This window comes from Bradyrhizobium stylosanthis (genome assembly GCF_001641335.1).
Taxonomy (GTDB): Bacteria; Pseudomonadota; Alphaproteobacteria; order Rhizobiales; family Xanthobacteraceae; genus Bradyrhizobium; species Bradyrhizobium stylosanthis.
The window spans coordinates 1,368,175-1,425,845 of sequence record NZ_LVEM01000003.1; the positions used below are offsets into that span (position 1 = coordinate 1,368,175).

39 protein-coding genes and 5 pseudogenes (1 of these 44 running past the window's edge) are annotated in these 57,671 nt (G+C 56.9%); 13 read left to right on the forward strand and 31 right to left on the reverse strand.

Going from position 1 to position 57,671, the window contains the following annotated elements:
* Positions 1–23 precede the first annotated feature (23 nt).
* The 9 genes from A7X65_RS26065 to A7X65_RS26105 form a co-directional block, all read right to left on the reverse strand.
* Entirely contained in the window at positions 24–1,010 is a 987-nt protein-coding gene (locus A7X65_RS26065) for a nodulation protein NodZ (RefSeq protein WP_063690508.1), read from the reverse strand.
* Positions 1,011–1,278: 268 nt separating this feature from the next.
* On the reverse strand, positions 1,279–3,327 hold the full coding sequence (locus A7X65_RS26070; RefSeq protein WP_063690831.1) for a carbamoyltransferase family protein: 2,049 nt from the start codon (positions 3,325–3,327) through the stop codon (positions 1,279–1,281).
* A gap of 165 nt (positions 3,328–3,492) precedes the next feature.
* Positions 3,493–4,281: an ABC transporter permease gene (locus A7X65_RS26075; RefSeq protein WP_063690833.1), complete on the reverse strand. Its 789-nt coding sequence runs from the start codon at positions 4,279–4,281 to the stop codon at positions 3,493–3,495.
* Positions 4,281–5,195, reverse strand: coding sequence for a nodulation factor ABC transporter ATP-binding protein NodI (gene nodI, locus A7X65_RS26080; RefSeq protein ID WP_063690510.1), 915 nt, complete (start codon positions 5,193–5,195; stop codon positions 4,281–4,283). The genes A7X65_RS26075 and nodI overlap by 1 nt, the downstream gene beginning before the upstream one ends.
* The gene (gene nodU / locus A7X65_RS26085; RefSeq protein WP_063690511.1) at positions 5,183–6,904 is read right to left on the reverse strand and encodes a nodulation protein NodU; all 1,722 of its coding nucleotides are present in this window, start codon (positions 6,902–6,904) and stop codon (positions 5,183–5,185) included. Before nodU ends, nodI begins: the two co-directional genes overlap by 13 nt.
* A gap of 13 nt (positions 6,905–6,917) precedes the next feature.
* Positions 6,918–7,547 carry a nodulation methyltransferase NodS gene (gene nodS, locus A7X65_RS26090; protein WP_063690834.1) on the reverse strand — a complete coding sequence of 210 codons (630 nt, stop codon included), beginning with the start codon at positions 7,545–7,547 and terminating at the stop codon, positions 6,918–6,920.
* 13 nt (positions 7,548–7,560) lie between these two features.
* Positions 7,561–8,925 (reverse strand): chitooligosaccharide synthase NodC, encoded by a 1,365-nt coding sequence (gene nodC, locus A7X65_RS26095; protein WP_063690513.1) that lies wholly within the window; start codon positions 8,923–8,925, stop codon positions 7,561–7,563.
* 5 nt (positions 8,926–8,930) lie between these two features.
* Entirely contained in the window at positions 8,931–9,548 is a 618-nt protein-coding gene (nodB, locus tag A7X65_RS26100) for a chitooligosaccharide deacetylase NodB (RefSeq protein ID WP_063690835.1), read from the reverse strand.
* A gap of 41 nt (positions 9,549–9,589) precedes the next feature.
* Positions 9,590–10,183 carry a NodA family N-acyltransferase gene (locus A7X65_RS26105; protein ID WP_063690515.1) on the reverse strand — a complete coding sequence of 198 codons (594 nt, stop codon included), beginning with the start codon at positions 10,181–10,183 and terminating at the stop codon, positions 9,590–9,592.
* A 973-nt stretch (positions 10,184–11,156) separates the two neighbouring features.
* Between A7X65_RS26105 and A7X65_RS26110 the strand changes: the two genes are divergently transcribed.
* Positions 11,157–12,146: a LysR family transcriptional regulator gene (locus A7X65_RS26110; RefSeq protein WP_063690517.1), complete on the forward strand. Its 990-nt coding sequence runs from the start codon at positions 11,157–11,159 to the stop codon at positions 12,144–12,146.
* Between the two features lie 166 nt (positions 12,147–12,312).
* Here the strand turns inward: A7X65_RS26110 and A7X65_RS26115 are convergent, their stop codons facing one another.
* From A7X65_RS26115 to A7X65_RS40860, 3 genes are all read right to left on the reverse strand, one after another.
* Complete coding sequence (locus A7X65_RS26115) at positions 12,313–13,422, reverse strand: branched-chain amino acid ABC transporter substrate-binding protein (protein WP_063690519.1); 1,110 nt, start codon at positions 13,420–13,422, stop codon at positions 12,313–12,315.
* 123 nt (positions 13,423–13,545) lie between these two features.
* Positions 13,546–14,004, reverse strand: a complete 459-nt coding sequence (locus A7X65_RS40855; protein ID WP_082813809.1) for a MerR family transcriptional regulator — start codon at positions 14,002–14,004, stop codon at positions 13,546–13,548.
* 225 nt (positions 14,005–14,229) lie between these two features.
* Positions 14,230–14,448, reverse strand: a complete 219-nt coding sequence (locus A7X65_RS40860; RefSeq protein WP_245323847.1) for a hypothetical protein — start codon at positions 14,446–14,448, stop codon at positions 14,230–14,232.
* Between the two features lie 895 nt (positions 14,449–15,343).
* Here A7X65_RS40860 and A7X65_RS26120 point away from each other — a divergent pair.
* Positions 15,344–16,242: pseudogene (locus A7X65_RS26120) on the forward strand (LysR family transcriptional regulator).
* 108 nt (positions 16,243–16,350) lie between these two features.
* Here the strand turns inward: A7X65_RS26120 and metC are convergent.
* On the reverse strand, positions 16,351–17,595 hold the full coding sequence (gene metC, locus A7X65_RS26125) for a cystathionine beta-lyase (protein ID WP_082885052.1): 1,245 nt from the start codon (positions 17,593–17,595) through the stop codon (positions 16,351–16,353).
* Between the two features lie 913 nt (positions 17,596–18,508).
* Here metC and hisC point away from each other — a divergent pair.
* Both hisC and A7X65_RS26135 read left to right on the forward strand, forming a co-directional pair.
* Positions 18,509–19,600: a histidinol-phosphate transaminase gene (gene hisC / locus A7X65_RS26130; protein WP_063690836.1), complete on the forward strand. Its 1,092-nt coding sequence runs from the start codon at positions 18,509–18,511 to the stop codon at positions 19,598–19,600.
* 40 nt (positions 19,601–19,640) lie between these two features.
* Positions 19,641–20,669 (forward strand): LLM class flavin-dependent oxidoreductase, encoded by a 1,029-nt coding sequence (locus tag A7X65_RS26135; RefSeq protein ID WP_063690521.1) that lies wholly within the window; start codon positions 19,641–19,643, stop codon positions 20,667–20,669.
* 95 nt (positions 20,670–20,764) lie between these two features.
* Here A7X65_RS26135 and A7X65_RS26140 read toward each other — a convergent pair whose 3' ends face one another.
* The 10 genes and pseudogenes from A7X65_RS26140 to A7X65_RS43320 all read right to left on the reverse strand — a co-directional run.
* Positions 20,765–21,265 carry a flavin reductase family protein gene (locus A7X65_RS26140; protein ID WP_063690523.1) on the reverse strand — a complete coding sequence of 167 codons (501 nt, stop codon included), beginning with the start codon at positions 21,263–21,265 and terminating at the stop codon, positions 20,765–20,767.
* Between the two features lie 132 nt (positions 21,266–21,397).
* Positions 21,398–22,225, reverse strand: coding sequence for an indole-3-glycerol phosphate synthase TrpC (trpC, locus tag A7X65_RS26145; RefSeq protein ID WP_063690525.1), 828 nt, complete (start codon positions 22,223–22,225; stop codon positions 21,398–21,400).
* Between the two features lie 5 nt (positions 22,226–22,230).
* On the reverse strand, positions 22,231–23,247 hold the full coding sequence (gene trpD, locus A7X65_RS26150) for an anthranilate phosphoribosyltransferase (RefSeq protein ID WP_063690527.1): 1,017 nt from the start codon (positions 23,245–23,247) through the stop codon (positions 22,231–22,233).
* Positions 23,248–26,179: 2,932 nt separating this feature from the next.
* Positions 26,180–26,395 (reverse strand): H-NS family nucleoid-associated regulatory protein, encoded by a 216-nt coding sequence (locus tag A7X65_RS40865; protein ID WP_082885053.1) that lies wholly within the window; start codon positions 26,393–26,395, stop codon positions 26,180–26,182.
* Positions 26,396–26,635: 240 nt separating this feature from the next.
* On the reverse strand, positions 26,636–27,295 hold the full coding sequence (locus A7X65_RS26160; protein ID WP_063690530.1) for an FkbM family methyltransferase: 660 nt from the start codon (positions 27,293–27,295) through the stop codon (positions 26,636–26,638).
* A 256-nt stretch (positions 27,296–27,551) separates the two neighbouring features.
* A complete protein-coding gene (locus A7X65_RS26165; protein WP_167358287.1) occupies positions 27,552–27,992 on the reverse strand; it encodes a response regulator in 441 nt (146 codons plus the stop codon).
* Between the two features lie 654 nt (positions 27,993–28,646).
* Positions 28,647–29,063 carry a DUF7694 domain-containing protein gene (locus tag A7X65_RS43905; protein WP_145669442.1) on the reverse strand — a complete coding sequence of 139 codons (417 nt, stop codon included), beginning with the start codon at positions 29,061–29,063 and terminating at the stop codon, positions 28,647–28,649.
* A 1,721-nt stretch (positions 29,064–30,784) separates the two neighbouring features.
* Positions 30,785–32,059 carry a dicarboxylate/amino acid:cation symporter gene (locus A7X65_RS26170; protein ID WP_063690534.1) on the reverse strand — a complete coding sequence of 425 codons (1,275 nt, stop codon included), beginning with the start codon at positions 32,057–32,059 and terminating at the stop codon, positions 30,785–30,787.
* A 40-nt stretch (positions 32,060–32,099) separates the two neighbouring features.
* A complete protein-coding gene (locus tag A7X65_RS26175) occupies positions 32,100–32,960 on the reverse strand; it encodes an electron transfer flavoprotein subunit beta/FixA family protein (protein WP_063690536.1) in 861 nt (286 codons plus the stop codon).
* 2,088 nt (positions 32,961–35,048) lie between these two features.
* A pseudogene (locus tag A7X65_RS43320) lies at positions 35,049–35,318 on the reverse strand (hypothetical protein); the annotation flags it as partial.
* 918 nt (positions 35,319–36,236) lie between these two features.
* On the opposite strand from A7X65_RS43320, the gene gmd reads away from it, so the two are divergent.
* Positions 36,237–37,322: a GDP-mannose 4,6-dehydratase gene (gene gmd, locus A7X65_RS26190; RefSeq protein WP_063690538.1), complete on the forward strand. Its 1,086-nt coding sequence runs from the start codon at positions 36,237–36,239 to the stop codon at positions 37,320–37,322.
* Positions 37,303–38,250, forward strand: a complete 948-nt coding sequence (fcl, locus tag A7X65_RS26195; RefSeq protein WP_063690540.1) for a GDP-L-fucose synthase — start codon at positions 37,303–37,305, stop codon at positions 38,248–38,250. Before gmd ends, fcl begins: the two co-directional genes overlap by 20 nt.
* A gap of 986 nt (positions 38,251–39,236) precedes the next feature.
* Here fcl and A7X65_RS43725 read toward each other — a convergent pair.
* On the reverse strand, positions 39,237–39,575 hold the full coding sequence (locus A7X65_RS43725; protein ID WP_347336390.1) for a TIR domain-containing protein: 339 nt from the start codon (positions 39,573–39,575) through the stop codon (positions 39,237–39,239).
* Between the two features lie 1,316 nt (positions 39,576–40,891).
* Between A7X65_RS43725 and A7X65_RS26210 the strand changes: the two are divergent.
* Positions 40,892–42,066 (forward strand): annotated as a pseudogene (locus A7X65_RS26210) (diaminopropionate ammonia-lyase).
* A 599-nt stretch (positions 42,067–42,665) separates the two neighbouring features.
* Here the strand turns inward: A7X65_RS26210 and sfnG are convergent.
* Positions 42,666–43,713: pseudogene (gene sfnG, locus A7X65_RS26215) on the reverse strand (dimethylsulfone monooxygenase SfnG).
* A 1,209-nt stretch (positions 43,714–44,922) separates the two neighbouring features.
* On the opposite strand from sfnG, the gene A7X65_RS26220 reads away from it, so the two are divergent.
* Positions 44,923–45,510 (forward strand): GNAT family N-acetyltransferase, encoded by a 588-nt coding sequence (locus A7X65_RS26220; protein ID WP_186467770.1) that lies wholly within the window; start codon positions 44,923–44,925, stop codon positions 45,508–45,510.
* 172 nt (positions 45,511–45,682) lie between these two features.
* Here the strand turns inward: A7X65_RS26220 and A7X65_RS26225 are convergent, their stop codons facing one another.
* Together A7X65_RS26225 and A7X65_RS26230 are read right to left on the reverse strand one after the other, a co-directional pair.
* Positions 45,683–46,381, reverse strand: coding sequence for a lytic polysaccharide monooxygenase (locus A7X65_RS26225; RefSeq protein ID WP_063690544.1), 699 nt, complete (start codon positions 46,379–46,381; stop codon positions 45,683–45,685).
* 790 nt (positions 46,382–47,171) lie between these two features.
* Positions 47,172–47,480: a hypothetical protein gene (locus A7X65_RS26230; protein WP_063690545.1), complete on the reverse strand. Its 309-nt coding sequence runs from the start codon at positions 47,478–47,480 to the stop codon at positions 47,172–47,174.
* A gap of 95 nt (positions 47,481–47,575) precedes the next feature.
* On the opposite strand from A7X65_RS26230, the gene A7X65_RS42790 reads away from it, so the two are divergent.
* Positions 47,576–47,737, forward strand: a complete 162-nt coding sequence (locus tag A7X65_RS42790) for a hypothetical protein (protein WP_167358288.1) — start codon at positions 47,576–47,578, stop codon at positions 47,735–47,737.
* 478 nt (positions 47,738–48,215) lie between these two features.
* On the opposite strand, the gene A7X65_RS40885 is transcribed toward A7X65_RS42790, so the two are convergent.
* The 3 genes and pseudogenes from A7X65_RS40885 to bioB all read right to left on the reverse strand — a co-directional run bounded on the left by A7X65_RS40885 (position 48,216) and on the right by bioB (position 50,539).
* Entirely contained in the window at positions 48,216–48,419 is a 204-nt protein-coding gene (locus A7X65_RS40885; protein ID WP_082885055.1) for a hypothetical protein, read from the reverse strand.
* A 718-nt stretch (positions 48,420–49,137) separates the two neighbouring features.
* Positions 49,138–49,491 (reverse strand): aspartate 1-decarboxylase, encoded by a 354-nt coding sequence (panD, locus tag A7X65_RS26235; RefSeq protein ID WP_063690546.1) that lies wholly within the window; start codon positions 49,489–49,491, stop codon positions 49,138–49,140.
* Between the two features lie 51 nt (positions 49,492–49,542).
* Positions 49,543–50,539, reverse strand: a pseudogene (gene bioB / locus A7X65_RS26240) (biotin synthase BioB).
* A 114-nt stretch (positions 50,540–50,653) separates the two neighbouring features.
* Between bioB and A7X65_RS26245 the strand changes: the two are divergent.
* Positions 50,654–51,307 (forward strand): GntR family transcriptional regulator, encoded by a 654-nt coding sequence (locus A7X65_RS26245; RefSeq protein ID WP_063690547.1) that lies wholly within the window; start codon positions 50,654–50,656, stop codon positions 51,305–51,307.
* Between the two features lie 132 nt (positions 51,308–51,439).
* On the forward strand, positions 51,440–51,799 hold the full coding sequence (locus A7X65_RS43330; RefSeq protein ID WP_245323849.1) for a class I tRNA ligase family protein: 360 nt from the start codon (positions 51,440–51,442) through the stop codon (positions 51,797–51,799).
* Positions 51,800–53,602: 1,803 nt separating this feature from the next.
* On the opposite strand, the gene A7X65_RS26250 is transcribed toward A7X65_RS43330, so the two are convergent.
* Positions 53,603–55,702: a prolyl oligopeptidase family serine peptidase gene (locus A7X65_RS26250; protein WP_245323851.1), complete on the reverse strand. Its 2,100-nt coding sequence runs from the start codon at positions 55,700–55,702 to the stop codon at positions 53,603–53,605.
* A gap of 960 nt (positions 55,703–56,662) precedes the next feature.
* On the opposite strand from A7X65_RS26250, the gene A7X65_RS42075 reads away from it, so the two are divergent.
* Both A7X65_RS42075 and mddA read left to right on the forward strand, forming a co-directional pair.
* Positions 56,663–56,884, forward strand: coding sequence for a hypothetical protein (locus A7X65_RS42075; RefSeq protein ID WP_145669452.1), 222 nt, complete (start codon positions 56,663–56,665; stop codon positions 56,882–56,884).
* Between the two features lie 31 nt (positions 56,885–56,915).
* On the forward strand, positions 56,916–57,671 hold the 5' portion of the coding sequence (gene mddA, locus A7X65_RS26255; RefSeq protein WP_347336391.1) for a methanethiol S-methyltransferase. 153 nt of this gene lie beyond the right edge of the window; the window shows 756 of its 909 coding nt (coding positions 1–756); it begins with the start codon at positions 56,916–56,918; the stop codon falls past the right edge of the window.

The following is a 57,671-nucleotide window of genomic DNA, read 5'->3' on the forward strand; positions in this document are numbered from 1 at the left end:
ATCGGCGAGAATAGCTATGTGGCTTAGGCGACTGGGTAATCCTTGGCCGGCTCGTCAATCAGGATTAGGCGGGTCGGATCATTCAAATCGAACTCGATGCTGCGCGGGGCAACAAGTCGGGCATAGCGGGTAAAGGCGCTGGTTGGCGGAAAGCGAATCACGGTATCGCATCGTCCGAGAAGGTACATCTCGATGAGAGCCGACGATCCCCCGTCCGCTCCAAATTCGGCACTGTGTAACGGGCCTGCTTGATCGGCCTGAAAGCGTTTTGAGATCGTGAAGATGTCTGGGAACCTAGCCAAGACTTGGTCCAGAACCTTCGGGCTGTCGGTGCATAAGAAGACCCGCGTAGGTTTTGCATGGGGCAATGCTTTGGCCTTTTGGATGGCAGTGCATACCTGCCGCAAGGCAAGCTCTGGATCGGCCCAGTATGGCCTGTGCCCCATGATATCCTCGCCATTTCCGTGTCGAACATGAACGCCGATTACGCTGCAACCCTCAAACTGCTCGCGATGTATCGCATCGATCCGAGTCTGAATTTCAGACCGAAGTTTGATGCTACGAAATATCTGTCGCTCGGCCTCCTGATCGCAAGCCCACATCAAACAAGCGTCACACACCACGGTATTGGCGTAAGTATCATCTTTCGTCTCGAAGAGCTGCCTCAGCTCGTCGCGTTCTCGGAATATCTGTTCGTCCGGTCGATAAACGCAATCGATGGATGGTCGATTCCACCAGGTTGGAAAGAACGGTCCGGGAAGAGAGAGGGAGTTGACCCGATCATCACAGATCACACGTACGCCGGCGATGTCATGAACCTGTTCGAAGAACACTCGAAAAGCGTTGGTAAAGGGTTGATCGAGATAGCAAGAGCCGCGCCAATCGATAACCAGTGTACGTCCTGTCCGCTTGGCGTACTGCCAGGCTGCCGCGAGTGACCACAGGCAGTCGCCGAGACCAGTACGTCGTCGAGAAACGACGAACCTTTCCTTCGTAACACCACCAAGCATTTTAACTTTCCTCGTCGCAACGTACCCGATCGATCAGCGAGGTCGCCTTAACTTTAGGCTCCAGCCCTCATCGCATTGGGCGCGGCTTGGCACTACCCTTCAAAGCTGCTTAAGGCCGGGCCGAGTGGCAATCAGCTCGAACGCTATGGCATTTGACAGAGTGCACGTCGGTCGGCTCCTCTCGCCTGGAAGGCGTATCGCCGGAATACGCTCTCCTTTTGAGCCCTCTAGCCTATATTGCGAGGTTCTCCACTATGTTGAGCCCGCCTTAAGCTTGCTCTGTCATCTGATGACACTCACTCTTCAAGTGAATGGCGCGCGAGGGAGGATGTAGGCGGACGCGGCGTTGCTCCCACAGGCCCTTCAGTTCTTCGACGAGAGTTTCGCGCTCGGCGTGGTCCATCATCATCGAATCGAAAAGGTCGCGGAGGACGGATTCGCCCTTGATCCGCATCAGCAGATCGAACAACACTCCTGAGATAGGCACTGTCCCGCCGCCAGAAAACGCCGTGCGGATCTCGCATACCGTCTCTTGCCGATCCCGTGCTGTATGAGCGCGGACGCGATACAGAGATACATAAGGCGGCAATGAAACCGCAAGCGAAGTCCAGTCCTCTAGCGTTACCGCCCGCTTTTTGACTAGAAACGGACCGACTACAAGGGCATCGAGCTCGGTGGTCAGAAATGTGGCCACGGCGTCTGCAACTGAATCGACGATCGGTTCGGCGTTATTGTTAAACGAGGTATTGAGTAGAACCGGAATGCCCGTCCGCTTTTTGAACTCGTCGATAAGGCTCCAGTAGGTCGGATTTGACTTGCGCGACACTGTCTGTAGCCGTGCAGTGCCATCAACATGCGTAATGGCGCCCAGCGAGTCGCGCTTGGAATTGCGCACGCGAACTACGACGTTCATGAATGGAAATTCCGTCTCACCGGCCGGGAGATCGAAATATTCTGGTGCATCCTCCGCCAACACGGAAGGCGCAAATGGTCGGTAGCCCTCGCGCTTCTTGACCATCGCGTTTATGCGGTCCTTGTTAGCTGCAGGTCGGGGATCGGCGAGAATACTGCGGTTACCGAGGGCACGTGGTCCGAACTCCGATCGACCCTGCACCCAGCCGATCACTGCGCCGCTTGCCATCCAATCGGCGGCTCTGCCCGACACATCATCGCTGCGCTCAATGTCGAGGTGCCCGGCCCACGCATTCAGTTCCTGTTCAACGGCATGCTCGGTACCGAGATCGGGACCCCAATAGACATCCTGGAGCCGCTCGCGCGGCGCGGGTCGACCACCCTCGTGAGACGCCATCAGCGCGGCGCCTAGTGCGCAACCGGCGTCGTGGGCCGCCGGCTGCACGAAAATGTCTTCGAAGAGCCCTGAATAAAGTAGCTTACCATTCACGGTGCAGTTGTGGGCCACTCCGCCAGCCAAGCACAACCGATTCATGCCTGTGGCTTCTCGATAATGTTTCAGTATGTGGAACACGACCCGCTCAAGCGCTTCCTGCAACGAAGCGCTGACATCGCGATGCTGTTGGGTGAATGGCATTCCTTTTTGCCGGACCTGAATATTGCGGACCAACGCAGGACCGATGCGATCCAGGTAGAGCCGGTAGCACCCGTTCTCAGAAAGCTCGTAGAACTGCGCAAAAAGATTGCGATAGGGCGCGGGGTCACCATAAGGAGCAAGTCCCATGACCTTGTACTCATCGAACAAGCTATAGCCGAGATACCGGATCGTCTCGAGATAAAACAACCCCAATGAGTTACTCTCCGGGAAGCTCTGGAGTATGTTAACTTCGGTTCCGGACCCGATGGCCACGAGACCAGAAAGAAAATCACCACCGCCGTCGATTGCAAGCACCAGACTTTGCTCAAATCCAGACATCGCAAACGCACTAACAGCGTGCGCCTGATGATGACTTACGAACGAGATGCGGGACGGATCAACTTCGGTGCCGAACTCTTGCCCCAGCATCGTCCTCAGCAAAAGCCTGGCATCCATAGGAATAGCGTCGGACGGCTGCGAAACAAACAAGCGCTCCAGCATAGCATTGCAGTAGGCCTCGGTCGCATAGAACGCGATCCGATCGACGTCCTTCAGTTCAACACCTGCAGCTTCTAGGCAGTATTGGATGGACTGGCTCGGAAATTTATTAGAATGTTTGATCCGGTTGAGTCGCTCTTCTTCGACGGCCGCTATCACACGTCCGTCGCGCACGAGCACCGCGGCGCCGTCGTGCAGAAATGTGCTTGGAAGCTCGGGTCGGCATTCATAAACCCGATCTAGTCCGCCGCTCACGCCGAGACACAGCATCATACTCTCCGTTTATTGTAAGAAGACTCAGTTGGTACCAGCAGCCTCACAGCCGCTCTCTGCTGCATGCACCAGCCCGACATGAACACCCTAAGCGAGATGCGACCTTGCCGGATCTCCAAAGTTCGGGCTCTCGCGTTCATCAGATTCGCCACGCCCCCCCGCTCAGCGCATGAGGCGTCGGAGAAGAAGCGCAACCGACAGCAAGAACGGCAAGACCGCGTAAATGCAGAGTGCGCCAATATGGATCCCGACGCTGGCAGCCGGTCGGCCAAGCATCGCCGGACGAATGAGCTCAATCGAATGCTCCAGGGGTAACATGCCTGCTACGATCTGCAAGGCGGCTGGCAACTGGCTGATCGGGAATACCGCGCCGCACAGGAACACCATGGGTGTAAGGACGAGCGTTTGGTAGAACACGAAATAGTCGTAGCTAGGCGCTAGCGACACGATCACCATCGCCAAGCTCGCGAAGACGAACCCGGTGAGAGCGATTGCGGGTAGTGCATAGAGCATGGAGGGCCATGCCGCATAACCCATTCCCGCGGCAACGATCGTAATTCCTGTGCCAGCCAGCACGGCCTTGCTGGCTGCCCATGCCACTTCACCGAGCAGGATGTCGCCGAGCGTGAGCTGTGTGCACAGCATTGCCTCCCATGTTCGTTGGGTGTGCATGCGGGCGAATGTGGCGTAAATGGTTTCGAAGCTTGCGGAAGTCATCGCGCTGGTCGCAACCATGCCCCCGACCAGGAAATCGACATATGAAGTCCCGTTCACGCGGCCGACAATCAGCCCGAGGCCAAAGCCAAGACCAAGTAGATTGGTCATTGGATCGGCGAGATTGCCAAGAAGCGATGCAAGCGCAATCTTCCTCCATGCCAAATAGTTGCGACGCCATACTGCGACCCAGTTAACCGCATTGGCGGGCATAGCCGCGCTATAAGTCATTCTCATCATATCTCTATCTCGCGTCCGGTAAGTCGCAAGAACACATCCTCGAGATTCGGCGGACGCTCCAGAAGGCGCAAACCCGCCCGCCCCCGCAACTGCTTACGCACCTGCTCCAGATCTGGTGCATAGCAAAAAATAGTCTCGCCGCTCTGCTCGATGCGTTGTGCGTAGGGCCTGATCAGCTCAATGGATTCCTGCGGGTTTCCGCCATAGATCTCCATGACGTCACAGCCAATCTGCTCGTTGATCAGCCCGTGAGGCTCGCCTTCGGCTATCTTGCGTCCCTCTTCAAGCACGCACAGCCTGTCGCACAACCGCTCAGCCTCTTCCATAAAGTGAGTGGTCAGCAGGATCGTCTTACCACGCGCAAGTAGCGATCGTAGTCGTTCCCAAATCAAATGTCGGGCATGCGGGTCGAGCCCGGTCGTTGGCTCGTCCATCACGAGCAGTTGCGGATCGTTGATCAGCGCACGTGCCAGCACCAACCGCCGCTTCATGCCTCCTGATAACTCGGAAACGCGCGTATCCGCTTTGATCTCGAGGCGGGCAAAATCGAGCAGTGATGGAGTAACCGCCTCGATTTCACGCGCGCTTAAACCGAAATAGCGCCCGAACACCAGTAAGTTCTCGCGTACGGTGAACTCGTTCTCGAGATTGTCAAACTGCGGGACCACGCCCACGCCTGCGCGTGCCAGGCGAGCCTGTACCGGCACTTGCTGGCCGAGCACCGCGATCTTGCCAGAGTCCGGCGGCACCATGCCGAGGATCATACGCACGATGGTGCTTTTGCCCGCGCCGTTCGGTCCAAGCAGACCGAAGCACTCCCCCGCCGCAACACTGAACGTTAGCCCGTTGACAACGACTTTGCCGCGATACGATTTGTGTACAGCGGCAACGTCGATCGCTACGCTCGACATGCGTCCATCTCGACTGGTCGATCAGACAACGACGCTTCTGTTGCTGTCGTTCTGCTCCACAGCAGACCATCGCACCAGATGTGTTCGATGCGTCCCCATTCGCAGGCGGCTGCGACATCGGGGAAAAAGCCACGTCCATGATGGTTGGCGCTTGTATTGCAAAGCAGCGGGATGCCTGTGAGTTTCTCATATTCAATGAGCAACTCAGCAACCTTATGCCCCGATGTTCTGCCAACCGTCTGCAATCGTGCAGATCCGTCAAGGTGCACAACCGCCGGGATTTTGTCTCGCCATTCTGGCCGCGTCTGATGGTCGAAGAGCATATAAGGGTCCGGCGTTCCAGGATCGAAAATCTCCGGCGCTCGGTCTTCCAGACATATCGGGGCAACCGGTCGGAAATGCTCGCGAATTTTGATGTCGTTGAGATAGTTCTTCATGGCTGGCGAGGTCGCCGCAGCAAGAATGCTTCTTCCCCCCAAGGCGCGCGGTCCGAGTTCGGCGCGACCGGCCAGGAACACCACGGGCTTATTGGTTGCGAGCAGCGCGGCAAGCTCGCTGATGTTGCACGGCGTGGCCCTCCATTCCACTGATGTATCGCCGCTGGTGAGGGACGGCCCGCTATAGACCGACCATTCCAGTGGCACGAAACCCTTGTCCGCCACCATTGCCGAACATGCTGCCCCGATTGCTGAGCCACTGTCATTCGGAAAAGGCGGTACCCATACGCCTTCGAACAAGCCGGACGCACGTAACGCACTGTTCCATTTGATGTTAAGGCCACAACCACCCGCTACGCAAAGATTGCGCGGTCCGTGAAAATTAGAATGCCGCAGCAGAGCAAGGCCCATTTCGTTCACGAGCAGACGCTCAAGGAAAACGTGAAACGATGCAAGAATGTTTTCGGCTCGCTTACCGTCTAATCGAAGGGCGCATTCTCCGAAGTAGTCGTGCGTAGCGGCAAGTGACGCCTCGGCGTCATTAATGTTTGCACGGTAACGCCGAGCAGCCTCCGTGTTCGCCGCAAAGTGCTTCTCATAGCCGTCCTTAAACACCGTTACGATGTCTTCATCAGGCGCCCCCAGGCCGATATAGGCCATCAGCTTGCCCGCGACGCCAAGGTCCCAATTCTTCCGGTTCGGTTGCTGGTACGGCCCGAAGTGGTGGCCCGCAACAGCATAGGCGTGGCCTATCATCGGGAATAAGGATTCCAGGAAGCGGCCGCCACTGGCGTCTACATAATAGAGACGCGGAAAGATGCAGCCGTCCCACACCAGGCAGAAGGCGGGTTCCCCAGCTTTCGCAAACGGGCTAGTGCAGTATGCGGAGGCAACATGGCCTGTGACGTGTGCATAGCTTCGGTAAGAGAAACTCTTCCCGTTGAGCACAAGGCCAAGCCTCTCGTGAGCAGAGAGGAGCCCCTCGGGACGTTCAACATAGGGCGCACCTTTGAGTGTGAGCAGATCGGCCCCACTCAAGACCTGGAATTCCGATTCGGTCTCGCCGTCCCAGCCATCAATGACGAACTGATCAATGTCGCGGGGATCCAGCCCGTGCTCCGCCAAAGCAAGCACAACCGCGTCGAGATTCTCGATGGTTTGATACCGCCGATTGTTTTCGCGTTTCTCCTGCTCGATGCAAAAGACTAGGCGTCCATCCTCTACAAGAGCGACGGACCCGTCATGCGTCAGCTTGATGCCACAGATGCGCATAGTGCCTCAATGCTTAAGATGGATTTTGGAGCAAAAGGGTGGGTGAATTCGAATTCCGAAAACGAGCCAGCAAGCAGTCTTCGTTGGTCGATTGCCCTTGGCATTGCACCCGCTCGACCTCGACCAATGTTTCGCTCAACATTGCGATGATCGTTTCCGCGCCGGCGACATGCCCCCAGCCTTGGCAGGTGGCATCACGCGCCGATCCGAAAACCAGATGACCACCAGGCGCGAGCATTCGCAGCAGATTGTCGACGGCCGCACGCATCTCGCCGACATCGCGGAGATAGTAGAGAACTTCCGCCACCACGATCAAATCGAACTGCTCTGCCCTCGAGAACTGTTCGATGTCAGAGACAATCCATGTGATGTGGGACCATTGCTTCGTCCGTAGGCTCGCCCGATCGATCGCTCGCGGTACGACGTCGATAACTGTAAGTCGTTCGCAGTGGGGCGCGAGCTTTTCCGTGAAGGCGCCAGCTGCGCATCCGACTTCGAGCGCATTCATGACAAAACCATCCAAAAGCGAAAGCCGCAGCATTTGCGCGTGGCGCTCTCGCTCGAACGGATTTCCGTCCAGTCGCCACGGATCCACGGCAGCCAGTTCGCGCTCTAACAATTGGTAATTCTCATCCAGCTTCATGGCCAGCCGCTCCTTAGTCCGCACGATCGCTGGCCGCTGCTAGGCCGGCCGCGTCACTACCAGAAGGTCGACGCAAACCATCGCGCTTGCAAACGGGCGCAGTCGGTCCCGAGAGCCAGGCAGCGTCTGGTTGAGACTCTTGGCTCTGCTTGAGCGACTGTTCCCCGCCAGACACCGTCGCCTTCGTCGATTTTCGTGAGAGCCAATCGCTGTTGCTTAAGGTACACAAGGCATATGCTTTGACCGGAAGTAGCATAAAGATATTGATGGGAGTGTGGAGGGAAAAGGCGAGAAATCGTAATTGGCGAGACCGAAAGGCCGCGACGCTGCATCGTACCATTGTCATTGATGCGATCATCACACATGTCCACCATGGCACCGTGCACGTGAATGCGAGTTGAGCGATACCCGTTACAACTGAAAGGGCCAGAAGAAGGGGGCCTACGTTTTGCCCGATAACATCTAATGTCAGGTATGGATCGAGACCTGGCAGAAGCCGCAACGCAAGCAGCGTGTCTCGGAAAGTGCTCCGCGCCCAGCGCAGCTGTTGGCGCAGATACGGGGTCAACTTATCTGGAACGACCGTTGCGGCGTAGGCGTCAGGAACGTACTCAGTCCGAAATCCCGCTTTCAACATGAGGATCGTGAGGTGGCGATCCTCGCCGAAATCACTTGGCTTTCCTCGAAAATATTGCGCCTCGTACTGATCCAGCAGCAAAGCGAGCGCCGATCGCCGGTACATCGCACATGGGCCACAGCAGCACATGACCGCGCCGAAACGCGCTTGAGCTGCACGCTCTTCGTTGCACGCCAGCCAGTACTCCATGTCGATCAAGGAAGTTAACCAAGTGGCGTTCCGGTTGCTCGCTGTTAATTGCCCCATGGCAGCCCCGACGTCGGTGTCTTGCATTCTCAGCGCAAGCTTCCCGACCATATCGGTCGCGAGTATCGTGTCCGAGTCGACATTGAGTACAAGATCTCCGGATGAGCGGCGAATTGCGGCAATCTGCGCCTTCCGCTTTCCGACATTCTTTTGCAGGAGAATGAAATTGAACCTCGAGTCACCCGCAAAGTCTTGATGAACATACGCCACGTCCTCGCGATTTGACGAACCGTCATCAACCACATAGACATGGAGCTGCCCCGCGTAATCTTGGCTTGCGATCGACTCTAGACACGCCGAAAGCGTCTGCGGGTTCTCGTTGAAGCATGGCACGATCACATCCACGCTCGGCATGGCTTCGGGACGAATTGCATGTGTTGGACTCGACGGCGCGTGTGACGGAGAGGCGTGGAACGCCTGCACGGTCTTGTAGACTGCGGAGAGCAACGCGTAAGACGATACGACTACAGTGCTGGTTGTGGCAAGCAGGTTCATTGGGCTCAATTTTGTTCAGGGAAGTGGGGAAGCGGGCTAATCGCAAATCCACGCTCACGCAGTGCTGGAATGAGTTGGGAAAGCGCCTTCAGGGTCTGGCTGCGTAGACCGGCATGAATGCCCCGCCTCAACTCATCGGGAGGGCATCCATCGTGCAGGAGCACAATCGCGCCGGGGCGAACAGATGCTAGTACCGCGTCGACGATCGCATCGACGCCCGGGCAGGACCAGTCCCGTGGATCTACTGACCAGTACAGAGCGGCTAGTTGCGCCTTCGCCGACAGCGCGAGCACTTCTTTTGTCCAAATGCCATAAGGCGCACGCACGCGTCGCACCGCCGCCTGCGGGCATGCGCATCTGATAGCCCGACTTGCCGCTAGGATTTGGTATTGCACTTCGTCTGGTTCGCAGCTGGATAGATCCGGATGTGTCATCGTGTGGTTAGCCACCTCGTGCCCCTCCGCAATCATCCGTCGAATTAGACTCGGCTCATTCGCAGCATACGTGCCAAGGACGCAGAAGGTGGCCGGCGCGCGGTATTCCGCCAATACATCGAGAATATCAGGCGTGCAGTATGGATTCGGTCCGTCATCAAACGTCAAATGCACGCTGCGGGTATCCATGGCGCGCCTGGTCTGCGCTTCGAAGGAGCAATTGGCGTCTTTCACAGCTCTGGCCCATTTCGCTCGATGACTGTGCCCGTCGGCCACTCGCTCATCGGCCGCGCTATAGGGAATACGACGAGGAGTGCTTCATCGACGCGAGTCGGCGGCAAGTTGGGATAGATATCCGGAAGAGTGGAGCGAACGCGAACGCCCGGAACAATCGTCGCCAAACCCGGGCGGCCGAGTAGCCTTGAGATATGCTCTTTGAGTTCATGTCGAACCGTACCGAAGCCGAAGGGAACACCAAGCTGCTGCAGCACAGGAATCATCACGCGCATGGAATGGGAAATTCCGAGCCCCTCGAGGTCCGGACGCACTGCGTACAATCCGAGTTCAGCCACCAGGAGGTCGACTTCGCCGACCTTGATATACCGGCGCAGCCCTCCGATATGGGCCGCCACGCCGCGTTCATCGTATCCGATGACACGGAGCTCAGGTCTCGCGCCCGCCCAGCTTCGAATGCCTTCAAAGGGCTTTGCATTAAACGCCCCTGTCGGCCCGTAGGCATTGCGAAAGAACTCGGATATCTCGGCGTGGTCGGCGAGTTGTAAGTCATTTTCCCAACACGTCCTCCACTTGATCTGAGGGCGCATGAAAGTTTCTCCTGCTTCTTGCAGTGTTCCTGGGGCACGCACGAGCCTAGCGACGAGCAGCGTGACGTTGCTCGTTCCATGGTGGCGTCAGCGACTTTGGATGATGTTGACTTATTGTCGGCGCTTGAGTTGTCGCGGCGAACGGGCGTGTTCTGAATACTCCGGATGCTCTGCGTGCCGCAGCTAACTGTTGCCGTCGTCTCCTTCAGGCGAGTAGCGGTCGGTGCTGTTACAACAATTGCGTCATCTACTGCTCTGCATCCTAGTTTGTTGCCATTGCGCCTAGACGTCCATTCTGCGCGATGATTTTCCGGTCCCCGCAAGGTAGCGGAGGGCCATGCACCAACCCAATCATATCGGGGTAGACGCCTTCCATAGAAGCGTATGTAGCGGCTATACGATGGTTTAAACCGCACTCCTGCACGCGCTATTGAGCGGCATGCGGTTGCAATAAAACACGACCGTGATGTAGAACTCACCTCGCGAGGGATTTTGTTGCGAAGGCGTCCCAACTGCGCTTCGCCAAGCAGCACCCTTCCCAGCTTGCACAGCGAAAATGCTGCTTGCGTGTAAGGAAAACGGAACGGGACAACCCTAGTCGCGGCTGGATTCGCCCGGCTCAACGTCTGGCAGGGACTATGACGCACGCGAGGACTTTCGTGCCCTTGAGTGATCTTCTTAAGAAGAGCTTGATGGATCGATACATCAGCGCTCGTAGATCCTTCGCACGAATGCTTACCATTGGAATCGATGCGATGTCTTCGAAGACGACAATATGATGACGATCGTCGAGCTAAGCTGCGCTCAGCTGCGGACGAAATCCCAACGCCAATCTTTGCGACATGCCGCGCCACGCTCCGCTTCTCCAAAACCTACCATGTTCTTAAATTCTGACAGCTTCCTAACTGGCGCCGCGCGAACTGGTAAAATCGATTGTTTGGATGAAAAACATCCACACTGCGGATAGGTGACAATGCGCTTTCGGGGCCTTGATCTAAATCTTCTTGTCGCGCTCGATGCTTTGATGACCGAGCGAAACCTCACGGCGGCGGCGCGCAGCATCAACTTGAGTCAGCCGGCCATGAGCGCTGCGGTTGGCCGGCTGCGCACGTATTTCCGTGACGAGCTCTTTACGATGAGGGGACGCGAACTTATCCCTACTCCACGTGCTGAGGCGCTTGCCGCTCCAACTCGGGAGGCTCTGCTTCACATCCAGTTCTCCATTACGTCGGGCAATACGTTCAAGCCGAGCGAGTCGAATCGCCGCTTCAAGATCTGCGTGTCCGACTTTGCCACGATCGTACTACTCCGAAACGTGGTGGAGCGTGTCGCGCAAGAGGCTCCCGGCATCAGATTCGAGTTCATGCCTCATGCGGACCCGTTCGATCAGCCGATTGAACGCGCAGAAATCGATTTCCTTATAGTGCCCGAGGTATACATGTCGCACACGCATCCCAGAGCGGTGCTCTTTGAGGAAAGCGTCGTGTGCGTCGGTTGCCGTTCGAATAAGCAGCTGTCTCGACAGCTTACATTCGAGCGATACATGTCGATGGGGCACGTCGCGGTGAAGTTCGGGCGTTCCCGAGTGCCCTCCATAGATGATTGGTACATGAAGGAGCACGGCCTGAAGAGACGGGTCGAGGTCGTCGTGCAGAGCTTTGGCATGATCCCGCATATGCTCGTGGGCACCAACCGAATTGCCACGATGCCCTTGACCCTTGTGAAGTACTTCGCGAAGACGATGCCACTGCGAACCAACAGCCTTCCGCTACCGCTGCCTGGTTTCACCGAGGCGCTCCAGTGGCCTTCGGTCCACAATACAGATCCAGCGAGCATTTGGATGCGCGAGGTTTTGATTGAGGAAGCGGCGCGCCTAGCCCCTGTTGGTTCTAAATCTCTCGTAGGCCATCGATCGACTTCCTCTTCGTCAGCTACAGACGCGGCTTCAGATGGCTCAAAATGACGACCGCCACTCGCCCGCTTGCTTCTCCAAGAAGTTCCGTCGAAGACAATGGTCAGGCGAAGCAGCTTGCCGTATCGAGCGATTCCGCAAGGTCAGTCTCGGCCGTTCCGCGCTCGATTAGGTCATGTGGCGCCCCTCGAGCATCGACCGCCCTTCGTCGTCGATGCTACTCGACCACCTCGATCGTGTTGTTCCACCAGCGATTTACTACGAAGCCGGGGGACGCATTGTCGCCCTTTGCATCGAAACGAACTTGGCCGACCACGGTGTCAACCTCGTGCGCCCGAAGGGCTTTCGCCACGCGCAGAGCGTTGAACGATCCAGCACGCTTCGCCGCGTGTGCCCATGCCTGCACGGCGGCATAGGCGTAAAGTGTATAGCCCTCGGCCGACCCATTGGATGCTTTCAAGCGAGCGACGAGGTCGGCCGCATCGGGCCTTTTGGTGGCGTCGGGCATAAATGTGAACAGAGTGCCGTTTGCGGCGCTGTTCGCAATCACCCAAAACTCGCCTGTCATCAGAGGATCATTAGCCATGACGGTAAGGCCGGCTTGTGCGTCCGCGGCTTGCCGTACAATCAAGCCGATTTCCGTGTGGTAGCCGCCGATATAGGCGATCTGAATTCCTTCTCTCTTCAGCCTCGACACCAGGGCCGAGTAATCTTTCTCGCCGGCCATATAGCTTTGCCGCATCAGGTCCTGCAGGCCCGCATCGTGAAGACGAGATGCAACGATATCCGCGATGCCTTTCCCGGCAGTGCTCTTATCATCAAGGATGGCAATCTTGCTCTTGGAATAGTGCCGCAAGATATAGTCCGCGGCGACGACGCCTTGCTGGTCGTCACGGCCGCAGATCCGAAAAACGTTCTTGAGCCCGCGCTCGGTCAACTGAGGATTAGTTGATCCAGGCGAAATCTGGATAATTGCGGCTTCAGCGTAAACGTCGGAGGCAGGAATGGAGGAAGAGGAACAATAGTGACCAACGACCAACCTGACCTGGTCCGCCACCAATCGATTCGCGACTGCAACGGCTTGCTTCGGATCGCAGGCGTCGTCGGCAACGATCAATTTGATCTTTGTATCGAGAAGCACTCCGGAAGAATTTAAATCGTCAACCGCTGCACTGACACCATACCGCATCTGCTCACCAACAGCGGCGTTGCTTCCCGTCATGGGGCCCGCCACTGCAATATAGACTTCGTCAGCGGACGCGACCGAGATCAATACAGAAGCGAGGACCGCCGCGCCGGCAACCGAGATCTTGCTAAAGAATGGCATTTGACGCCTCTGACTATGGTTTTGCCCTTAGGACTTGCTGTGGCCTGATGGCTCGCCTCTGTAGCGACATCAACTGCCGCACAGACGATCTTCCGCATCGCTCGATTGTTCTTTCTTATGCGCCTATCGATCAGCATCATCCGGGGCGCGCGCCCGCCGGCGCGCATGTCCGCAGCCTTCCTGCGACATCGCGTCTAGGCGAGTAGGTAGTTCCTCTACACTCACGTCCGATTCGGCGTTCTTGGTAATGTTGCGCAAACGATCGCGCAACTTGGTTGCTCGCGCGACCTGAATCTCCGCTCGCTCCAATTGTTCACTCAACAAGTTTGGAAGTGAACACCTGCCCTCCATCGCTTTCCTGATCTCTTGCAAAGAGAATCCAAGCTCGCGAAGCGCGAGAATGTGATAAACTCTTCTGACGCTTTCGGAGTCATAAATTCGGTGACCGCCGCCCGTGCGCTGCGACGCTCTGAGCAATCCCGTATGCTCATAGTGGCGCAAGGCGCGCACCGTCACGCCGGTCGCCTCCGCAAGTTCACCGATGCGTCGCCACCGACGCCTGAGTACAGTAGGTCTGGTCATGTTTCTCTTTTTCAAACCTACAACCTAACGTCACGTGAGGTTCAAGGGGTTTCCACCACCTGCTGCTCGTGTTGCCAACTTTCCGCCGGCAATATCGAACTCGACTTTCCTGGAGCGGCTACGCAGGCTGGGTGACATGCATGATACAAGCAACCACTCTACTGCCATAGCGCCGGATAAAGCCGACACAGTGTATCGGAGAAGAAGCATTCTAGCGCCGGGGGACTAGGCGGCTGACGCAATCGCCACCATCAGCTTTCGGAAGAGAACCAATTGGCCCTCACTAGCGGCTGTACGTCCAAGCACAAGTTTGGCAATCTCTGTTCGATTGACGGGAGTTCGCATGCTTGCAGGCATCGCCGCCACCACTTCATCGTAGATCTTTCCCAACACTGAAAGGTCTTCTGGATCGAAGACCCCACTTCGTACCTGCAAAACTTCCACCGTCTCTCCTATCGAAAATCGCGCCGGCGCTCGGCTCCTTGCAAAGGGTTAGGGCAAAAAGAAGACCGACCTGCGGCGCGTCGGGCATGAGCATGTCGACTTGCTGCGCGCTTCGGCAGGGAATCGCACTGGCATGATCGATGCGGGCAAAACGCTATGTCGACTGGATTTTGACTGCGCAACCAAGCGCGCGGAGCCTCGAACGCATGGCGAAATCCTTCTGCCCACCAGCTTGCGCGGAGATCGCGAATTTTCGCGTGTTCTTCCAAATTGGTTCGAACTTTCTGACTTGCTCACACGCAATCGGGCAGCTCGTGATGAACGAGCCCGAAGTCTGAGCCACGCCTCCGACGCGCTAAAGCAACGCTTTATCGCTGCCTGGAACACAAGGCTGCATACACGGGAATGGCTCTGCTCGACCTACGTCAACGTCGTATCGCCGTTTCATTGTTTTTGTGCCAACGCACGGCGTGGTTCGATCCGACCGGCCATGGTTGGCTTTAGAAAGAGACGATCCGCAAGAGTTCGGTTAGAAGCACCGCAATACCGATTGCATTCGACTGATGCTGTTAGTAGCGCACACTGATGTGACCGCGGTCGTAAATCGGCTCAAACATCGTACCACGCTGCGACTGATCAACATCGTGCAGGAAAGTGCGCGACTCACATTGATCCCGCAAACTGCAAGAGCAGGATCAGCATGTAATACCACCGGTCAAAAAAACAGAGAACCACTCCAAACGAGCGAAAGCAGGAATAGGTTTTCGGCCTGCAGAGTCGCGCGGTCCTGGCAGGCCGGTGCAGAGATTGCTTTCGGCGATAACTCACGCGGACGACCGCCGTTAGCGCAGCGAATGAATTGATCGAATAGAGTCTATTCGGCTTCGGAATTCACATGGAGCCTCCGAAACTACGCGCCTTCGTCGAGGTCGTACGGCAGGGCGGGTTCTCCAAGGCCGTCAGATTCGTGTTCGCGACCCAGTCTACGGTCAGCAAGGCGGTCAAGCAGTTGGAACATAAGATCGGTGTGCCCCCTACTTGACCGGATCGACCAACACATCAAACTTTCCGCTGCCGGCGAAATTGTTTACCGCCGTGCAATCAGGATTCTGATTGAACGGGACGATCTAGTATCCGAACTCAACGAGCTGCGCAGCCTCAAATGCGGCATTCTCAGGCTCGGTTTGCCACCAGTTGAGAGTGGCATACTCTTCGCGAAGCTATTTGCGATCTGCCGCAACGTTATCCAGGCGTCGAGATCCGCTCGTGGAGTACGGAAGCGAGCGACTGGAGCAGATTTTGCTATCAGGCGAGGTCGAACTTGCCACCTCGTTCTTCCCGTATCGGAAGCTTTTGAATGACAATGAGGTCAAGCCTGAGCCCCTTGCTGTTCTGCTAACCGATGACCATTAGTTTTTCGCAGTGTCAATCCCTTGACCTTTCGACATTGCGCGTGATTCCGTTCATTCTCTTCGAAACCGGGTTTGCATTGAACCGCGTGGTTATGGACGCATGCCGACGGCACGGCTTTGAACCGCGGGTCGTAGCGCGCACCAACCAGGTTGATTTCATCATCGAGCCTGCTGCGGCGGGCATGGGCGCCGCCTTTCTGACAAGGATAATTGCTGAGCAACGCACGCATCGTTCGCTCGCTTGGGTACCGCTCCACGAAGCTGATACAGACTGGCAAATTGCAAGATCTGGCGGCGCGATGCTTGTCTGTCGCCCGCCGCGAGGGCTTGGCTGGATCTGGTAGCTTACACGCGCGCCGAAAGTCATTCCGAGAACGATTGAATCGCTACCGAACGTCAATACCGTCCTATCGCATGCAATGCGCATTGCATCTCGTATACCACCTATACCACGAGGGGCCGGCGAACGATCGTTAGCGCCGCACGAAGACTAACTGACTATTTGACATTGACTGACGAGCTCACTCGTTTCCGGGGGCACGATAGTGTCATCTGCAACTTCGCAGGCGGCGTTCAGTGCGCTATGCAAGTCTGCGATCAGCTCGGTCGGACTTTCCATTCCCGCGTGTATGCGAAGCAACGGGCCTGGAAAAGGAAGCGACCCCTCCATTCGTTTCGGCGGCTCGACGAGCAACGCGAGACTTTCGTACCCGCCCCACGACAGCCCAATCCCAAAGAGACGCAGGCTATTGAACAGAACCGAAAGTTGCGGCGGCGACATGGGCTTCAGAACAACTCCAAAGAGTCCGCTGGCGCCCAGGAAGTCCCTCTTCCAAATGACATGGCCTGGATCGTTGGGAAGAGCCGGGTGGAGCACCCTGTCGACGGCTGGATGAGTTTGCAGATTCTGCGCCAGGACAAGGCCATTTTCCCAATGCCGCCTCATACGCAGACCTAGAGTACGAATTCCCCGGAGGGCGAGATAAATATCATCCGGTGCGCCTATTTCGCCGAAATGCTGCGCAGTTGACTTTAGCGCGTGCCATGCCGCTTCGTTCGCAGTGGCAACGCCAAGAAACGCATCGGAATGGCCAACGATATATTTCGTCGCAGCCTGGATCGAAATGTCGACCCCATGCTCGAACGGCCGGAAATACAGAGGAGTCGCCCAGGTGTTGTCCATGATCACAAGTGCGTCCGACAGATGTGCGATCGCCGCGAGCGCCGGTACATCTTGCACTTCGAACGTCATGGACGAGGGCGATTCCAAGTAGACGGCGCGTGTCTTTGCGCTGATTTTCGCGGCCAGTTCTGACGGCTTGGTTGAACAGAAATACTCCGCCTTGATTTGCAGCCTGGCAAGAACATTGTCCGCGAAGGCTCTCACAGGCGAGTAGACGCCATCGCTGATCAGAACCGAATCGCCCGCCTTCAAGCACGCAAGCAGTGAGTGACTACAAGCCGATTGCCCTGATGGGAAAAGAATAGAACGGTAGCCGCCCTCTAACTTACAGATCGCGGTCTCCAGGGCACGCGACAGGGGCGTACCGAAGCGACCGTAGCTGGGATAGTCTTTGTTCCGGATGTCCCATTCCTCTAAGGTCTCCGATATGATGGTAGATCCGCGATAGATCGGCACATTCACCATCCCAGCATGTTCTGCCGGTGCACGGCCGAGGCGACATAGTAGAGTTTCGGTGTCTCTTACGTCCTTTTCGACCTGCAAATACCTCATGACAACTTCTCTTCAATCGCACTACCTTACCGATCGCGCCACGTTGCCAGGCTGCGGGGCCACTTGCCTGCTTTGGCTGCATTGGTGCAACAACGATGCCAACCTCGAGCAATGCGACTGCGACCTCATCCGTGACTCCTCTTGAACGGTGATTTGCCGCATTCAATGCGACTTTGACCCCCGCTGACTCAGCATGCTGCGATTATTTTTGATTTTGCAATTCAGCTCGCCCACATCGAGATCGGCTTTCCTTGTAAGGAGTGAGACATTCTCCGATCAGGATCGAAAGGTCTTGAAACGAACGTAAGGTCAAGTTGTAAACTACCAAAACTGGGGAGGCATCGGGGCCTTCGACGGCTCGCGAACGAGGATTGTGAATGACTCAAACGCAAAAGTCTGCGCCGCGACCATCCGTCACGCCCCCCGATCAGCTCCGGCAAGACGCGTGCAAATGCCTGCGTGTGCCTGCTGGAGAACAACGGCAATGCCCCTTCGTTCGAGGCATGACCAGGTCCCAGACGGACATTCTTGCGGGCAGCCATCGCCGAACAGGTGTGGCTGAGGTTCGTGCCAATAGCTTGCCGCGCGGTATCGCCGAGATTCCCGAACCCGGCCATGACTGCTCGCAGCAGTTAGGCAGCACCCGAGTTGGGCGCCGTTCTCTGCTCGATCATCAGAGAGCCCACATCCGACTGGTGCGCCGTTCGCAATGCATAAAGCCCCCTATGCAAGTTGCGGTTTTTCGTTTGGATTTTAGGATCGGTCTTTAAAACGGGTTAAGCTCCGCGCTGGCCGGCTCTGGCGAGACATGGTCGGCCTGCTGACGCGTAAGCTCATGCGCATGTCCCGGAGTGTTCACCCAGATAGGATCATAGCCATGCTCAAAACCCATGCCCTTCGACGGAGCGACCAGATGTCAGACGCAAGGCTGCTAAGCGCACTCTCATCTCTTTCGCACGTGGCAAAACAGTTGGAAGTTCCGCCACCTGCTCTCCCCGCGCTTGGCGCAACTTGCGTCAAACTCAACATGAATGAGAACCCGTTTCCACTGCCGCCAGTTGTCAAGAAAAGCGCGACTGCAGCGTTTGAGCGGCATTATTTGTACCCGGAAGATGACAATGTAGGCTTAAGAGAGGCTGCCGCCTCTGCTTACGGGCTTTCCGCCGATCAGGTGATCGCGGGGAACGGATCGTCCGAACTTCTCGGCCTCATCTACAAAGCGTTCCTCGCTCCAGGTGACGCCGTAGCGATGATATCGCCCGGATTTTCGTTCAACCGCAAGCTCGCGATGTTGCACGAGGCCCAATTTCTGGAGATTGGGTGGGGTCAGGATCACTCCTTGCCGACGCAGCAACTGCTTTCCGGCCCCGCCCGCGATGCCAAATTTATCGTGCTAGCCAATCCGAACAATCCGACGGGAACGTTTATTGCGATCGCCGAAATCGAAAGGCTCGTAGCACAATCTGATCGACTGATCGTCCTTGACGAAGCGTATGTGGACTTTGCGCCGGACAATGGACTACGGCTCGTCAACCGCTATCCAAATGTTCTGCTCCTGCGCACGTTCTCGAAAAGTTATGCCACGGCCGGCCTCCGCATAGGTTTTGGCTTCGGTCATCCCGAGCTTATCGGCAGGCTTCGTACCATGCAGAACCTCTTCAACATGAATGTGATTGGTCATGCGGTCGGCATGAGCATCATTGAGCATCGAGACGCGTTCGAGGAGAACCATCAATATGTCGTGCGTGAGAGAGAGCTAACAAGCGTCGCGCTATCAGCACTTGGATTTACCGCATTGCCGTCCCACGCCAACTTTTTGCTAGCTCGCGTGCCAGAAGGACACGACGGAGCGTGGTGGCAAGCCGCACTGCAGAGACAGAACGTGCTTGTTGCGTTCTTTCCCGAGAGCGGTCTGGAGAATTTCATACGCATTAGCATCGGCACAGAAAGGCAAATGGATGCGCTTCTTTCAACCGTCAGTGATATTCTTTCGTCGCCAAACTGACCCCAAACCAATGGCCATCCTGCTTACATGAGGTGATCGAGTGACAAGTACTTTCCCTTCAAAACTGGCGTTCGGCATCTTCGATCACCTGGACGCGGACGGTCATGACGTAGCCAAACAGTATAACGATCGCCTCCTACTTGCCGAGGCATGCGATCGACTGGGATTCTATGCGTATCATCTAGCAGAGCACCACTGCACTCCGCATGGGAGAAGCCCCGCACCAAATCTGTTCTTGTCGAGCGTCGCACAACGCACATCACAGCTTCGCGTCGGTCCGATGGTCATGCTGCTTAGTCTTCATCACCCGCTGAGAGCCTTCGAAGAGGCGTGTATGCTGGACCATTTGAGCGGTGGCCGACTTGAGCTTGGCATGGGACGCGGCTCACTTCCAGTGGAATTGGGCTATTTCGGGGTCAGCGCCGAGGCGGCACCAGGCCGTTATGCAGAGGCCAGCGAGATCCTTGTTAAAGCCATGCGAGGCGGCTCGCTCTGCTACGAAGGGGATCACTTCCGGTTGGACGACGTTCCATTGACGCTAACGCCTTATCAGCGACCGCATCCGCCGACATGGATCGCCGTTAATCAACCCGGCTCGGCAAGCTGGGCCGCTGAGATTGGCGCAAACATCGCAAGTATCGGACCTGCATCCTCTGTTCGGAGGATTACTGATGCGTATCGCTCGCGTCGAGAGGTACGTCCAGATGTGAATGGTAAATCGCCGTTTCTTGGCTTGCTCCGCATGGTTGTGGTCGGCAACACTGAAGCAGATGCTTATGCACTTGCTGCGCCGGCCTACGATCGTTGGCTCAAGAGCTTCAAGTTTCTTTATGATCGCAACAAGATCCCCACTCCACCGAACCTCCCCTTGACTTTCGATGCAGCAATCGAGAGTGAGCTGTGCGTCGCGGGGACCGCCTCTTCGATCAGGCACACTCTTCTTAATCATCTAGAGGAGGCGGGTGCCAATTACCTTCTGTGTCAGCTCGCATTTGGGGACCTCTCGCTGGATGCTTCATTGGCCACGGCAACGATTATTCGCTCAGAAATCATCGCGGGCGCTGGCTGAACACGAGGCTCTGCGTCCCGCCGCCGGCAGGCCCCTTCGGCGTTTCATTTCAGCTGGGGGGGCGACCGCCAGTTTTGAAGTGAAAGGCAAAACGCTCAGCCGAGCGGTACTGTTCGAAGTTCGCCGCGACAGTTGATAAGCGGATAGCCGTCTCCTGAGCGGACCGCCACGGTCCGGCCGATGAATACTCCGTGCGTGCCGATGACTTGGTAGTGCTGTAAAACGCACTCGAGAGCGCATATTGCGCTTTGCAATAAAGGTACATCGAGAATCCCCTGGACCCAGGGAGCCGTGTCGAACCGTTCGGCTCCTTTAGAGCCATCCCGGCCGGCGAATCGCAGAGCGATGTCCTGATGATCAATAGCAAGGAGGCTCACGCCAAACCTGCCGTTCGCAAGTATCGCATCGTGTGTCCCGGAACTGATGTTGATGCCCACCAGCAAACAGGGCGGTTCTATGCAAATCGAGACAATAGAACTCACCGTTAACCCGCGCCGGGCACGCGCCGTTCCTGTCGCCACGATGGCGACGCCGCTGGCCAGATTTCGCATGGCCTGGCGAAATTCGGCCGCCTCGATTGATTGAATGTCACTCATGTGGCAAGACAACCGAGGATTTGCATCCCCCTAGTGGGGATGTGCAAGTTCTCGCCTCGGCTGCGTGCGGGCATTGTCTTGCTTGCGGCTCTCGGCGCCCGTGTCGAAGCAACCGGCTTGAGACTTTGCGTGTCATTGATGCGCCCCCTGACTCCAGCGTGATTGATTTGAAAACAGTGCGCGGGTTGCTGCCGTTACGTCGGTCTGCCGCATTAGGCTCTCGCCCACAAGGAAGGTTACTATACCGGCTCGTGAGAGCCGCTCGAGATCAGTGAACGCGCAGATTCCGCTTTCGCTGACAATCAGTCGGTCCTTCGGGATGAGTGGTGCTAGCATTTCGCTTGTCTTGAGATTTGTCACAAACGTGCGTAGGTTGCGGTTATTGATGTCAATCATCTGCGAGCGAAGTGTCAGGGCGCGATCGAGTTCGCAGCGATCATGGATTTCGATCAACACGTCCATACCGTATGCTAAGGCCGCAGCCTCGAGGTCGCGGGCAGCCTCGTCGTCCAGCGCGGCCATAATCAGCAGAATGCAATCGGCACCACGGGCGCGAGCCTCGACCACCTGGTAAGTGTCGAAAATGAAATCCTTGCGCAGGACCGGCAGGTTTGTGGCGGCGCGCGCCATCTCCATAAAGTCAAGGTCACCCATAAAAGAGGGTTTGTCCGTTAAAACTGAAAGGCAAGCCGCGCCCCCTGCTTCATACGATCTGGCGAGCGAAGGCGGATGGAAGTCGGCTCGAATGAGCCCCTTCGACGGCGACGCTCTCTTGATTTCAGCGATCAGGGCATAGCCGCCAGATGTGTGCGTTTTGCGAATTGTGTTTAGAAAGCCTCGCGGGGGTGGCGCGTACCGTGCGCGCGCGTCGAGCTCGGCGCGCGAAAGCGCGCGTCTTGCCGCTGCAATTTCTTCCCGCTTATAGATCTCAATTCTCTTCAGAATGTCGGGCTCAGCCATCTTGTCTATTCGGCGTTGGAGACTGCTACCAGATGCTTCAGGCGGTCTGCGGCGGCACCACTATCAAGTGTGTCCCGCCCGATAGCGACGCCTTCCTTCAAAGTTGTGGCCCGACCGGCCACTATAAAGGCCCCTGCCGCGTTCAAGAGAGCAACATCGCGATATGGGCCTGGTAGGCCCTCGAGCACGCTTCGTAGTGCAATCGCGTTGGTATGAGGGTCCCCACCCTTCAGCCTCTCGTTTCCGTAACGCGGGAGCCCAGCTTCCTCCGGTGTCACCTCGAACGTGCGAATTTGGCCTTTGTCGAGGGCGCTGACAAAGGTGGGACCAGTGAGCGTCATCTCGTCAAGTCCATCGCAGCCATGCACCACCCACGCCGCTTCCGCACCGAGCCTTTTGCAGACTTCCGCTAAAGGCTGCACCCACTTGCGCGAAAACACGCCAATCATCTGCCGCTTCACCCCCGCGGGATTGCAGAGCGGCCCGACGAGATTAAAGATTGTGCGGGTCGCGAGCTCGACCCGGGTTGCGCTAACGCTTTTTAACGCCGGGTGGTGGTCCGGCGCAAACATGAACCCGATGCCGGCGTCCCGGACACAGCGAGCGACATCTTCTGGTTTCAAGTCGATTTTGACGCCCAGGGATGCCAGTACATCGGCCGAGCCCGAGCGTGAGGAGAGTGCGCGGTTGCCATGCTTGGCGACAGGAATGCCGGCGCCCGCGATGATAAAAGAGGTACATGTCGAGACGTTGAACGAGCCCAGACCGTCGCCGCCCGTGCCCGCAACGTCGATCGAATCGGCGGGTGCATCGACCCGCAGCATTTTGCTGCGCATCGCGGAAACCGCACCGGTGATTTCTTCAACTGTCTCGCCGCGCACCCTCAGCGCCAGCAGCAACCCGCCTATCTGCGAGGGCGTCGCCTGGCCCGACGTCATAATGTCGATCGCCAAAGCCATTTCCTGGTGGCCCAACGGGACGCCGCTAGCGACTTTGCCCATGATCAATTTGAGATCCATCACGTGCTCTTGAGCCTGTCGGTATTAGTAACGCTTACGAAAGTTCGAGAAATTAAGCGCTCTTATGCGAGCGACGTGAAAGACTGGAGCTTTTGCCTACGGCCTTCCGCCTGTCCGGCGACACTTCTGGCCTCCACAAAGGCCGCGCCGACTACTGCCTGGCAACATCCAACGAAGCGCGCGGCAGCTGTAAGATGCTCCAGATCGCGTTTTTGCCACGCCAGCTACCTTCATATTGGCATTCATGCGCACCACGAGCGTAGCTGCGCCATTGGCGAGCGCGTCACTTTGCCTCGCGATCGATTTTCAACACTTACAACTTGACGCTGCGGCAGCTTCAAGCCATTTCGGTGAACGAGCTCGAGGCCATACTCACAAAAATAAGCAGACTAGCGCCGCCACCGGGTGTGCATGAACCTGGCATACATTTGCCACACTACTCAGCCTCGACGCCCTTCCGACAGGCGACCAGGAGGCCTCGCGTACCGGACCTTGGTCAATATCTCTACCGAGACCATCCCCCCGCGGGCTGGTCGCCTCGGGGACTGGTCAGCCTAAAACAAAGGCTGCCCTTCACGGAAGAGGAGAGTATTCGCTCCCCCCCATCTGAATGGAACTGCCTAGCCTGCTTCGGCTTAGATCACTCGGAATGGAATTGGCAACAAGTAGGCAATGCTTAGGAACCGATCTCGTCAATGGTGCAAGGAAGACGATGGACGACTTCTCGACCTCGCGTCAAACAAGGAGCCGCCGAAGAGACTTTCTATCCTGCTCGAGAGGAGCGAACGGGCTGTCGCTCTGCGGCTCAAGAAATTGCGATCGCCACCTCCGAGATGCCGGGCTTACTCTGAGGAGTTCGCCTGATTTGACCTCGCGCCCGTAGCGGGAAGGTCAATCAGGAGACTAAAGGGACGGGTTATATTCGTCGCACCGCCTTCTCCGGCAGTGCGTTCCATTCCTTGTGACACTGCTTGCGAGCTTCATTCCTTTCGCCCGCATCACGGCTCATGCGGGCACCATCGCGCCGGATATTGCTTTCCCGCCTCCCTGAAAAAGGGGACACTTGGCTTCAATTGAGTAGCAACGCATGCGTCCGAACGGAGAGGCTCCGCCTGCCCAAAGACCAGTGATAGTCCGGCGCATGGTGTCCAGGCGATTGCCGAGGCCCAACCGATGCAGTCTTAAGACGGAGGCGTTCAGAAGACCCCCCCCGCCGATGCACTCGGCGGGGGCTCTGCAGGTGGATGACGCGAGGCTCGCGAAAGAGGTGTCGCATCAGGCCCCGCACTCATCGGACGCTATGACCACCGGCAGTTTGCATCAGCGCCATACGTCCATGATCGCGTATGGTCCATAAGAAATGATTCGGTCGCGGAGAGGCGCCCATCGGCGCTGTCCAATGAACCGCCGAATACGCACGCTCTCCGGCTAGCCGCCTCAGCTCCACACTCCGCTGTTGTTATGAGTATCAGAACGCTCTGCGCTTAGACAATTCAGTCGGGCGTTCTGCAATGCGGGATGTCGGCCGCAGGTGGACCGTGTGCAAACGATAGCGCTCACGCCTCTTTCGAGAACGCCATGCACGGATACCGTACCCAGCTGCGAAACCCACAAACATAATCGGAAGCAGAACTAGAAACAGCGTCATTGAGAAGTCTCTCCTTCCAAAGCAATTGCGCTTTCCGGGGCGACAAGCCAAGACATCATGAAGCGCCTTGTTGTTTGTGCTGACACTACCCTTGTCGAATCTACAACTTGACGCCGGGTCCGATTCAAGATTCTCGCGTGGAATATTATGCTGCCGCGGAAGCCGCAGACCAATATTGCTTCACTCAAGTCCGGATCGCCCAAGTACTGCTGTTTGGCAGCCCAGAAAAATGAATCAGCTTTGCGGGGAACTAATCCTACCGGCTCGTAATGCGCCACTCGTCCTCGCGCCCCAGCTTTGTTTGTGTGATGGGCGCTGGCCGGATCAATTGATCAATCATGACAGGTATCCGCAAACCCGGTGCCGCGTTGAGCTTTTCGACCGGGCATGGAGATGGCACTACGCTGGGACTCAAAAGTCGAGGCGGCGCTTGATCGCGATCGGTGGCTTGCAGCTTGACGTGGGGTTTACAGATCCTACAGAAGTCATAGATGGATACTTCTCGCAACTGCGATCCTAAGGCCGTGAAATGAAGGTGAAAGAGCTTATTGAGCTTCTATCAAGATGCGAGCAGGACGCCGATGTCGTCATCCCAGACTCGTTCTCATCACGCGGGGCCTTCGCCGTGGTGAAAGCGGTCCAGACTGGGTGGACTTTTAATCCGCAACTTGCGATCGACGATATCTCCTTTTGGATCGATGGGGTCGACTATGTTGAGCCGCCGCGCGGTAGCTATTTAGCTCGTGGCGTTAGGTTGCTCGGTCCAAAATGTGGACCTGTACTCGCAATCCAATAGCACCCAGAAGCCGCTAACGTCGTTGAAATAGCCGGCCCTAAGCCATCGATCGCTTTCGCCATCGCCCTTAAGGACGTTGTGGCGGTGCAGCCACTCGGGTGCTTTGGCCGCAAGCGCCAAGAGATTTGCAACCAAACGGACCAGATCTCTTGGTCAGCAAATGATGCCTGGCACGTCGCTTCGCTGGCTAGCCGATCATTACTCCTCATTGAGGGCCTTGAGGCCCAAAGAGGCGATGCCGAAATGCCTGGCCTCGCCGGACGGCGTTGGCCGCTCTTGTTTAGCTATTGGTGGCTGGAGAGTGAGGACGCGGGGGCCGAGGGTACTGACGAGGCTATCGAGCCTTTGCGAGACACGCGTGAAGAAAGCCGTAATTGCTTAGCCAACGATTCAGAACAAGCATCGTCGCATACGGTCAAATCAGCATTACTGATGGACGTGTCAGGATTTTTGGCTACGCTTACGCGCAGATCGGCCAATGAGGACCTCATCTAACTTTCGGCCGGAACGAACTTGCGGGTCGAGCCATCTGGACATTTCCCACGCCCTGACCAGGTTTCCGGCGGGTTCTTTGGATTTCGATACCTTGGCCGCACGGTCGGATAGGGTCGACGCTCAGGGGGGGGCCGGGTGAGTTCATCGAGCCTGACCTTTTCGCCGTAATCCGTCGGGTTAGAGCAGCGGAGATCTTCTCGTGGACATTCCACAACTCATGGCCTTCAGGTCATTCAGCTTCATTGCTGCCCGCGCGAGACATTTCATCAACGAGATAATCTCGCGCGGACAACTCTGCAAGCGCTAGCGCGAGTAGCGGGGCGAATAGCTTCATTAAAGCGAAGCGCGTTCATGATCAGCAGCAGCGGCTGCATCACTGCGACTCCGGTATAACTCGATAGTCTGCAGCATCATGCGATCGCGTGACGCGGCCGGCTCGCCATGGAAACGCGCTAACAGCTGGTATTCCTGAGCAACACATCACCCTCAACCGCGCGCGGATAGAGCCGCACCACTTCGAATGAAGGTAAGAGCTCAAGGATGGCTTGCAGGGACAGCTGCCCTTCATAAAGCTCGCGGTCACTATACTCCGTGTAGATATACCGCGTATTGCTTAAGGTCCGCCCGCCACCAGCTATGACATCGGACTCCGCTCCCTGAACGTCCATCCAGATCAAATCGAGCTCATTTACGTTCGCTTCACTGGCCCAGTCATCGAGCCGTCGAGTTTCAACTGAGATTGGTTGATCAAATCGAACCCACTCATACTCAGTAAGATGGTTCTTTGGCCGGCGTATTGAACCCGAGAGGTCCCAGTCTTTCACCTCAGCATCTGCATTGCTGGGGTGGAATTCAATCTGTCCATTCCGATCGCTGATCGCGATCTCAAAGAGCCTGACGTTTTCGAGATCCCGATGCAGATTCTTCTTAAAACGGACCACCGCACGGGGGTCCGGCTCAAAACAATAGAGCCGCGCCTCGGGGCAGAGCTCGAGAAACCGTTTTGTGTCGGTTCCATCGTTGCAACCGATGTCCAAGATGGTAGGACTTGGATTTCCCAGCAGTGAAACAAGCTGCTGGTGTACATCCAATGATGAGGTCGATTCTAGCATGCGCTGTAGTCCTCATGCCCGGATTGCGTTAACGGCGTCGGTAGACTTCCCCTGAACAACGGCATCATGTTTAAATTTGACCTCTCGTTTACCTAATGCACGAGCGACTCCTGCCGTGCGACTATCGGCCGACGCTCTGGCACACTGCGTTTGATCGCCTTCAATGCGCTGGAAAAGGCCGGATCGTTGCTCCCAAAACGATTTGAGCTGGCTGATTTAAGACCCCTCAACCCCTTCGCCGTTACCAGGAGCGGGCTCAACGGGCTCCCGCACCATGGGGTCTCCAAGCGGCGCGCGACGATTTTAAGCGCGTTCGAAGCGTCGTTCCGTCTTTAAGTGTCGAGTTGATGCACGCGAGCAGCTCGCTATTGTTGAGCGGCTTCCGCAGGAGATGTGACACGCCGGCTTGCAACGCGCGCGTACAGTTGTCGTCGTCGGGCTCGGCCACAAGCAGAACGGTGGGAATTGAGATTCCGGATGCGATGATCCGCTCGTACAGTTCGAGCGGATTTGCGGTCGGTAAATCCACATCCGCGATCAAACAGGATGTGCTGATGCAGCTTTTCGAGCTCAGGAACTCATCGGCATTCTGAAAGAGCTCTGGCACGCATCCAAGTGAAATGAGCATCTTTAATAGCGGCTCAAAAACCGACGGATCATTGCACACGACGGAAATGATATCGAGCGCATGGGCCATTCGGACTAGATCTAGGAGCGACCTCTTTTGCACTTTCGGCACGAGCTGACCGCACGGCACTCGATCCTTCTGAAGCAACATCAAACACCTGCAATCGGCAGTTCTCGCCTTCGCCGCGAGGCTAGGACGGGACGCATGGTCGGTTCAATCGAACGTAAGTAGGTGGCCGGCATCGAAATGGTTGCAACGTCTATACGAAGGTTTGCTGACGGCGGGACCACGCGTCTCTGGCAGGTTTACGCAAGCCGCCGAGAAGACGTTGCCTTAATAGGCAACCGCCCTCGATGCTCGAGGCGCCCCTCATAATTCTTCTCGGTGCCATCCTGATAGACCTGAATTCGTGTCTTGAAAGTGATTTTTGTTATCCGCCGTTCTCGGCGGCTCGTAAAATCGATTGTATCAATAGAACATATCTGAACGTTGGATGGGTTCGCATCGCGGACAAAAACCGGCGAATGACTGCAAGCGCGGTGCGCCAGCGCAACGGGTTATGTATCCACGCGATGCTCCTGTGAACCGCAAAATGGATCGATGTGACCGTCCATGCTTCCTGTCCGCGGACCGGACCCGCATGCGGCGCACTTGCCGCGGAAGATAAGCGGCCTCACCCCTTGATCGGGCGAGCTCCCTCAACACAGTTCCCATTCGTCGGAGTCATCCGCCCCCTATTTGTGCCGCCAGGCTCGCTGCCTCAGATGGACCAATCCCGACTATGCCAACGAGCCACGAGGGTGGCGTTGGAATTTCCTGACAAGTCGGCCTCCAAAGATGCAGACAGTAGCGGTTGTTATTCACGTATTCGGACCGAGGCGGATGAAGCTGCATGACGCACTCTTCCCCATCCCAAAACAGATCCTTGACGAAGCACATCTCCTGCCAGTTCGGACAGCGCCGCGGTATCGACACGGAGACATGTTCCCAATGCGGATGGAGCAGTGAAATGATCTTTAGTTCACAGCCGCAAGGCCCCTGCACAATGAAGAGACCGCAAGGACCTGATCCCGGAGCGCTGGCGAATTGTCCATATCGTACACGACCGCCCTCGAGCTGGTCCCCAATTTGCGCTCTCATGCTACCTCCTTTGCCGCGTAGATACACCGCTCTGACTCATGATGTCGCGCTCAGACTCTTCCTTCGCGTCAGACGAGCACTGACGAGCGATGCTTGTACTTTTCTTCTAATTTCATGATCTGCAAGCGGATGTGGCAGGACGTCCTGCCCGGACTCAAGCCGCACACTTTTCCTGACTGACAAGACCATTCTGCTTCTGATTCGTTCACTTTTAATCATCAATCGCGACGCGCCGTGTCCCGCGTGTTCAGCTCCGCTCCGTCGTGCTCGTCCTGATTCGATCAATGCGCGATCCGGTAGAAGCTGGGCAAAGACCAAATGCAGCGACAGGAAATGCCACGTTTGCCGCCACTTTTGTTGGCTTCTCCGATTGATACGATTTGAACGACCCGCTCTCGCTTCGAGCTTCCCAAGCACCAGCATCAAGGCACTAGCTCACCGATAAGCCATCAGCGCGACCTTAACGCCGAGCTCCGTTGTTAAGTTCACCGCGAATCTCCGAGCGGCCCGTGATGGGCGATTTGCCTACTAGCGCCTCTATCCTCTAGGATGATGTGTTCGGCGCGGCCGTCGTTCGATTAAGACCAAGACATCCCGCAGAATTTCGGGAAAGCGACGGACATGGCGCAGTCCACCAACGGCCCTTATTTGATCCGATGGTGCTATCACGGTCCTATCTTCATTCTGCCCAGCCTACCGAGGTCGCCAAGCATCCGCCCCCAACGAGACGGACGCGCCGCGTCCGACCTCAAGGGGTCGTCCCACCCTTGGAGGCCGCGTGCGGGCGCTTCGATACGAACGCTCCGACCACAGCGACCTTGATCTCGCTTGTGCCGTTCATCGCGCATTGATTTGAACGCTCTTGACACGTGTTTGATCCCACACAGCCGGTCAACTCTCCTCCGAGCGCCGACCACTCGACCCACCTATTGGCGCGTAAGTCGATCGCGAATGTCTCCAGTCCTACAACCTAACGTAACGTCAGATTCAAGCCACTCCCAACGCTTATTCACGACCAGCCAGACCGGCGGCTTGGCGAAGCCCTAGCTTGCCCGTCTACACGACGGTCGCGGCTGCGAAGATGGCAGATACAAGCAGGTCTGGTGCGACTTCAAAGCGCCAAGCATTCGACGAGCAGTTCCCAATTCAGCCACGAAACATCGTTAAGACACAGCGCGAGCCAAAAAGGGGACAACTTATGCGAGCGCGGCGTGTCTGAACTACTAAATCTCCAACAACACGCCGATGATACGGACATCGACCGACTTCAGAGTCAGCTAGAAGTCCTCAACGAACGCCTGAATGAACCTGAATGTCAGATTCCAGATCTTTCGGCCATAGCAGCTATTAGAGGAGAAGCACTCACGCTATCTCGGGACATTGAGGATATTCGGTGCTCGGCAGACGCTGACGCACTAACAACACGTCTCCAGAAATAGCTCGTCTCGATGCGGCGCCGTAGCAAGGCAACTCTGTCGCCGCATAGACGGTTGCGCATCCTACATATGATGATGTCTCTTCCAGATACCCTGCAGCTGCGGCTAACGGCCGATGTCCGCTACAAGAAAGCGGCTATGTCCGGCTTTCGAAATCCGCCGGCATCTTGGTTTGGCTGCAAAATTCGAATCGGTGGGTGCCCCCCCGGTCATGCCTAGTTCGTCAGCCGCCCGGATTGCCGTCTCGTGCCCTTTTGTCATCCCAATATCCGGTGCGTAACGCCCCTAATCTAATCTGATTTCCTGATGGGATCGATTTTGGCAGCGCCCATTCAGCTTCTTTCGGTCGAGTTCGCCTTCCCACCAAGCAACGATCACGCAGGCCACGCCGTTGCCGCAGAGATTGGTCAGGGCGCGGCATTCGCTCATGAACTTGTCGATGCCGAGCACGATCGCCATGCCCGGTACGAGCCGCGGATCGACCACCGCCAGTGTCGCGGCGAGCGTGATGAAGCCCGCCCCGGTGATGCCGGATGCCCCCTTTGAGGTCAGCATGGCCACGACCAGAATTGTCATCTGCTGACCTAAGGTCAGATCGAAGCCGAGCGCTTGCGCGATGAACAGCGTCGCCAGCGTCATGTAGATGTTGGTGCCGTCCAGGTTGAACGAATACCCCGTGGGTACCACGAGGCCGACCACCGACTTCGAGCAGCCGAGCCGTTCGAGCTTCTCCATCAAGGACGGCAGCGCGCTCTCGGACGACGAGGTGCCGAGCACGATCAGCAGCTCGTCCTTGATGTAGGCGAGAAACTTAAAGATCGAAAACCCGGCGAGCCGCGCGATGAGGCCGAGCACGACGAACACGAACAATGCGGCAGTGAGGTAGAACGTAGCGATCAGACCTATCAGGTTGAGAATCGCGCCGGTACCGAATTTGCCAATCGTGTATGCCATCGCGCCGAACGCCCCGATCGGCGCTGCCCGCATCACAATCGAGATGACGCCGAACACAGCATGGGCGGCATCATCGATGAAGTTGCGGATGGTGTGGCCGCGCTCGCCGAGCCCCATGATGGCGAAGCCGAACAGCACCGAGAACAGCAGCACCTGGAGGATCTCGCCTTGCGCGAAGGCGCCGACCACGGTGTCAGGAATGATGTGCAGGATGAAGTCGACGCTCTTCTGTCCCTCGGCCTGCCTGGCGTAGTTGGCGACCGCATTCGCGCTCGCCGCGGCGCTGCCGAAGCCTGCGCCGGGCTTGACGAGATTGCCGACGAGAAGCCCGATCAGGAGCGCGAAGGTCGAGACAATCTCGAAATAGACCAACGCCTTGACGCCGATGCGGCCGACCTTCTTGGCGTCTTGAATATGGGCGATGCCGGAGACGACAGTGCAGAAGATAATCGGGGCGATCACCATCTTGATCAGCTTGACGAAACCGTCCCCCATTGCCTTGACCCAGTCGTTGGTGGCGACGGAGGGCCATAGCCAGCCGACGACGGTGCCCGCCACGATGGCGATTAGCACCTGGGCATACAGGATCTTGTACCAAGGCTTCATGGGCGGCACAACGACGCGAAAGTCGAAAGAGATTTCAGGCTCAGCACTCCGAGCTCACGTCGGAAGCGTACGCCAGGGCTGAAAGTTCAGTTTCAAGATTCGGCCGGCGCTTGAAAATTGCGTCGATTAACGCCGACACGGGTTGATCGGCACCCTCGACTAGCATTGCCTTCTCCTCGCGCTTGGAGGGAGCAAAAACGCGTTTGACGATAGTCGGCGAGCCCTTAAGACCACATTTCGAGATGTCTGCAATGCCCGCATCATGAGCATTCCATTTTACGATGTCAGTACGGGCGGCGCGCAGCGCATCGATCATTCCACCTCGCCGGATCTCGTTCGTCGCCTCCAGCATGGTGATGAGACATGGAAGTCTTGTACGCAGCACTTGTACGCCGCCTTCCGAACGTCGCTCCACCTCTATTGCGCGGGCCTCGAGATCCAGGCTCGTGATCTGGGCGACGTAAGTGAGCTGAACTACGCTAAGCCGCTTGGCAATACCGGGCCCCACCTGAGCGGTGTCGCCATCGATCGTCTGCTTACCAGCGAATATGAGGTCTGGCGGGCCGTACTCTTCTCCGATCTTATGAATGGCCGCCGCTAGCGCATAAGTCGTCGCCAGCGTATCAGCGCCTGCGAAAACACGATCGGTGAGCAACACAGCGCGGTCTGCACCAAAGGTCAGCGCTTTTCGCAGCGAATCTTCGGCGGCTGGAGGGCCCATCGTCAGCACAGTGATCTCGCCGCCAAACTTATCGCGTAGCTCCATGGCGGCCTCGAGCGCAAACAAATCGAAAGGATTGACGATTGTCGGTACGCCCTGGCGCATAATGGTGTTCGTTACGGGATGGACCCGAATCTGCGCGGAGTCCGGAACCTGCTTTATGCAGACGACGATGTGCATCGGCTATTTCTCCAATAGCTGTGAGATTTGGGATAAAATGCCAGATCTCAGACCGGGAGACGGACACCCCGGATCAGACGTTGGTGTTAGTGGATTGGCGCTGTCTAAGCGAAGGCCAAGCTTGGTGGCCGCAACGCCACAATGCCGACGATACGTCGCAGACCGGACAATGGTCTTCGCATGTTGAGGCCCGAACACAACAAGCGATACTGCGGCTGCGATTGGTCCAAGCGTTTCATTCGACTATCCCTTCGGGCGGCCTTCAATCCTAGGCCGTCTCAAGTTTTTGTATTGCCGCCACGGCGATGCGAGTCCCTGACTCACAGAGCTGAACAGGGCGGGCCTGACGGACGAGCAGGGGTGCGCCGGCCCGCCCCTGCATCACCAGGCTGGGCGGCGATGCTACGTCGAACAAAGCAAGTAGCGTGCCGCATCGCTGCCTTGTCGAGCAATTCGCACGAGCATCCTCAAGGGGCAGCTTTTCTGAGCATCAAGCCATTCGAATTGTCACCAAGCCAACAATTGGCTGCAGTCTCCCACGTAGGCTTGGCAACAGCCTGGCCCCCCGCCAATCGTCTACCCGCAGCTTTTCAATCAGAAATGCTGCAACTTTCCGAATCAGCTCGTGTGCCAGCGGCCACCAAGGAGCAATTCTGTCCTCAGTAGCAACGTGCCGTCCATGAAGATTTTCCCAAGCGGTGGGCCCGGACTGCGCAGCAATCCGAGCCCATAGCCTCAGCAACCCGAGAGGACCGGTTGTTCGGCTACAAGTACACCGTAAATGAAGACGCTCTTAATTCGCATTGATGTTGCTCAAGAGCTGCGTGTCGGCAAGCTAGGTAGGCAAACATCATATCGCAAATAGCGGCCGACCAGTGATCGTGCAACAGGATGCCGCGAGCGATTCAGGATTGTGCCTGCGCCCGAATTGTCTTTGGACAACTTTTCACGAACGATTTGGGGAATTGAATCGTACGTGACGTCAAGTTGTAGGGAGGGTTCAACGAAGTCGCTTTCTCGGTTACGTCCGCGAATCTCAGCTCTATAGCAACGCTAACGACGCGCCGCTTTCCCGAGGACCGTAAAGCAAATGATGCTGACAAGGATTGGACACTTGGTTATCTCGACCGGGTGAACTCGGCTGCATAGTTGGATTTTCCTCAGCCCGTCGTGAGGGCGTTCGCATGATCCTGCTTTTCCCGTTTGTCCCGAGTATCGACCGCGGCGGGCTCACACTGATCCGTCGGCCTTCCAATCAAAACTAGAGGGCTAGGCGCTGTATCGATGACAACGCGCAATTAGCCCTCCGTGGAGCGAACCCAACGCTCAACCTCAAGACGACCGCTCGATCGCAGACGCAGGATACCCAACAGGCAGCTGGAGATACGATAGCTACAGTTGCACGCCTGGTTGAACGGAGCACGTATGGAAGCCATTGGCTTATTCGTAGTCGTCATAGCCGGAATGAGCTCGGGTGGCTTGGCTGCTGCCATCGCACGCGAGACGTCCGAGCGTGAGTCGTCTTGCTGGGAATACCTCGCGCTGTGGGCCGCCTCAATCGCTCTGCTATGCTTCATTCCAAGTAGGGTGCGATCGCGTGAAAACGCCCCGAACCCAAACAGGAAATACTTGACGCGAGAGCCCGCCGCGAATCGCTCGGCAGTCCCTGATAGTGGCGTTTTCACGCGCATTTCGATGCAAGACGGGCGCAGAGCCTCGGTCAGAGCGTTGAGTAGATCCGAGAATGTTGGTCAAATCTCTAGGTAATAAGGCCCGAGCGCGCAGCCAAAAAAGGCGGCCGGACACCGCACAGGTCGGATCATTCGATGGTTTCGGTTGCTTTTCTTAACTGTCGCATCAGGCAATTCCGACGGCCTCTGTAGAGACCGCAAAACTGAGCGCCACACCATCCCCGTCAGCGGGAAGGACAAGGCGCGGCGACCTGTCGGGGCCGAAAGCATAAGCAGAGAGTATAGGACTGAGACATTAGGACGCAACTTTCACACTCGGTTGAATTTTGCGTTCACACCACCGGCTCGTATTTTTCTATTCGTGATCGGCCTCTCCTTGCTCGGAGCCGGATTCGTTCGTTTCTGGCGGAAGCCGCGCAGCGACGTGTCGCGCTTCCATCATATCGAGGAGGGCACGGCCCTCGTCAGTAATACGCCAGCCACCGTTCTTCCGTTCTATGAGTTTCTGGGAAAAAACATCGGTTCGGGACGCGGGCGGCCATTCTCGCCGTGCGTTCGGCCCACTCTTCGTCGCTAGAATCGCCTTGTCGCGCTTGAGCTCCGCCATCGATGCGAAGCCGCTCGGATAACTCACAGGGATCTTTAGGACGGTAACTTGGAAATTCACCCGAGTGAGACATCATATTGTCCGCACCTACCGCCACATGGTCGGTGCTTCGCGAAGCGCTTCGACGCCAATCTGTTTGAGGCGGCTGGGCGTCTTTTCACCTCTAGTGGCGGCTTCGAGAAGCCTAGCGGCAACATGTGCGCGGACGCCTGTTTCATAGCGGGAAATGCTCGCGCAGACCTCGTCGAGGACAGCGCGCAGAAGTTCGGCGGTAGCGGCATCCAACATTGGAGATCCCCCTTCCCCTCATGACCATGATAATCAGATTGCGGGATCCGAAATTCAAGTGGGATTAGATCACGACATCGCTTCTACTACTGCTTCATCCACGAATGGCCCCAACTTCTTATGCGGATCACGCGAGCGACACCCTTTTTCCCAGTCGCCCTCGCCGATTCGCCGCCTCATTCTCTCCAGCTACCGGCAGAGCGGCGCGTGCAAAAGGTTGGAGTTCTCGCTGGGTAATATGCAAGGCTTCCATTCGGATTGATGCAAGGGGTCCTGCATCGGCGCATTATTTCCGCGCCTTATTGCTTTTTCGACAGATTGCGTTGGCTCGCTCTGACCGTGATCCTCACGATGTCGATCCATCTTTTTGGTTATGGAGATTGCGGCGCCGAACTAACAGGACGAGCTTGCGATTGCCGATAGGGGTAGAAACTGGAGAGCATCTATGGCCGGCGCGGCACGCTCGGAGCGACTGTGACTGAACTTCTGCATGGCCAAACACTAGAGAGCGGCTACAAACTCGGCAAGAATGTCGTAAGCGTCTATACTAGCGTATACTGTCCTTCGGCAGCCTTTTGTTTATTACCGCGTCGGTTTTGCCCCTCGAACAGAGTTCCGGCCGGATACGCACGACCGGTTGGTGAGCGTGGGGGACGGAAAACTGATCAGTTCGTTTGCATAGGGTAGAATTTGACTGACGAGAACTCTCAACAGCGGGTCGCGCTGATTACGGGCGTGACCGGGCAGGATGGCGCCTATCTCTCCGAATATCTACTGTCGCTCGGCTATGTCGTGCATGGCATCAAGCGGCGGTCATCTTCCTTCAACACCGCGCGCGTCGATCATCTGTATCAGGACCAGCATGCCGGAAATGTGCCGTTTCTGATGCACTACGGCGACATGACCGATTCGACCAACTTGATCCGCTTGGTCCAGCAGATTAGGCCGACCGAGATCTACAATCTGGCCGCGCAGAGCCATGTCGGCGTCAGCTTTGAAAGCCCCGAATATACTGCAAACGCTGACGCTATCGGTGTGTTGCGCCTTCTCGAGGCGATCCGGATTCTTGGTCTGGAAAAGGAGACGCGCTTCTACCAGGCGTCCACATCCGAGCTTTACGGCCTAGTTCAGGAAGTCCCCCAGAAGGAGAGCACTCCGTTTTATCCACGCTCGCCCTATGGTGTGGCAAAGCTTTACGGCTATTGGATCACGGTGAACTACCGCGAAGCCTATGGCATGTTCGCAAGTAACGGCATTCTGTTCAATCACGAAAGCCCAATTCGCGGCGAGACCTTTGTTACCCGCAAAATCACCCGCGCCGTTGCGCGCATTGAGGTCGGCCTTGAGGATACGCTTTATCTTGGCAACCTCGAAGCCAAGCGCGACTGGGGGCATGCACGCGACTACGTCGAAGGCATGCACATGATCCTGCAGGCGAAAAAGCCCGATGATTTCGTGCTCGCAACCGGCGAGACGCGGTCGGTGCGGGAGATGGTCGAGCTCGCCTTTGCGGAGGTTGGTCATCGCATCGAATGGCGTGGCAGCGGGGTAGAGGAAACGGGGATCCATACCAAGAGCGGCAAGACTGTGATCAGGATCGACCCAACCTATTTCCGGCCGACGGAGGTTGATCTTCTCATTGGAGACGCCAGTAAGGCGCGCGAACAGCTTGGCTGGAAGCCAAAGCGCAGCTTTGCGCAACTGGTGAAGGAGATGGTCGCGAGCGATCTTGCCGAGGCGAAACGGGAAGCGGAAAATGGCAAGCGCACCGTTTGAGCTGAAAGGGAAGACAGTCTATTTAGCCGGCCACCGCGGCATGGTCGGCAGCGCGCTCGCGCGTCGGCTCGCACAGGAGGAGGTGCGGCTCGTCACCGTGGAGCGAAACGAGATCGATCTGCGCGACCAGGCGAAGGTGTTCGGCTGGTTCGCCAAGACGCGGCCACAGGTGATATTTTTGGCTGCCGCCAAGGTTGGTGGCATCGTCGCCAACAACGCGCTGCGCGCCGAGTTTCTGTACGACAACATCGCGATCGCAACGAACGTCATCCATGCCGCGCATCTGAATGGGGTGGAGAAGCTGATGTTCCTTGGCTCATCCTGCATCTATCCAAAACTGGCGCCGCAGCCCTTGCGCGAGGATTCGGTGCTGACCGGCCCGCTCGAGCCGACCAACGAGCCCTACGCGATCGCCAAGATCGCCGGCATCAAGATGGTGGAAGCCTACCGCCGTCAGTACGGAAGCGACTTCATCAGCGTGATGCCGAGCAACCTCTACGGTCCCGGCGACAACTACCGCTACGAATATAGCCATGTGGTCGCAGCTCTGATCCGCCGCTTTCATGAAGCCACGGTCTCTGGTGCAAAACGCGTCCTGGTGTGGGGCACCGGCACACCATGCCGCGAATTTCTCTATGTCGACGACATGGCGGATGCCTGCGTCCACCTCATGAAGACCTTTTCGGGCGCGGAGCTGATCAATATAGGAACCGGCGAAGACATAACGATTGCAGAATTCGCTCGGCTTGTGGCGGAGATTGTTGGCTATCAAGGCGAGATCGCGTTCGATGCCTCTCGCCCCGACGGTACGCCGCGTAAGTTGCTCGACGTCAGCCGTCTCGCAGAGCTGGGCTGGCACGCGAAAACTTCTCTGAAGGATGGTATCCAGCAGGCTTACCACGCCTTTCTGACATTAGGCGAGGACTGAAGATGATTGCGCGTAAAGGCTCGTCTTCGGCGTTCGCTTCCGCAAATCTTTTTGGCATACCGCGATCCTCCGCTGCTGGTAAGCGGTCAGGTCAATGCGATTCTGATCGCAGACTGAGGTAACCTCTCGAATAACGATTTCTCGGAGCGCGAACCGACCAGATCTGAGCCGCCAACGCAGCCAATATTATGCCACGCACTTGGCCTGCGACTCGAAACAACGGAGCTCCTCTCTCGCGTGACCTCGCCCGAAGATGCGAGATACTTGCGGATATCACTGACCCAAAAGGCGCAGGCGGAAGTCAGGAAGCTGTCAATCAAAAGACAATCCCTCAACTCCACCATGCTTGAAGGACTCAACGAGGAGGCTCTTCACTACGTCAACAAACGGCTAGTGCTAATCGCAAGAAATAGCCGGTTGGCATCTCAAAGGCTCAGCATTATCGAACAGGTCTGAAAATCGATCGGCCAGGCCATCGATAAAGAACACGGCCTCGAACTCTAGTGCCATTGATGTGCTGCACGTCGAAGACTCGGATGTCCTTGTCCTGTCCGACGCTCTGCCCACGAACGCAAGCGACGGCGCTGAGGCTCCGATCCGCAAGGCCCGCGTCGAGTTCTCATGCAAGAGGCTCGACGCCTTCTTCCATGCCAGGACGGCCATTGATGGCATAGTTCCCGTAAGGCGCTCGATTTCACCGATTCGCGCGGCGAGCCACTCAGCCAATCGAACCCGATCCGATACTCCCCTCAGCAAAACCGGCTTGTTTCCTTCATTGACGACATCTTCGAGAATAGCCGTCCTTTCTGCACTGGGGTTAAAAATCAGAGCTATCCTGTAGGCCAGCTCGTTCACTGCTGCGTGCGGCGATAACTGCTTCTTGAAAACTCGAACCGTTAGTTCGAAGTTTGGGGCCATTGGCATTGTTATTCAGGGACATGCAGCGATGTGCCCCAAATCTCAACCCCAGCGATAGAGCTAGAGGGCTACCAGATCGGCGAGCTTGGCCGCGACGTCAACCATTGACTCTTCCGCAGTGTCGAGGCCGGTTCGCGAGGCGAGCATAGGGCTGACTTCCCGGAGAGCTTCATACGTCGTCTCATGCACAACGGGAACGAGACGCCACCGGCCAGGAGTGCCGAAAGTTCTTTGTCGACGATGCCTTCTTTTGGGAGGCGTTGCAGCAACGCAGGGGTCACTAATACGATCCCAATCCGCGAGTTCGCTAGGCCCTTGTCAATGGCGCGGAGTAATGGCACGCGGAGGCCAACGTCCTTTTCGCTGAACCATACCTTGACACCGCGTGCCTCAAGCAGATCGTGCAATTGCTTGGCTGCCCCTTGTCGGTCGTCCCACGCATGGCAAAGAAAGACGTCCCGAGGTCAAGGGACGCCCTGCTTCGACTGCCTCGCGGACCGGCGCGAGTTCCCGCACCTCGGTCGGCGTGTACATCACGGACAAACCGGGTCGTGACCATCGCGCCCTTACGCGGCTGCCAGACCCGCCGCCGTTACTTCGGCCGCCCCCACTGCTCCCCGACGCGGAGTAGGACGGAGTGGCGTACGATGGCGAGTAAGAGGGGGTGTAGGGCGACCTGCAGCCGCCATAGCGGCCACTACATGCGGGGCAGTCCGCTACTGCGCTCGCTGTGCGATGGCCCCTTACTGGTGCTGTGCATCTAGCCATGATGTCCTCTCACCGTCCGCTGCGCTGCTTGATTAGGTCCACAAGGCGTAGCCCATGCCCGGAGCGGCAGTCGGAGGAAGTGGCTCGCCCTGGGTAAGGTGCGCTCCTCTCCGGTCCGTCCGCCACGGGCGGCCGCCTCGCTCGTATTGTCCTGATCGTTGGGCTGCTTCACCCGGTTTAAAGGTCTCCGCCATGCGACTCTCCTAACGACAGCCGGAATTGACCGCGGGCAACGACCTGAAGAACAAGTCGCCTTACCAGGCCCGCCCCATGACGGCTCTCGACGACATGGGACGGATTTTGAAGCCGTCAGGTCCGATCCACCTGGCCGCTTCGTCGTTCAGGCGCCACATTTTGCGAGAAGCTCGCCCGTCCCCCTGCTTCAGCCTTGAGAGAGTTCCCTTACCGTCTCTGATCAAGTCAATTCAGCTCATGGCCATTCGGCCGCATGCATTGTGTGATTCCGGGCCAGCGGTCCGCCTCGCCGGATTGACGGCTGGGGTCTCGCTGGTAGTTCGCTCCCGAGCCGCATCAGGTTGTATTGTAGCCAAAGCCTTTGCTGCAGATCGCACTTGCTGTGCCGTAACAAGTCTCGGCATGAGGGCCCATATCGAGTCCGTAGAAGTGGCCGGCCATGTTCAGCTCCCTGCCGCCGCCGGACTGAGATCGGCCTTCCTTGCCGACCCCAAATTACTGTGCCTAGCCCTTGCATGGTAGCGGTTGATTGATACTGATTAATGCAATGAACTGCGCATGGACGCCCAAATTCGGCGTCCGAGACGCTTTTTAGATGTATTTCACTAGCCGATTTCCGGCTTCTGCTGCTGGTGAAGCCAACTACTTTGTCATCGCGATGTAATAATCCATAAAGACGTACCAACGAGCGGAGATTGAACTATGTTCCTACCCAACTCTCACGCCGATCATCGCACTTCCCTCCATGCTTGACGCCGACATGCTGAGCGTCGAAGCCGCTCGCGAGGTTGAGCGGTTTCTCAGGCGTCGCGATGGACACAAGGAAACTCCACTGGATTCTTTGGCGAGCCTTGCTCGTGGCATCGGAGTTGGTTCGATCCATCTCAAGGATGAAGGTCATCGTCTCGGCCTTCGAAGTTTCAAAGCGCTAGGCGGTTCTTATGCTGTGATCCGCCTGGTGCTTGAGGAAGCAGCTCGCCAGCTCGGTCGCAATGTTGAGCTGTCAGAATTGCACGGACCCGACGTTCAGGCCGTCGCGCGAAGCATGACGGTCTGCTGTGCCACCGACGGCAACCACGGCAGATCAGTTGCCTACGGCGCCCAGCTAGTTAGGGCGAAGTGCGCCATTTTTGTTCATTCAGGCGTGAGCAACGAGCGCGTCGCCGCCATTGCTCGCTTTGGCGCGCAGATGATCCGCATCGAGCGCAACTATGACTTCTCGGTAGCTGAGGCGACCCGAGTAGCGGCGGAAAACAGATGGACCGCAGTTTCTGACACGTCCTGGCCCGGTTACGAGCGCATCCCGGGGCTCGTGATGCAGGGATACACTGCTCTATTGAGTGAGGCTCTACGCCATTTGCGTGAACCTCCGACTCATGTCTTCATTCAGGCGGCGTGGGTGGGTTTGCCGGTGCGATTGCCGGACATTTTTCCGTCCTGTTCGGCAGCGATCGACCGTTCTTCACCGTTGTCGACCCCTCACGGGCGGCGTGCCTCCTCGAAGGTGCGCGGGCTGGGCATCCTGTCAGAGTGGATTACTGGCAATCTATCATGATGGCAATGCTCGAATGCTACGAACCATCCCTCATCGCGTGGCGTATCCTTTCGCGCACAGCGGACGCTTTCATGACGGTCGACGATGAGGACGCAATCAGCGTCATGAAGCGGTTGGCAAATCCGAACGCTGGCGATCCGGCTGTTGTTGCTGGCGAAAGCGGTGGTGTTGGCCTTGCAGCGTTACTGAAGGCTGCTTCCAATCCGATCCAGCGCGCCGAGATTGGTCTTGGACAGAATGCACGAGTTTTTCTGATCAACACCGAGGGTGCGACCGATCCTCTTCTTTACGAAGAGTTGGTTGGCACGGCGCCTGCGCAAGTGACTGCAAAACATGATAGAGCTGACGACAACAGGTCGATAGATGAGGCTCGCTCGTGAGCCTTTAACGAACTGAGATAAATGATGACCGATTTTCGGCCGCGGCAACGATCGCCGCGTTGTCGGTCCACAATGCCCCAAGTTCTCCTCCTTTTGCACCCTGCTTATTCTACTTACGGTGTCTGCGCAGCGATGGATTCGAGAATAGAGGTTGACGTTGTGTGCCAGCTTGGCGGTAGCCATGATCATTCTTTCCTTTTCCGCGAGTTCAAGCAACGGCGTGCGTCAGCCCTTTCTTTCTGGATGAGCTTGCAGTGAGCCGCCGAAATGAATGGCCTTAAATTCCGTCCCGGTTGCGCAAGGCGATTGATGCGCTGGAAGAGACACCATGGCCACTCTCAAGGACGACTGCAGAAGCCGAAAAGCGTAGAGCGACCGTCGAATTCTGTTCAGCTACCAGGATCGAGAGGGTCTACTCCTTACGAGTTGGCGAGCCCCATCACAAAGGGCCGGGCATGTGTGCGCAACACAATCCGTCCGGCCCACGTAACTCGCTACGTTCGCGCCTCGAGGGACGGACACTTTGGTTGGGCGCGACCTCATCCAGAGGAAGCGTAGTCGCTTCAGTCTCTCAGTCACTTGGCCGCCTCTCCTTCCACCTACTCAGCAGCCTCAGCGCGCACGGATTGGTTCGCCTCGAGTTCGCGGACCAGCGGGATCACATGCTTACCGAACTCTTCGACCTCTTCGTGGAAATGGAGGAAGCCGCGCAGGATCAGATCGGCACCAGCCTGCTTGAGCTCGATGATCGTTCGGCGACCTGTTGTGGGGTCCCGATCAGGTTCGAGCGGAAGCCATCATTGTATTGAACGAGGTCCTGAAATGTGGATTTGGCCCAATTGCCCTCGCGCTCGGGGCTGGCATTGCCAGCATTCTGGACCTCATGATGGAAGACGCGCACCGCATCCGGGATCGCTTTGTCAATGATCGCTCGTAAAACCTCCTTCGCCTCGCATTCCGTCTGTCGGATGATACCGAACGCATTGATTCCAATCTTGGTACGCCAGCCTTTGACGGAAACCTCTTCATTCGTCCTGATGTCATCGACCTGGGTCTTTAGGCCATTAGACACGCGAGCAGCCATGTCACGAGCAGCCCGCGATGAGCCGCCCTGAAAGATTTCCGGCAGCGGATCGAGCGGCTTTGGCTTGAGCGAATAGTCGTTGAACCGATAGAAGTTGCCCTTCAACGTGAACTTTTCCTCGGTCCAAGTCCCGCGCAGCACGTCGATGAATTCCTCCGAGCGGCGGTAACGCTCGCGTGGAATTCGCCGCGAAACCACCCTGAGACGATGTTGACCGCAACGCGCGCATTGGTGAGTTGATTGATCATCGCAATCTGCTTTGCGGCCAGCGCCGGGTTCCAAGGCCCAGGAAGAAGCGCAGCGACAACCTTGAGTCTCTCGGTTGCGGCCAAGAGCGCGTGGGAGAAGCTGACAGACTCGTGCTGATTGTCGGCGCCATAACCGGCGGTGCATCGGATCTAACTCAGAGTATAGTCGAAGCCGGCTTTCTCGGCGATCTGAGCAAGCTTGCGATTGTAATCGATGTCCCAGCTGGTTCGCTGCTCGATCGAAGAAATCACGAGGCCGCCCGATACGTTCTGCACCCAGTAAGCGAATCTGATCGGATTGTTGTTCACAGTCATCTTGTTTGTCCCTCAAGAATTAGGCTTGCGCGGAGAAAAGCGACAATCTGAGACAGGCAACGCTGAGCCGTCTCGCCCGGCGGGACGGGGCTCACGTGCTATTCACATCCGTCGTTTAAGCTATTGGTTCGGGAACATTACAATCCTCGGACAAAAGTCGAGCGCGCGCATTACAATGGCGTCAACACGAGGACGCCCAAACGCAGCGGCAAGCTGCGGACTTCGTCAAATCACTCGCTTGGTCGACAATGCTGTTGCGCATCAAGAGCGTCCTTGGCCGGCATCATTGCCTGACTATCCTCGCAAAAGAACTTGCGCCAGCGCGAGTCGAAGACGAACTATTTTTCCGACCGTTGAGATAATCCAATTTTGTAATTCTCCATTCGACGCGACGTTTATTGCGAAGAGAAGCTCAGATTGGATGAAAGGCGACAATCTTATCTCTATGCTCGCGATCAGCTTTTGTCGGACGGGATAGTTCTCGTCTATCACCAGATCGAGGTTCGTCTATCTAGTCGCCCTTAAGCTTCCTCAGATTGGGCCGACCCTTGAGGCTCCGCATCGTCAGCACGACATCGATAAGGATCAGGCTGGCTAATTCCTGATCAAGCGCCACTTATGTCAAGAATGGCTGGACTCGAACATTCAGAGGATGGCCTCACCGAGGCCCGCAGTTGGCACGCGTTTTGAAGGAGAGACCCCATCCGGAATAGACCACTGGTGTCCAGGTGTTATCGAAGGTCATTGCGTATCTGCGACCTCCACGTGCGAGGCTTGCTAACTGCCCGGCGAATATCGGAACACGATTCAGGTGCAGCTGTTCCTACCAAGCGTCGGTCCGCGATATCCTCTCATCGCAAACTCGAAAACGTCTGTGTCTCTCGGTACGAGCGATTGGGGCGGCCGACGCTCTATCGATACGAGAGGCCAGCCTACTTTCGGAAGTGCGTGCTCGAGTTGACGCTCCTAGACCCACGAAGCACCTAAGCTCGCTAAGAACTTTCAGTTCAAGGGTTAGCCCGTTGACGAGCTTTTGTCCCGCCGGGTCGTTAACGCAACCGTCTGAGAAAAGACAAGAGCTCGAAACGGAAAACGAGATGCAGCCGACGAAACCTCCATTAGCGCATCCATCTGCGCCGTTCAGAGGCACGTGTCGTGCGTTCTAGCTTTGCAACTCTGGCGCCCAAATAGAGACCTGGAACAGAAGTCATGACAGCGGAGACGGACATCAAATCGGCGTCCTCGAAAATGCAGGCAACCACCGTCTGGACACTTGTGCTCGGCTTTGCCGCCGACCCATTGGCTCGATGGAGCTGGCCTGATTCAGACCAATATCTTACGATCATGCCTCAGTTCGTTAAGGCCTGCGGTGGACGAGCATTCGAGCATGGCACGGCATACGTGACGGGAGGGGTTCGAGCCGCGGCGCTCTGGCTGCCACCCGGCGTGGGGCAAGATGAGGAGGCACTCGACGCAATTATGGCTCGATCCCTGCGCCCGGAGATCACCGAAGCTATGGCACAGATACGGCTGGGAATGGCCGAACATCATCCACCCGAGCCACATTGGTATCTGCCGCTCATTGCCGCCGATCCGAACTGGGTCGGACACGGGCTTGGCAGATTGCTAATGGAACACGCTCTTAAACGATGTGATTGGGAGGGTACCACCGCCTATCTCGAAAGCTCAAATCCGGAGAACGTTCCCTTTTACGAGCGCCACGGCTTCAAGGTCATTGGTGAGATACAGCATGGTGATTCGCCCTCGCTAACGCCAATGTTGCGGACAGCCCACTGAGTGGTATACGCACATTTCCAGGATGAGGGCCTGACGGTAGCCTGAGCGTCCCTTCGAAGTCAGCTCAATCTCCGTTTCCTTTCCTCGAAAAGGCTGCCCGTGGTGGATCCGTGCAGGTCGGCGAAGCGTTTGTGAACCTCGGCGGCGACAGGCGCCTGTCGCGACGTCAATCCTAGTGACTGGAGCTCGACGACTTCGGTTCCTCAAACGTCGCGTCAACGATTTGATAAAACGCCATCGGGCTGTTGGCGATCTCCCACACCGCCAAAATAATGTGATAGCCGGTGCGTTTTGGCAGGTCGCAGATATGGACGGTAGGCTCCTGCGGCATCAGTTTGGCATTCGGATCCCAAAACGGCTGGCCAGGATTCTGAATCGTGCAGAACGGCTTCACCTCGAACTGCGCGCGCGTGAGCGGAGAAGATGAATTCCAGTCGATCCGTGTAATGAAGTAGTTCCAACGCCGTGTCGGTTGAGCCGCAGCGTATTCCCACTTGAATTTCTGCTTCGCTCCTGAGTGTAGCCGAACTTTCTCCCAGCGCGTGGGTGTCTGCTCATCGAGCAAGGGTACATCGCCGCTGACGCTGCTGCCCGCGATGTGACCGTCCGTTGGTGGCGCCGCGTTCTGCACATCGGTCGCCGCAGTCTGGTCTAGCATCTCTCCCCTCATCGCGGGAAAGAACTTGCCGCTTTCCATCGCGTTTGCCCTCCGCAAATCAACTGGGCAGTCTTTGTTACTATGTTCGACACACAGCACGACGCGTGAAGCCGGTTCGGTGAGACGTCCCTGTGCGTACGCCTCCGCAACAGCGAGCAGCGATACTGCGGCACTGAAGGGCGCACTGGGCCAGTGCCGGAATACATACCTCATGGTTCTCCTCACAATGTCCGATTGACTCTTGAAGAAAGGCCTCCAAATCGATGCAGACGTCCATCACCAGGCAAGTGGACGCGGCAGGTTGCTAGACAAAGGCGGTCGCCGCCCGTGCTGCTTCTTCCACGCGCCCGCCGCGATTTCGAGAGCGTATGGCGAGCCGAACCCAGCTATGTGGCCTCCTAACATTGTCCGATGACCACACGCGTGCTGGGTAGTTGGGTTGTACGGCGGCAGCGGGCCGATGGTTCAAATAACCTCTCATTTACATGAGAACGCTTAATCCGCTCTTCTTCACGCCTCATCAGAGTTCAAGTCTCCTACGATGCCATAACACTTGGGTGTCATGACGCGCGCCAGCATGCATCGGGCTCAACAGGAAGCCAGCGGTATCGAACTCCGCCAAGCCGACCGCCTTGCAGACGCGTAGATATGGAAGCTAGGTGTTTGGAGACGACCGCGGTGCAGCGATGGAGACGGCATAGCTTCAATCGGCCGGACCAAGTTGATAATGCAGCATCTCTGGCATCGAGTTTGATCCGATTGAGAATACTTCATTTGAATTCGTCGGACAGGCGTCCGCGATGTGCTTATTTCTTTGCAATTGATGTGCCGTTCGAGAGAGCTGCTTTGCGCCTGCTCCAAGAGCGGCAACACAACATTTCATGCCGCGCCGAACGTCTTTTTGTCGGGCTGGCGGCAATGTGTCGCCAAGCCAACATTGAGCAGGGAAACGCCGTAAGGATTCACTCGCGGGGATGGCTCAGTTCCTGCATGGCGGCAGTGATCATGTAGAGAGCGCCCTCTGAATAAACAGTTTTCGGTAGCTGCGGCAATAAATCCGGAAGTCCCACGCAATGCGCAAGCCGTCTATTGCTGCTGTTGTAGTGCTCATCTCATCCCACGCTATTGCAAATGACGATTTGATGATGGCGGCTAGACAGACTTTCAAGCCGATCCCCCTGCCGTCCCCGCGATTAAAGATAATCCTGTCACTGCCCAGAAAGTCGAGCTGGTAAAATGTTATATGCGTCAGGTCGATCCTCTCTACTGTCGAAATCGGGCGCGTGCTGCGTTTCAGCGACCGCAAGCTCATTGCTTTGCTTCCTGGCTCATGGAATTAGCCGTATTGGATCAAGATAAGGAATAGGCGGCATCCGCGATAGATTGCGAGCTGTACACGGAGGTCAGATGACAACGGTTATAAAGAATCTGCTTGCCCGAAAGCAGAAGCTCATCGAGCAACTTGATTCTACCCAGGACGTTCGGCAGCGCGAAAAGATCGAGCAGCAGCTTGAAAAGATAAGGACCGCCCTCGATTTTCTCGATCCGCCTAAGAAGGTGAGCGAGTGAACCGCAAGACGAAAGCCCAGCGGCCCCGTGGATTCCCAGCGAGGGCTTAGTTTTGATCCTGGCCGCGGCGCCTTGGCAACCATCAATTCTCCCGATAGGCCATATGCCTGCCGACCCAACTGACACGCGTGCAGCCAACGTCGGCTGCAGATGCCAGTACCAGAACTAACTTGCTGCGGCGGCATCAAACTGAATGCAAGCGTTTCGCTGCAGCGGTTCTGCAGGGCACTAAGCTCCACACACCCATCGCCCGTCCTGGTTTAGCCAAGACGAAGTCGTCGCGCTGATATACTCGGCGCGGCGCTTTGCTTGTCTGAAAAGCGCTATTGCGCGAGACGCTGTCCGCAGCCGCCTATATTGCGTCAGGATCGCCTTGCTCGCCCTTGTCGACCCTGGTCAACCCGGGAAGGGAGTGGAGGAAGCAGCGACGGGGCCGCTGCAAGTTGCTCGGCTCAACTCAATGGTCGGGGGGCGCCAATCATTCTGGCGCGATCGTCGCAAGTCCAGCTTCGATAACTGAGATTTCTTGGGTTACCTGCTCGGCAACTTGCCCTGGATCGATGCCGGTTACGCTTCTTAGTTGCCTCAGCAGCTCCCGCCGATGCGCAAGAAGGTCCTCTAGCGCCCCACGATCTCTTAGCCTGATATAGCCGTTGACGATCAACTCAACCGAATGCGACATCTATCCCTCAAACAAGCAGTTGCTTTAAATGGCCCATTTACCAGATCACGACAGTAGCATGCAGCACTGCAACACTGCACGCTGGAAACCATAACCGGTAATGCTAATGGGCAAAGCTCGTCGTCGCCCGCATCAACCGCGGCCATCCTGACGAGCCGCCGAGGTCCCGATGTTTTGCGTAGCCGGCTCCTTCGCGGCAAGGGGCCGCCGCTTCGACGAGCGGCGGCCCCGCCAAGGCGAGCACCGTTCCCGAGCCGCGACTGGATGACAGGACGCGCGCCACTCTATTGTTCGCGACTTCTCTGTCGATGGTGTTGGCATACGGCTCGACGGAAGGAAGCACCTCGTTCTCCCTCGAAAATCAACCGCAGGTCGGCTTTGGTGGCCGTTCTCGTATCACGCGAGGTCCAAACGATTCGACCTGCAATCACCAGGCCATAACGCGCGGCCTCCCCACGCTCCCTCCGTGCTTAAACCGACGGAGGTCTTTCAGATTTAGACGGTTCTGCGGAACATGAACTAGTCGTTCGACGTGAAATCAATTCCTGCACGCGGAGTGAGGCTGCGCAATCTGTGGTCTTCCTTCAGGACGTTCAACGCCAAGGTATAAGGGGCACAATTTCTCTCCTGGATTGAATTCATTGTGCACTCTGAGGGCTTTGAAATCGCGCAAAATTCTGACCAGCGCGCAGAAAACGGCTTCAGCGTCGCTTGGCGATCAAACCGGCAATATTCGATTCTCTCGATCGACGAGCACAATGCGGGGTCTGAAAGTCTTGGCTTCCGCCTCATCAAGCAAGACGTATGCAAAGATGCTAATTTTGTCTCCGGTTAGCGCCAGTCGCGCAGCCGCACCGTTCAAGTCTACGGTGCCCGAGCCGCGCGGCGCTTCGGTGACAAAAGTGGCGAACCGCGCGCCGGTTTCGACGTTGTGAATTTCGACACGCTCGTTCACCAGGACTCCTGCCGCGTCCAGCAGCGCTCGATCGATTGAGATCGAGCCTTCGTAGTGCAGATTGGCTTCGGTCACCGATGCGCAGTGAATTTTGCCTTTCAACAAGGTAATCTGCATTTCTCACCTAATCTTGGAGGTCTGTCCATAGCGCGCTCGTTGCTGTTCGGTTCAGGCAAGGGCGGATGTGATGCCGAGCTTGGTCAGCAACCTTGCGTCGCGGTCGGCTGTCGGATTCTCAGTCGTCAACGGCACGTCCCCGATAAGAATTGAATTCGCACTTGCCAAAAAAGCACAGTGCGCGCAATTCGTCGCTGATGGAACGCCGCCCGGCGGACAACCGGATTACACTCTTCGGCATCATGATCCGGGCGATCGCGACCAGACGCACCAGCGCGATCGGATCGGGAGCCTCCGTGGCGTCAATGACAGGAACCCCATTGACCTCGTTCCAAAGATTGATCGGCACACTTTCCGGAGGTGTTCGGAGGTCGGCTAGCAGGACGAGCATGTCGAGGCGGTCCTCAACACGTTCGCCCATACCGATAATGCCGCCGCAGCAGATCTTGATGCCCGCCTCGCGCACGTGCTTAAGCGTATCAATACGGTCCTGCAGCGTGCGGGTAGTGATGATCCTGCCGTAAAAATCAGGCGAGGTGTCCACGTTGTGATTGTAGAAGTCGAGTCCCGCCTCGGAAAGCAGCGTCGCCTGTTTCGGCGTCAGCATTCCGAGCGTGACGCAGGTTTCCAGGCCAAGCTCTTTGACGGCGCTAACCATCTCGCAGACCCGATCGAGATCGCGGTCCTTCGGACTTCGCCAAGCCGCAGCCATGCAGAACCGGGTCGCGCCTGCCTCCTTGGCGCGCTGCGCATTCGCGACCACATCGCTGCAATCCATCAGGCGGGTCGCGTTCACCCCCGTCTCGTAGTGCGCGCTCTGCGAGCAGTAGCCGCAGTCTTCCGGGCAGCCACACGTCTTGACGCTGAGCAGGCTAGCTGTTTCGACGTGGTTTTGATCGAAGTTGTTGCGGTGAACGTTTTGCGATCGAAACATCAACTCAGCGAAAGGCTGACCATACAGCGCCTCGGCCTCGACACGTTGCCATTTCCTGCCGACCTGCGCGAGCTCGCAGCTTTCGTTCTGGTCAACTCCTGTACAAACGTCCATAAGCATCGAGCCCGCAATCATAGATAATCGCGCAAATTATCCATCGTCGGCGACATTGGATCGATGCTAATCGATGTGTTATCGGGGCGCACGCATTTTTCCAGTAGATAATCTATGATGGGCGAGAACAGAACGACTTCAGGACGCATCGCCGAGTCGATTGGTGAGCGCATTATCAACGGCGCGCTGCAGCCAGACTCTCCACTTCGGCAGGATCATGTCGCACGGGAATTCAACTCGAGCCACGTCCCGGTGCGCGAGGCTTTTCGACAATTGGAGGCTCAACATCTTGTTGTGAGTGCGCCTCGCCGCGGCGTGCGGGTTGCTCCGCTCGATACGAATTCGGTCAAGGAGATCGCGGAGATGCGTGCTGCGCTCGAGGTGGTCGCGCTACGCAATGCAGCTCCAAAGCTCTCATCCGTCCACTTAGCACGCATTGAACTTGCCATCTTTGAAGGAGACAACGCCAAGACCATTGAGGATTTTGAGATGGCCAACCGGGCCTTTCACTACGCTCTGGTTGCACCCTGTGCGATGCCGCGACTGCTCGCCAGCCTTGATGAACTACAACTTGCGAACTCTAGGCTAGTGTTCGCGATGGCGCGGACGGCCGGCTGGCGCCCACGGTCCAACCAAGATCACCGCCTCATCTTGCAGGCCTTGCGAGGGCGCAACCTTGATCAAGCTTGTAACATGCTCGCGCGTCACATTCAGACCATTGAGCGCTTGGCCCTTCCTCTTGATCAAGAAACACCCATGCCAAGGTAAGTTGCGGAGTGCGGGGTGCAACAGCGCACAATTTTATCATCAAGCAACGATGCAGCAGAGTTGCATTGCGCGGCGCACGATCCCAAGCTAGTTATGCGCGCCCCATCTCTAATAGCACTCCCAGAGCCAGCCATGATCCGTCACATCGTTCTGTTCACCGCCAAGGAGGAGGCGCACATTGACCGGATCATCGAAGGATTATCGGTCCTAAAGAATATCCCGCATGCAAGCGGTTACGTCCAAGTCCGCGAGGGTGTCCAACTCTATTGCGAGCACTGCGATGAATTTGTCGCGGACTCGCTGGCAGCCGGGAATTGTCCGGCATGCAATTCGGCCACCGACAGTAATCTGTGTGAGAACTGTGGCCTGGCAATTCGGCACGACACGCTATGCAACGCCCGGCATACGACGTGCGGCCACAATCTTGTACTAAGGCGGATCGAGCAAGCCGCGTTCGATACGCCCCCCCCCTTGCCCGGGCGCTCGACATAGCCATCGGACAAAGCGCCTGGCCCGAGCCCATACGAGATAAAGCGCGAGCTTGGCTCGCCAGCGATGCGCAAGGTTTACCGATGTCCCGCCACTTCAGTCATGGTGTCGAGCTACTGCACCCTGAAGATCTGTTCGGCCAAACTCCGCTCACATGGTTTGAAGGCTTGTGGTGCTTCGAGACCGGGATCCGCGAGCAATGTGCCAATGACTTTCTGAGCGCAGAATCAACCATGCACGCCCCCTAGTACCCGGCTTGTGTTTTTCATGGGCCAGGACAACCGCTTCTACTACAGAGTTCGATGTCGACGGGTTGGTCACGGCGGCATCTCGCCTTCGGGTTTGGGAAGATGCATTGCGCCAATATGCTAACAACGCCCGCACATTGGACAGTAGACGCCTTAGATCTCGTCTACGCATCCTTACCCAGCGCTACGCGGATGCAATCTAGGAACTCCGATTTTGGGATGCGCGTGATATCGTCGATAGGTACTTCGATGTCGCCGATTTTGCGCGTCATGACAGCGGCCTGTGGAACGCCATGGAAATTTCGTTGTTCCTGAGCCTACTGTATCCTGTGGTACCCGAGCTTTCGATCCGATATGGCCGGCGCACACGCTTCTGCAGGGTAGCCGCTTTTGCGAACCAGAATATTTCCTTCCAAGCGGAGGTTTCTCGTTTTGGGTACGGCTTAACCCCGGAATTGAGGCTAAGACTTTCATCGAGGCTGCGCGCTGCGAGCACGAGGTGCACCTCGGTGCACGGCGGTCATTATGGCCCACGGAATGGCCACCATGTACGCTCGTGCTTTAGCTATCTTCCGATGAATCTAATCGAGGAGGGACTAAGGAGATTGGATAAGCTGCATGCGAAGCTGTGCGGGAGATCGGTACGAACGCTCGCCGAAAACGGCCGACTCGGACTGTGACATGCTCCACTTTTCTGCCGAGCAGTGACGCGTCGGTTCAATACTTAAGCAAATTCGACGACTTTCACCTATCGGTATGCGTTGCAAGAAGCCTCTAAAATTGCCTCCCGAACGGTAGGGATGACGTCCGACGTCTGGCGACGATTGTCTTCCGTGATGAGCGCGGTTGCGGCGGCGACCAGCCGAGCAAAGCATTAAGGACTGCACGGCAGGAGCAACTCCAGCTCGGCGAAGATGATGACCGCGCTGAGTGCATGAGGCCGAACCAGAAGACGCTGAGCGTCTTCCTGCCGATGCGCTCGATCTCGAGGGCTTCCCGCGCGGTGCATTTACCCACACGGCGCGCTGACTAGCGGCGGTGTCCGAGCGGGATTCCTAACTTTAGTGCCTTCTGCCGCAGCGATCCAACCGTTCGGTTTGTAAGTTTTGCGATCTTCGTAACGGGTGTCTTCGCCCTAGAGTGTGCGCGCAGTTCCTTTACATCCGTCTTCGTGTACTCGCGACGTACAATCTTCTTGTTCAGCGTCTTGGGCATAACAACTCCGTTGGCATTCCGTGCACACATGTAGCAGGGATGAAGTGGAGCTGCCAAGCATGCCAGGGTTGCATGCGCGAAACCTCCTGAACCCATCGGATGCCCTCACTCGAAGCTTAGGGGCGACCTGAAGCTGCTCTGTCACTTGGCCATATGTCCACTGCCAAGCAGAAATCTGGGCGGTACACACTGATAGTGCACGAACGCACGCCCAACAAGCGTTCCCAAAGCAGTGAACTCGAGACGCCTACGCTCGCTTCGGACCCCGCGCTGGTCTGCGTCGCCTAAAATCCAGCCAGCAATTTCAGGCTCGTGTTTGCAAGATCGTAGGGGCGACGCTCACTTACGCCTTCCCGTCCAACCAGCCAATCTTGCTTTTCAGGAACTGGAAGCCCAGCACCTGAAAGCCGGCATGATCCTTATTGTCCCTGCCATAGCCGTGACCGCCCGCGGCCGGCTCGTAGAGATAAGCCTCATAGCCCATCCCCTGAAGCTTGGCGACCATCTTGCGGGCGTGTCCGGGATGGACCCGATCGTCCCGCCGCGTCGTGGCAATCAGGATCGGCGGGTAGTCTTGCCCGGGCTTGGCAATATGGTAGGCGGAATAGGTCTTGAGCCATTCCCATTCTTCGAGCTTATCAGGGTCGCCAAATTCCGCGATCCAACTCGCGCCCGCAAGCAGCTTCGTGTAGCGGCGCATGTCAATCAGCGGGATGGTACAGAACAGAGCGCCGAAATGCTCAGGATAGCGCGTCAGCATATTGCAGATGAGAATGCCGCCGTTCGATCCGCCCTCGGCCGCGATCCGCTTTGCCTGTGTGACGCCGCGGCGGACAAGGTCGGCCGCAACGCTTGCGAAGTCATCATGGGAGAGCCGCTTGCCGGCGAGCCGTCCGGCATCGTGCCATCGTGTGCCGAACTCACCGCCGCCGCGCAAATGTGCCTGCACCGTTGTACCACCACGCTCGAGCCACAGCTTGCCGAGCGCCGAATTATAGCACGGCTTGACTGAAATGCCGAACCCACCATAACCGCTCATATGGACGGGCGCCTCGCCAGTCTCCTGTTTCGGTCCTGTCTGGACGTAGGGAATGCGCTCACCGTCGACCGAGATCGCCTCATGCTGGGTGACCACCAGACCATCAGCGACAAAGGTCTTGGGCGCCTCCTTCAGCACGGCTGGACTTGCGACGCCTTGCTCCAGGAGCATCAGTAACGGGGGCGTGAGGGGATCCTCGATCTTTGCGAGCAGGTCACCATTACTCTCGGATGGATCGCGATCAAGCGGCCAGGCATTGACGAGGCCCATATCGGGAAGCATGCTCAGCTGCTCGCGCCCCCAAGTCGTAGGAAAAGGCGTGCAGATCTCGAACACCGGACGCAGCTCGTCGAGGAGGGAGAGGACAAGCTTTCCATCGACCCAGAAAAATCCCTGCAGTGCTCGCCGCGGCGAGTTTGCCAGAAATTGGACCGAGAAATTGCGGTTTCCAGCGAGAAAGGCCGTCAGCGATATGCCGAGCAGGGTATCTGTCGGGTAGATTACTCCCTCGATTGTCGCGGCCGAGCGGAGCTTCACTGCTAGCCAATCCTGATGCGCCTCCAGCCGGATATCGGTAGGAAGGTCGAGCTTGATGTGCGCCCCTTGTTCGGTTCCAAGCCATGTGTGGGAATTGAAGAAATTCAGCTGTTCGGTGAACCAGACCCGCTTCTCTTGGCCGGTACGATCGATTCTGCAGCTGACGCCCGTGTGATCGGCGATCGTCTCAAACACCACGCGCGCTCGTTCGATGGGTTCACCGCGGCGCCACAATCGGACGGTCCGCGCATAGCCCGACAATGTCGCCATGCCCTCGCCATAGGCGCTGGACAATAGCAGCGCATTCTGATCGACCCAAGCGGCACTACCCTTCGCTTCATCGAGCACAAAACCATCAGGCACAAAACTCTTCTTAGTCAGTTCGAACTCCCGCAGTGTCACAGCATCGCTACCGCCCAGTGACAGAGCGAGTATCACTTGCGAGCTACCAGGCAGCATGGCGATCCAGCTTATAAGCCAGTCCTTCCGTTCAATGGCCGCGAGCCGATCCACATCGAGTAAAACATCCCATGACGGCTTCGACTTTCGAAACTCTGCTAAAGTCGTCCGCCGCCAGAGCCCCCTCGGATTGTCTGCATCTTTCCAAAGGTTGTAGAGATGATCACCGTGCCGGCTGACATAGGGTATATTGTCCGCCCGGTCATAGATCGAAGCCAGTTCGTCGCGATCCTGCATGAATGAGGCTCCGCCAAAGACCTCCAGAGTTTTGCCATTTTGCTGCTCGACAAATTCGAGCGCCTGCGTCCCCTCTATCTCTTCCAGCCAGAGATACGGATCATCGTCGGGAACGGATAGCGTTGGCCTTCCATGACTTATCTGCTCTCGGGGCGAGTTCGCTTCAGACACAATTCACTCCTACCTCAACCGCGCTTCGATACGCCGCCAATGCATGCTCCATTTGCCTTCAGGCTACAACCTGACGCGCTAGTCACTTCAAGCTCATTCCTCAACTAATAGCAGTTGAACGTCGCCTCTCAGGCTTTGGACGTTCTGAGGAGCAAAATCTTTCTGCGGATCAGAAGACGATTCACGCTCTAATCGTTATTCCGATCGCCGCTTTATGTGAACGGATCGCTGACGGGCAGGTTTGGGATGCGCGGCGTGCTTCCCAGCCGCGGCTCTCGCACATGGCGAACAGTCTTTTTGTTTCCAGTGGCCCCTAAACACGGAACTGCCGCGACCGGAGCGCCCAAGACGCTGCTCGAGGAGCGTCTCGCCGCCATTAGCGTGTGCGATCACCGTAAAGGGCCGGCAGACCTCTTCTCAAGTCGAATCGAGCGACTGCCGCGCCTCCTCCGTCACGGCGAGACTTCTCCGCTCCCAATGCTCATTCGCCGCACCGCCACACCGCGGGCGTCATCGACCGTGATGATCGTTTCGAAAAGCTGGCGGAACTACCGAGCGGCTAGCGGTGTCAATTGCGACGACCAGGTGAGGCGTTGGAAGTCCGGACATGCCTACTCGAGCCACCGTCGCATTGTATTTTGAAGCGTGTCCGAAGTATTACGGCACCGACTCGCGCTCTCGATCGCATTATCCTCAAGACTCGCACAAGCGCGGCGGAGGAGTAGCTGGCGTCACATAGTTGCCTATCTTGGCCGCACTGCACGGTGACTACGGTGGTGTCAAAAATCCCACAAGTTTCAGTATTTCCACTTTCGAGCCGCTGATGGCACGCCCGTTCTCGCGTTAGCTAAGAGGTGCGCCCTCCTCCGCGATCGGCATGCCATTTGCTCGGCTGATGACGAAGGCCCTGAAAGTGATGTTGCTCGCAGCGAACTGCAAAAGGAGCAACAGGAGTTCACGATGAAAGCTGTGCATCACCATACCGGTCTGAGGCTAGTCAGACATGGCTTTGCCCTGGCCCGCATTGCTCAGCGGTCCGGTACATTCAGTGCCTCGCTGCTGGTGATGAAGATCATCGGGCACCGATTAGCGCCGCATATCGGCAGCATCTCCAACGGATGTGGAGCACCACGCGGCTTTGCTCAAATGATTCTCGTGGCTCATCAGTGCGTCACGCCTTGAGCGAGCCGTCGCCTTAAAGCGGAGTCGATCAATGCTCAAGATAAACTCTAAGAGACGAGCAGGTTGCCAAATACGATCGGCTCGATTTATCCCGTTCCTCTACGGTTTGATGGCTTACGCGATGTCCCTTTTCACGATTGTCTACGCGGTCGGCTTCGATGGCATAGGTGCGCCGAAGACGATTGATAGCGGACGCAGCGCGCCGGTCATCCATTCCCTTTCCATAAATCTCTTGTTGATGGCTCTGTTCGCTACGCAGCACACCGGCATGGCCCGCAAGTGGTTCAAGAATTGGTGGACGCGTTATGTTCCGAACAGCATTGAACGATGTACTTACGTGCTCATAACGAGCCTATGCCTCATGTTGCTATTCTGGCAGTGGAGACCGCTTACCACGATTGTTTGGCGGGTCGAGGACCCCGACATATTCGTAATGGTTGCGACGCTATCATTCATTGGCTGGGCGCTCGTGTTTACCAGCACGTTTCTTATCGATCATCTCGAATTGTTCGGACTGCGTCAGGTCTACGCCAAACTCAGGGGTCGCGGCATACCGGCACCTCAGTTCCGGACGCCGCTATACTACAAATACGTGCGACATCCCCTTTATCTCGGCTTTATCATCGCCTTCTGGGTCGCGCCGGTCATGACAATCGGGCATTTACTGTTTGCGGCCGTAACCACTACCTACATCTTTGTCGGGATTTTCTTCGACGAGCGAGATCTTCTCAAACTGTACGGGAGCAGTACCACCAGTACAAGCCACAAGCCTGCATGCTCATCCCGT

Bases quoted from the DNA above. Each gene is read 5' to 3' on its own strand.
- A7X65_RS43905 (WP_145669442.1), bottom strand. From the start codon at position 29,063: ATGAGAGCGCAAATTGGGGACCAGCTCGAGGGCGGTCGTGTACGATAT.
- A7X65_RS43330 (WP_245323849.1), top strand. From the start codon at position 51,440: ATGATCCGTCACATCGTTCTGTTCACCGCCAAGGAGGAGGCGCACATT.
- nodI (WP_063690510.1), bottom strand. From the start codon at position 5,195: ATGTCGAGCGTAGCGATCGACGTTGCCGCTGTACACAAATCGTATCGC.
- hisC (WP_063690836.1), top strand. From the start codon at position 18,509: ATGTCAGACGCAAGGCTGCTAAGCGCACTCTCATCTCTTTCGCACGTG.
- A7X65_RS26115 (WP_063690519.1), bottom strand. From the start codon at position 13,422: ATGCCATTCTTTAGCAAGATCTCGGTTGCCGGCGCGGCGGTCCTCGCT.
- A7X65_RS26245 (WP_063690547.1), top strand. From the start codon at position 50,654: ATGATGGGCGAGAACAGAACGACTTCAGGACGCATCGCCGAGTCGATT.
- A7X65_RS40855 (WP_082813809.1), bottom strand. From the start codon at position 14,004: ATGACCAGACCTACTGTACTCAGGCGTCGGTGGCGACGCATCGGTGAA.
- nodB (WP_063690835.1), bottom strand. From the start codon at position 9,548: ATGGATACCCGCAGCGTGCATTTGACGTTTGATGACGGACCGAATCCA.
- A7X65_RS26065 (WP_063690508.1), bottom strand. From the start codon at position 1,010: ATGCTTGGTGGTGTTACGAAGGAAAGGTTCGTCGTTTCTCGACGACGT.
- A7X65_RS26220 (WP_186467770.1), top strand. From the start codon at position 44,923: ATGACAGCGGAGACGGACATCAAATCGGCGTCCTCGAAAATGCAGGCA.
- A7X65_RS26175 (WP_063690536.1), bottom strand. From the start codon at position 32,960: ATGCACATCGTCGTCTGCATAAAGCAGGTTCCGGACTCCGCGCAGATT.
- A7X65_RS42790 (WP_167358288.1), top strand. From the start codon at position 47,576: ATGACAACGGTTATAAAGAATCTGCTTGCCCGAAAGCAGAAGCTCATC.
- A7X65_RS26070 (WP_063690831.1), bottom strand. From the start codon at position 3,327: ATGCTGTGTCTCGGCGTGAGCGGCGGACTAGATCGGGTTTATGAATGC.
- A7X65_RS26110 (WP_063690517.1), top strand. From the start codon at position 11,157: ATGCGCTTTCGGGGCCTTGATCTAAATCTTCTTGTCGCGCTCGATGCT.
- A7X65_RS42075 (WP_145669452.1), top strand. From the start codon at position 56,663: ATGAAAGCTGTGCATCACCATACCGGTCTGAGGCTAGTCAGACATGGC.
- nodU (WP_063690511.1), bottom strand. From the start codon at position 6,904: ATGCGCATCTGTGGCATCAAGCTGACGCATGACGGGTCCGTCGCTCTT.
- fcl (WP_063690540.1), top strand. From the start codon at position 37,303: ATGGCAAGCGCACCGTTTGAGCTGAAAGGGAAGACAGTCTATTTAGCC.
- A7X65_RS26140 (WP_063690523.1), bottom strand. From the start codon at position 21,265: ATGAGTGACATTCAATCAATCGAGGCGGCCGAATTTCGCCAGGCCATG.
- trpC (WP_063690525.1), bottom strand. From the start codon at position 22,225: ATGGCTGAGCCCGACATTCTGAAGAGAATTGAGATCTATAAGCGGGAA.
- A7X65_RS40885 (WP_082885055.1), bottom strand. From the start codon at position 48,419: ATGTCGCATTCGGTTGAGTTGATCGTCAACGGCTATATCAGGCTAAGA.
- nodC (WP_063690513.1), bottom strand. From the start codon at position 8,925: ATGAACCTGCTTGCCACAACCAGCACTGTAGTCGTATCGTCTTACGCG.
- A7X65_RS26075 (WP_063690833.1), bottom strand. From the start codon at position 4,281: ATGAGAATGACTTATAGCGCGGCTATGCCCGCCAATGCGGTTAACTGG.
- A7X65_RS26165 (WP_167358287.1), bottom strand. From the start codon at position 27,992: ATGGCCCATGCGCTCGATATCATTTCCGTCGTGTGCAATGATCCGTCG.
- A7X65_RS26105 (WP_063690515.1), bottom strand. From the start codon at position 10,183: ATGCGCCCTCAGATCAAGTGGAGGACGTGTTGGGAAAATGACTTACAA.
- panD (WP_063690546.1), bottom strand. From the start codon at position 49,491: ATGCAGATTACCTTGTTGAAAGGCAAAATTCACTGCGCATCGGTGACC.
- A7X65_RS26170 (WP_063690534.1), bottom strand. From the start codon at position 32,059: ATGAAGCCTTGGTACAAGATCCTGTATGCCCAGGTGCTAATCGCCATC.
- A7X65_RS26225 (WP_063690544.1), bottom strand. From the start codon at position 46,381: ATGAGGTATGTATTCCGGCACTGGCCCAGTGCGCCCTTCAGTGCCGCA.
- A7X65_RS26160 (WP_063690530.1), bottom strand. From the start codon at position 27,295: ATGCTAGAATCGACCTCATCATTGGATGTACACCAGCAGCTTGTTTCA.
- nodS (WP_063690834.1), bottom strand. From the start codon at position 7,547: ATGAAGCTGGATGAGAATTACCAATTGTTAGAGCGCGAACTGGCTGCC.
- metC (WP_082885052.1), bottom strand. From the start codon at position 17,595: ATGAGGTATTTGCAGGTCGAAAAGGACGTAAGAGACACCGAAACTCTA.
- A7X65_RS26230 (WP_063690545.1), bottom strand. From the start codon at position 47,480: ATGAGCTTGCGGTCGCTGAAACGCAGCACGCGCCCGATTTCGACAGTA.